The 52,291-nt window shown below is 61.6% G+C and carries 51 protein-coding genes, 3 tRNA genes and 2 rRNA genes; 37 read left to right on the forward strand and 19 right to left on the reverse strand.

Annotated elements, in window-relative coordinates:
- The 3 genes from DDF70_RS21040 to DDF70_RS21050 all read left to right on the forward strand — a co-directional run.
- Nucleotides 1-973 (forward strand): 23S ribosomal RNA (locus tag DDF70_RS21040); the annotation flags it as partial.
- Nucleotides 974-1,192: 219 nt separating this feature from the next.
- Nucleotides 1,193-1,308, forward strand: a 5S ribosomal RNA gene (rrf, locus tag DDF70_RS21045).
- 181 nt (nt 1,309-1,489) lie between these two features.
- A tRNA-Met gene (locus DDF70_RS21050) sits at nt 1,490-1,566 on the forward strand.
- A gap of 169 nt (nt 1,567-1,735) precedes the next feature.
- On the opposite strand, the gene DDF70_RS21055 is transcribed toward DDF70_RS21050, so the two are convergent.
- The gene (locus DDF70_RS21055) at nt 1,736-2,263 is read right to left on the reverse strand and encodes a hypothetical protein (RefSeq protein WP_114946791.1); all 528 of its coding nucleotides are present in this window, start codon (nt 2,261-2,263) and stop codon (nt 1,736-1,738) included.
- A gap of 162 nt (nt 2,264-2,425) precedes the next feature.
- On the reverse strand, nt 2,426-2,746 hold the full coding sequence (locus tag DDF70_RS37550) for an LPXTG cell wall anchor domain-containing protein (protein WP_205772460.1): 321 nt from the start codon (nt 2,744-2,746) through the stop codon (nt 2,426-2,428).
- Nucleotides 2,747-2,967: 221 nt separating this feature from the next.
- Between DDF70_RS37550 and gatB the strand changes: the two genes are divergently transcribed.
- The 4 genes from gatB (at nt 2,968) to DDF70_RS21080 (ending at nt 6,041) form a co-directional block, all read left to right on the forward strand.
- Nucleotides 2,968-4,443, forward strand: coding sequence for an Asp-tRNA(Asn)/Glu-tRNA(Gln) amidotransferase subunit GatB (gene gatB, locus DDF70_RS21065; RefSeq protein ID WP_114946792.1), 1,476 nt, complete (start codon nt 2,968-2,970; stop codon nt 4,441-4,443).
- A gap of 60 nt (nt 4,444-4,503) precedes the next feature.
- Nucleotides 4,504-5,127 (forward strand): GDSL-type esterase/lipase family protein, encoded by a 624-nt coding sequence (locus tag DDF70_RS21070; RefSeq protein ID WP_114946793.1) that lies wholly within the window; start codon nt 4,504-4,506, stop codon nt 5,125-5,127.
- Nucleotides 5,128-5,221: 94 nt separating this feature from the next.
- Nucleotides 5,222-5,728: a GNAT family N-acetyltransferase gene (locus DDF70_RS21075; protein WP_162820554.1), complete on the forward strand. Its 507-nt coding sequence runs from the start codon at nt 5,222-5,224 to the stop codon at nt 5,726-5,728.
- Between the two features lie 127 nt (nt 5,729-5,855).
- Complete coding sequence (locus DDF70_RS21080; RefSeq protein WP_114946795.1) at nt 5,856-6,041, forward strand: hypothetical protein; 186 nt, start codon at nt 5,856-5,858, stop codon at nt 6,039-6,041.
- A gap of 82 nt (nt 6,042-6,123) precedes the next feature.
- Here DDF70_RS21080 and DDF70_RS21085 read toward each other — a convergent pair whose 3' ends face one another.
- The 5 genes from DDF70_RS21085 to DDF70_RS21105 form a co-directional block, all read right to left on the reverse strand.
- A complete protein-coding gene (locus DDF70_RS21085; protein WP_114946796.1) occupies nt 6,124-7,530 on the reverse strand; it encodes an adenylate/guanylate cyclase domain-containing protein in 1,407 nt (468 codons plus the stop codon).
- 276 nt (nt 7,531-7,806) lie between these two features.
- Nucleotides 7,807-8,661: a 3-mercaptopyruvate sulfurtransferase gene (sseA, locus tag DDF70_RS21090; protein ID WP_170316101.1), complete on the reverse strand. Its 855-nt coding sequence runs from the start codon at nt 8,659-8,661 to the stop codon at nt 7,807-7,809.
- Between the two features lie 17 nt (nt 8,662-8,678).
- Complete coding sequence (locus DDF70_RS21095; protein ID WP_114946797.1) at nt 8,679-9,401, reverse strand: alanyl-tRNA editing protein; 723 nt, start codon at nt 9,399-9,401, stop codon at nt 8,679-8,681.
- Nucleotides 9,402-9,505: 104 nt separating this feature from the next.
- The gene (locus DDF70_RS21100) at nt 9,506-10,984 is read right to left on the reverse strand and encodes a cryptochrome/photolyase family protein (protein WP_114946798.1); all 1,479 of its coding nucleotides are present in this window, start codon (nt 10,982-10,984) and stop codon (nt 9,506-9,508) included.
- A gap of 88 nt (nt 10,985-11,072) precedes the next feature.
- A tRNA-Asn gene (locus DDF70_RS21105) sits at nt 11,073-11,147 on the reverse strand.
- Nucleotides 11,148-11,361: 214 nt separating this feature from the next.
- On the opposite strand from DDF70_RS21105, the gene DDF70_RS21110 reads away from it, so the two are divergent.
- From DDF70_RS21110 to DDF70_RS21130, 5 genes are all read left to right on the forward strand, one after another.
- Nucleotides 11,362-11,435: transfer RNA gene (locus DDF70_RS21110), tRNA-Cys, on the forward strand.
- Between the two features lie 22 nt (nt 11,436-11,457).
- Entirely contained in the window at nt 11,458-12,120 is a 663-nt protein-coding gene (locus DDF70_RS21115) for a protein-L-isoaspartate O-methyltransferase family protein (RefSeq protein WP_114946799.1), read from the forward strand.
- A 203-nt stretch (nt 12,121-12,323) separates the two neighbouring features.
- Nucleotides 12,324-13,733, forward strand: coding sequence for a TolC family outer membrane protein (locus DDF70_RS21120; RefSeq protein WP_425374097.1), 1,410 nt, complete (start codon nt 12,324-12,326; stop codon nt 13,731-13,733).
- A gap of 156 nt (nt 13,734-13,889) precedes the next feature.
- Complete coding sequence (locus DDF70_RS39460; RefSeq protein WP_245435592.1) at nt 13,890-14,432, forward strand: PopZ family protein; 543 nt, start codon at nt 13,890-13,892, stop codon at nt 14,430-14,432.
- A gap of 251 nt (nt 14,433-14,683) precedes the next feature.
- The gene (locus tag DDF70_RS21130) at nt 14,684-17,392 is read left to right on the forward strand and encodes a valine--tRNA ligase (protein ID WP_114946802.1); all 2,709 of its coding nucleotides are present in this window, start codon (nt 14,684-14,686) and stop codon (nt 17,390-17,392) included.
- Nucleotides 17,393-17,558: 166 nt separating this feature from the next.
- Here DDF70_RS21130 and DDF70_RS21135 read toward each other — a convergent pair whose 3' ends face one another.
- A complete protein-coding gene (locus DDF70_RS21135; RefSeq protein WP_114946803.1) occupies nt 17,559-18,905 on the reverse strand; it encodes an Nramp family divalent metal transporter in 1,347 nt (448 codons plus the stop codon).
- A gap of 217 nt (nt 18,906-19,122) precedes the next feature.
- Here DDF70_RS21135 and DDF70_RS21140 point away from each other — a divergent pair, with 217 nt between their 5' ends.
- The 6 genes from DDF70_RS21140 to DDF70_RS21165 all read left to right on the forward strand — a co-directional run bounded on the left by DDF70_RS21140 (nt 19,123) and on the right by DDF70_RS21165 (nt 23,948).
- Entirely contained in the window at nt 19,123-21,114 is a 1,992-nt protein-coding gene (locus DDF70_RS21140; RefSeq protein ID WP_114946804.1) for an acetyl/propionyl/methylcrotonyl-CoA carboxylase subunit alpha, read from the forward strand.
- Between the two features lie 53 nt (nt 21,115-21,167).
- Entirely contained in the window at nt 21,168-21,605 is a 438-nt protein-coding gene (locus DDF70_RS21145) for a DUF1489 family protein (protein WP_114946805.1), read from the forward strand.
- Between the two features lie 99 nt (nt 21,606-21,704).
- Nucleotides 21,705-21,893, forward strand: a complete 189-nt coding sequence (locus DDF70_RS21150; RefSeq protein WP_114946806.1) for a hypothetical protein — start codon at nt 21,705-21,707, stop codon at nt 21,891-21,893.
- Nucleotides 21,894-21,992: 99 nt separating this feature from the next.
- A complete protein-coding gene (locus DDF70_RS21155; RefSeq protein ID WP_114946807.1) occupies nt 21,993-22,349 on the forward strand; it encodes a hypothetical protein in 357 nt (118 codons plus the stop codon).
- 96 nt (nt 22,350-22,445) lie between these two features.
- Nucleotides 22,446-23,153: a glutathione S-transferase N-terminal domain-containing protein gene (locus tag DDF70_RS21160; protein ID WP_114946808.1), complete on the forward strand. Its 708-nt coding sequence runs from the start codon at nt 22,446-22,448 to the stop codon at nt 23,151-23,153.
- An 84-nt stretch (nt 23,154-23,237) separates the two neighbouring features.
- A complete protein-coding gene (locus DDF70_RS21165) occupies nt 23,238-23,948 on the forward strand; it encodes a DnaJ domain-containing protein (RefSeq protein WP_114946809.1) in 711 nt (236 codons plus the stop codon).
- A 77-nt stretch (nt 23,949-24,025) separates the two neighbouring features.
- On the opposite strand, the gene DDF70_RS21170 is transcribed toward DDF70_RS21165, so the two are convergent.
- Nucleotides 24,026-25,549, reverse strand: a complete 1,524-nt coding sequence (locus tag DDF70_RS21170) for a D-alanyl-D-alanine carboxypeptidase (protein ID WP_114946810.1) — start codon at nt 25,547-25,549, stop codon at nt 24,026-24,028.
- A 253-nt stretch (nt 25,550-25,802) separates the two neighbouring features.
- On the opposite strand from DDF70_RS21170, the gene DDF70_RS21175 reads away from it, so the two are divergent.
- The 4 genes from DDF70_RS21175 to DDF70_RS21190 all read left to right on the forward strand — a co-directional run bounded on the left by DDF70_RS21175 (nt 25,803) and on the right by DDF70_RS21190 (nt 29,555).
- Nucleotides 25,803-26,144: a phasin family protein gene (locus tag DDF70_RS21175; RefSeq protein WP_114946811.1), complete on the forward strand. Its 342-nt coding sequence runs from the start codon at nt 25,803-25,805 to the stop codon at nt 26,142-26,144.
- Nucleotides 26,145-26,421: 277 nt separating this feature from the next.
- On the forward strand, nt 26,422-26,814 hold the full coding sequence (gene clpS, locus DDF70_RS21180) for an ATP-dependent Clp protease adapter ClpS (protein ID WP_170316102.1): 393 nt from the start codon (nt 26,422-26,424) through the stop codon (nt 26,812-26,814).
- 30 nt (nt 26,815-26,844) lie between these two features.
- On the forward strand, nt 26,845-29,307 hold the full coding sequence (gene clpA, locus DDF70_RS21185; RefSeq protein ID WP_114946812.1) for an ATP-dependent Clp protease ATP-binding subunit ClpA: 2,463 nt from the start codon (nt 26,845-26,847) through the stop codon (nt 29,305-29,307).
- Nucleotides 29,304-29,555: a hypothetical protein gene (locus DDF70_RS21190; RefSeq protein ID WP_114946813.1), complete on the forward strand. Its 252-nt coding sequence runs from the start codon at nt 29,304-29,306 to the stop codon at nt 29,553-29,555. The genes clpA and DDF70_RS21190 overlap by 4 nt, the downstream gene beginning before the upstream one ends.
- A gap of 72 nt (nt 29,556-29,627) precedes the next feature.
- On the opposite strand, the gene DDF70_RS21195 is transcribed toward DDF70_RS21190, so the two are convergent.
- The gene (locus DDF70_RS21195) at nt 29,628-29,903 is read right to left on the reverse strand and encodes a hypothetical protein (RefSeq protein WP_114946814.1); all 276 of its coding nucleotides are present in this window, start codon (nt 29,901-29,903) and stop codon (nt 29,628-29,630) included.
- A gap of 172 nt (nt 29,904-30,075) precedes the next feature.
- A complete protein-coding gene (locus DDF70_RS21200) occupies nt 30,076-30,480 on the reverse strand; it encodes a BA14K family protein (protein ID WP_114946815.1) in 405 nt (134 codons plus the stop codon).
- Nucleotides 30,481-30,894: 414 nt separating this feature from the next.
- Here DDF70_RS21200 and DDF70_RS21205 point away from each other — a divergent pair, with 414 nt between their 5' ends.
- The 5 genes from DDF70_RS21205 to DDF70_RS21225 all read left to right on the forward strand — a co-directional run bounded on the left by DDF70_RS21205 (nt 30,895) and on the right by DDF70_RS21225 (nt 35,450).
- Nucleotides 30,895-31,407, forward strand: a complete 513-nt coding sequence (locus tag DDF70_RS21205) for a putative pterin-binding protein (protein WP_114946816.1) — start codon at nt 30,895-30,897, stop codon at nt 31,405-31,407.
- On the forward strand, nt 31,404-33,548 hold the full coding sequence (locus tag DDF70_RS21210) for a sensor histidine kinase (protein WP_114946817.1): 2,145 nt from the start codon (nt 31,404-31,406) through the stop codon (nt 33,546-33,548). The genes DDF70_RS21205 and DDF70_RS21210 overlap by 4 nt, the downstream gene beginning before the upstream one ends.
- Nucleotides 33,549-33,561: 13 nt before the next feature.
- The gene (locus tag DDF70_RS21215) at nt 33,562-34,605 is read left to right on the forward strand and encodes a response regulator (protein WP_114946818.1); all 1,044 of its coding nucleotides are present in this window, start codon (nt 33,562-33,564) and stop codon (nt 34,603-34,605) included.
- 185 nt (nt 34,606-34,790) lie between these two features.
- Nucleotides 34,791-35,153, forward strand: coding sequence for a hypothetical protein (locus DDF70_RS21220; protein ID WP_162820555.1), 363 nt, complete (start codon nt 34,791-34,793; stop codon nt 35,151-35,153).
- A 102-nt stretch (nt 35,154-35,255) separates the two neighbouring features.
- Nucleotides 35,256-35,450: a hypothetical protein gene (locus tag DDF70_RS21225; protein ID WP_114946836.1), complete on the forward strand. Its 195-nt coding sequence runs from the start codon at nt 35,256-35,258 to the stop codon at nt 35,448-35,450.
- Here DDF70_RS21225 and DDF70_RS21230 read toward each other — a convergent pair.
- Complete coding sequence (locus tag DDF70_RS21230) at nt 35,447-35,656, reverse strand: DUF2842 domain-containing protein (protein ID WP_114946820.1); 210 nt, start codon at nt 35,654-35,656, stop codon at nt 35,447-35,449. The genes DDF70_RS21225 and DDF70_RS21230 overlap by 4 nt on opposite strands.
- A gap of 131 nt (nt 35,657-35,787) precedes the next feature.
- On the opposite strand from DDF70_RS21230, the gene DDF70_RS21235 reads away from it, so the two are divergent.
- Nucleotides 35,788-36,858 (forward strand): COX15/CtaA family protein, encoded by a 1,071-nt coding sequence (locus DDF70_RS21235; protein ID WP_114946821.1) that lies wholly within the window; start codon nt 35,788-35,790, stop codon nt 36,856-36,858.
- A gap of 54 nt (nt 36,859-36,912) precedes the next feature.
- Here DDF70_RS21235 and DDF70_RS21240 read toward each other — a convergent pair whose 3' ends face one another.
- Nucleotides 36,913-37,323: a DUF1236 domain-containing protein gene (locus tag DDF70_RS21240; RefSeq protein WP_114946822.1), complete on the reverse strand. Its 411-nt coding sequence runs from the start codon at nt 37,321-37,323 to the stop codon at nt 36,913-36,915.
- A 409-nt stretch (nt 37,324-37,732) separates the two neighbouring features.
- On the opposite strand from DDF70_RS21240, the gene DDF70_RS21245 reads away from it, so the two are divergent.
- Nucleotides 37,733-38,407 (forward strand): ParA family protein, encoded by a 675-nt coding sequence (locus DDF70_RS21245; RefSeq protein ID WP_114946823.1) that lies wholly within the window; start codon nt 37,733-37,735, stop codon nt 38,405-38,407.
- A 200-nt stretch (nt 38,408-38,607) separates the two neighbouring features.
- Here DDF70_RS21245 and DDF70_RS21250 read toward each other — a convergent pair whose 3' ends face one another.
- Entirely contained in the window at nt 38,608-39,891 is a 1,284-nt protein-coding gene (locus DDF70_RS21250; RefSeq protein ID WP_114946824.1) for an O-acetylhomoserine aminocarboxypropyltransferase, read from the reverse strand.
- A gap of 1,025 nt (nt 39,892-40,916) precedes the next feature.
- Here DDF70_RS21250 and DDF70_RS21255 point away from each other — a divergent pair.
- The gene (locus DDF70_RS21255; protein ID WP_114946825.1) at nt 40,917-41,111 is read left to right on the forward strand and encodes a hypothetical protein; all 195 of its coding nucleotides are present in this window, start codon (nt 40,917-40,919) and stop codon (nt 41,109-41,111) included.
- Here the strand turns inward: DDF70_RS21255 and DDF70_RS21260 are convergent.
- Nucleotides 41,098-41,622 (reverse strand): CoA-binding protein, encoded by a 525-nt coding sequence (locus DDF70_RS21260; RefSeq protein ID WP_342633941.1) that lies wholly within the window; start codon nt 41,620-41,622, stop codon nt 41,098-41,100. The two genes, DDF70_RS21255 and DDF70_RS21260, sit on opposite strands and share 14 nt — an antisense overlap.
- A gap of 49 nt (nt 41,623-41,671) precedes the next feature.
- Between DDF70_RS21260 and DDF70_RS21265 the strand changes: the two genes are divergently transcribed.
- Nucleotides 41,672-42,109 carry a PaaI family thioesterase gene (locus DDF70_RS21265; RefSeq protein ID WP_170316103.1) on the forward strand — a complete coding sequence of 146 codons (438 nt, stop codon included), beginning with the start codon at nt 41,672-41,674 and terminating at the stop codon, nt 42,107-42,109.
- Between the two features lie 12 nt (nt 42,110-42,121).
- Here the strand turns inward: DDF70_RS21265 and DDF70_RS21270 are convergent, their stop codons facing one another.
- Nucleotides 42,122-42,742 (reverse strand): glutathione S-transferase family protein, encoded by a 621-nt coding sequence (locus tag DDF70_RS21270; protein ID WP_114946826.1) that lies wholly within the window; start codon nt 42,740-42,742, stop codon nt 42,122-42,124.
- 289 nt (nt 42,743-43,031) lie between these two features.
- Here DDF70_RS21270 and rplM point away from each other — a divergent pair, with 289 nt between their 5' ends.
- Together rplM and rpsI are read left to right on the forward strand one after the other, a co-directional pair.
- Nucleotides 43,032-43,496 carry a 50S ribosomal protein L13 gene (gene rplM, locus DDF70_RS21275; protein ID WP_009492703.1) on the forward strand — a complete coding sequence of 155 codons (465 nt, stop codon included), beginning with the start codon at nt 43,032-43,034 and terminating at the stop codon, nt 43,494-43,496.
- A gap of 3 nt (nt 43,497-43,499) precedes the next feature.
- Nucleotides 43,500-43,976, forward strand: a complete 477-nt coding sequence (rpsI, locus tag DDF70_RS21280) for a 30S ribosomal protein S9 (protein WP_114946827.1) — start codon at nt 43,500-43,502, stop codon at nt 43,974-43,976.
- A 295-nt stretch (nt 43,977-44,271) separates the two neighbouring features.
- Here rpsI and DDF70_RS21285 read toward each other — a convergent pair whose 3' ends face one another.
- Nucleotides 44,272-45,165: a HEPN domain-containing protein gene (locus tag DDF70_RS21285; RefSeq protein ID WP_114946828.1), complete on the reverse strand. Its 894-nt coding sequence runs from the start codon at nt 45,163-45,165 to the stop codon at nt 44,272-44,274.
- A 305-nt stretch (nt 45,166-45,470) separates the two neighbouring features.
- Between DDF70_RS21285 and argC the strand changes: the two genes are divergently transcribed.
- Complete coding sequence (gene argC, locus DDF70_RS21290; RefSeq protein ID WP_114946839.1) at nt 45,471-46,430, forward strand: N-acetyl-gamma-glutamyl-phosphate reductase; 960 nt, start codon at nt 45,471-45,473, stop codon at nt 46,428-46,430.
- A gap of 272 nt (nt 46,431-46,702) precedes the next feature.
- On the opposite strand, the gene DDF70_RS21295 is transcribed toward argC, so the two are convergent.
- Entirely contained in the window at nt 46,703-47,587 is an 885-nt protein-coding gene (locus DDF70_RS21295) for a fumarylacetoacetate hydrolase family protein (protein ID WP_114946829.1), read from the reverse strand.
- A 382-nt stretch (nt 47,588-47,969) separates the two neighbouring features.
- On the opposite strand from DDF70_RS21295, the gene DDF70_RS21300 reads away from it, so the two are divergent.
- On the forward strand, nt 47,970-49,310 hold the full coding sequence (locus tag DDF70_RS21300) for an OmpP1/FadL family transporter (RefSeq protein WP_114946830.1): 1,341 nt from the start codon (nt 47,970-47,972) through the stop codon (nt 49,308-49,310).
- A gap of 254 nt (nt 49,311-49,564) precedes the next feature.
- Here the strand turns inward: DDF70_RS21300 and phaC are convergent, their stop codons facing one another.
- Nucleotides 49,565-51,370 carry a class I poly(R)-hydroxyalkanoic acid synthase gene (gene phaC, locus DDF70_RS21305; RefSeq protein ID WP_114946831.1) on the reverse strand — a complete coding sequence of 602 codons (1,806 nt, stop codon included), beginning with the start codon at nt 51,368-51,370 and terminating at the stop codon, nt 49,565-49,567.
- Between the two features lie 111 nt (nt 51,371-51,481).
- Between phaC and DDF70_RS21310 the strand changes: the two genes are divergently transcribed.
- Entirely contained in the window at nt 51,482-51,883 is a 402-nt protein-coding gene (locus tag DDF70_RS21310; RefSeq protein WP_114946832.1) for a hypothetical protein, read from the forward strand.
- Between the two features lie 43 nt (nt 51,884-51,926).
- The coding region (locus tag DDF70_RS21315) for an aminotransferase class I/II-fold pyridoxal phosphate-dependent enzyme (RefSeq protein ID WP_114946833.1) at nt 51,927-52,291 on the forward strand (365 nt) is incomplete at its 3' end.

Below are 52,291 nucleotides of genomic sequence, written 5' to 3' on the forward strand. Positions count from 1 at the left end.
ATAACGGTCCTAAGGTAGCGAAATTCCTTGTCGGGTAAGTTCCGACCTGCACGAATGGCGTAACGACTTCCCCGCTGTCTCCAACATAGACTCAGTGAAATTGAATTCCCCGTGAAGATGCGGGGTTCCTGCGGTCAGACGGAAAGACCCCGTGCACCTTTACTGTAGCTTTGCGCTGGCATTCGTGTCGGCATGTGTAGGATAGGTGGTAGGCTTTGAAGCCGGGGCGCCAGCTCTGGTGGAGCCATCCTTGAAATACCACCCTTGTAGACATGGATGTCTAACCGCGATCTGTAAGCCAGGTCCGGGACAGCGCATGGTAGGCAGTTTGACTGGGGCGGTCGCCTCCCAAAGAGTAACGGAGGCGCGCGAAGGTGGGCTCAGAGCGGTCGGAAATCGCTCGCTGAGTGCAATGGCATAAGCCCGCTTGACTGCGAGACTGACACGTCGAGCAGAGTCGAAAGACGGCCATAGTGATCCGGTGGTCCCGCGTGGGTGGGCCATCGCTCAACGGATAAAAGGTACGCCGGGGATAACAGGCTGATCTCCCCCAAGAGTCCATATCGACGGGGAGGTTTGGCACCTCGATGTCGGCTCATCACATCCTGGGGCTGGAGAAGGTCCCAAGGGTTCGGCTGTTCGCCGATTAAAGTGGTACGTGAGCTGGGTTCAGAACGTCGTGAGACAGTTCGGTCCCTATCTGCCGTGGGTGTAGGAGTATTGAGAGGATCTGTCCCTAGTACGAGAGGACCGGGATGGACGTACCTCTGGTGGAGCTGTTGTGGCGCCAGCCGCAGTGCAGCATAGCTATGTACGGACGGGATAACCGCTGAAGGCATCTAAGCGGGAAACCCACCTCGAAACGAGTGCTCCCTATCAGAGCCGTGGAAGACGACCACGTTGATAGGCCAGATGTGTAAGCGCGGTGACGCGTTGAGCTGACTGGTACTAATCGCTCGATTGGCTTGATTGCTCTCATGATCCCTGTCCGTTGGACATGGGTAAAGTTGGCCTCATGGCCGGCGGGAACGTTAAGTTCCCTGGGCTGTTCCGTGCACGAGCACGGGCGGCCGGTCGGCCTTGCGGGATCTTGCGATCCCGAGCTGAGGCTGCGTGAGACAGACCTTTGACCCTGAAGCGATTTGGGGTGGCGCGGCTCGCGCCCTTGCCTGTTGCCGTTGTCCTTCGCCGGTCCGGTGATTTGAGCGAGGCGAACAGAACCCGATCCCATCTCGAACTCGGCCGTTAAACGCCTCAGCGCCGATGGTACTGTGTCTCAAGACCCGGGAGAGTAGGTCATTGCCGGACCTGCCAAGGACAACGCCACACACGCCTCTGATACGATGAACCATGTTCTCGCGGCGCTTCTTCGAGCGCCGCGTTTGCATTTGTAAGCCGCAAGCGCTTGCCAATGCCCTCTTCGCCTTGATCGCCTGCGATCAAGGCCCACAGCTTGGGGTTTGGCCGCGGCCAGACTCGCACGCCTTGGCGCGGGGTGGAGCAGCCCGGTAGCTCGTCAGGCTCATAACCTGAAGGTCACAGGTTCAAATCCTGTCCCCGCAACCAATCTCACACCAGCACAAAGCCCCCGCGCCCGAAACGACACCGGGGGCTTTCGATCGTGCGCCCCATGGCGACTGATCGATCGCCATCCACCGCAGAGCAGACGGGCAGACAATCGCGAAATCCAGTGCCTTCGATTACGGTCGTGATGTCGCTCGCTCCTGGCGTTTGATCACGTTTCGGCCAGACCCGCGCTGGTCCCTGCCGGGTTGCCGAGGGCAGTTGCGATTTCCGAGAGCGTGGCCTTCTCGGCATCGCTCACGGCGACGCCACCGAAGCCCAGAAATCCGCCTTCCTTGCCGGCTTCCGCAGACTTCCGGGCAACGCTCCACAGCCACGCTTTGAAGGCGGCCGCTTCGTCAGCGGCCTTCGCGTCGAGAAGAGCCGAAACGGCGTGCAGTTCCTCGATGGCCTTGCGCCTGATATCGGGAAACTGGCTGCCTTTGAACTGCGCCTGGAACGCTTCTTGGACGGAGTTCCTGGTTTCCGCATTGGCAATATCGTTGGCGACGGCCTTCACGAGAGGCGTAGCCTGGGCATCTTGCTTGGCTTCCAGGAGCGCCCAGCCGCTTGCCATGGATTCCTGCAGCAGGCTCCAGAGCCCGCCGGGATCAGCCGCAGTGATTGCCATGCTGGCGACGACCGGACTTGCGACGACACGGGACCATTCCTCAGGGGTGAAATTCGATTTGCTCGCCATCTCGATCCTCCTCATGGTGCGCTGCCAGATGAGCCGATTTTTATCGAGCCTAACCGTTCGCACTTGCGCTCGGTTCCATGGGGTGACGCCGGCCGATCACACGAAAATGGGTCTGACCCGAGGGTCAGACCCATCATGCGCGGCGTCACGCGGGACGCGAATTTACTGCGGGTTAGCCGGAGCCGACGGAGCGGCCGGGGAAGAAGGGGAAGCCGGTGCGGCGGGAGCCGACGGGGTCGTCGGGGTGGTCGGTGCGGTCGAGCCGGTGCTCGGCGATGAGCGTTCCGTCTGGGTGCCGGTGCTGCCGGTGGTGCTCGGTTCGTTGCTGCCGCCATCATAGAAGAGGAAGGCCAGGAGGCCCAGCGCGACAACAAGGCCACCGATCACGTAAGCAAGAGTGTTGGAACCACGCCCGGTGTTATCGTAGACATTGGTCTCGCGATTGTAGACGTTCGGTTCGCGATCCATGGGATCCATAGCCATTTTGAAACTCCTTGACCGTTTTACCTCCCGAACAACGCGTCATATCCGAAGGGGTTTCATGGCAGCGTGGCAATTATTTTTGAAAACTGTGCACAATTCACATCTAATCTTAACGGTCGAGTCATCACTCTGAACGTCCGTTCATCTTGAAGGGGGTTGACCCGTTTGAGGGTCGCTCTTACTCCGAGCAAGCAAAGGCGAGAGATAAAGGCGCAAGGTTCATGAACGCTCCGGTCAACCCTAAGAAGCTTATCAAAGGTGCGACAGGCGATTGGGAGATCGTCATCGGCATGGAGATCCATGCCCAGGTGACGAGCCAAGCCAAGCTGTTCTCCGGCGCCTCGACGGCTTTTGGCGGCGATCCGAACAGCCACGTTTCCCTCGTGGACGCGGCCATGCCCGGCATGCTGCCGGTGATCAACGAGGAATGCGTGCGTCAGGCCATCCGCACGGGCCTTGGCCTCAAGGCCGAGATCAACCTGCGCAGCACCTTCGACCGCAAGAACTACTTCTATCCAGACCTGCCACAGGGCTACCAGATCAGCCAGTACAAGAGCCCCATCGTGGGTGAGGGCGAGGTGATCGTAGACGTGCCGGAGACGGGCGAGACCATCACCGTGCGCATCGAGCGCCTGCACCTGGAGCAGGATGCCGGCAAGTCGATTCACGACCTGCACCCCACCATGAGCTTTGTGGATCTCAACCGTTCGGGCGTTGCCCTGATGGAAATCGTCTCGAAGCCGGATTTGCGCTCGGCGGACGAGGCTCGCGCCTATGTCACCAAGCTGCGCACGATCATGCGCTATCTCGGCACCTGCGACGGCGACATGGACAAGGGCAACCTACGCGCCGACGTGAACGTGTCGGTGCGCCGTCCGGGCGACGAATTCGGCACCCGCTGCGAGATCAAGAACGTCAATTCAATCCGCTTCATCGGTCAGGCTATCGAGGTCGAGGCGCGTCGCCAGATTGCCATTCTGGAAGACGGCGGCAAGATCGACCAGGAGACCCGCCTGTACGATCCGGGCAAGGGCGAGACGCGCTCCATGCGCTCAAAGGAAGAGGCGCACGACTACCGCTACTTCCCTGATCCGGACCTGCTGCCGCTCGAGTTCGATCAGGCCTATGTGGACGATCTCGCCCAGCATCTGCCGGAACTGCCTGACGAGAAGAAGGCCCGGTTCATGGCCGATTACGGCCTGCCGTCCTACGATGCCGGCGTTCTCGTTGCCGAACGCGCTTCCGCCGACTTCTATGAGGAAGTGGCCAGGGGCCGCGACGGCAAGGCCGCAGCGAACTGGGTGATCAACGAGCTGTTCGGACGCCTCAACAAGGAAGGCAAGGACATTACGGAATCGCCGGTCTCGGCCGCGCAGCTCGGCGCCATCATCGAGCTGATCGGCGAGAACGTGATCTCTGGCAAAATCGCCAAGGACCTGTTCGAGATCGTCTTCACCGAAGGCGGCGATCCACGCGAGATCGTGGAAAAGCGCGGCATGAAGCAGGTGACCGATATGGGCGCCATCGAGAAGGCTGTCGATGAAATCATCGCCGCCAACCCGGACAAGGTCGAGCAGGCCAAGGCGAAGCCGACCCTCCTTGGCTGGTTCGTCGGCCAGACCATGAAGGCCACAGGCGGCAAGGCCAATCCGCAGGCCCTCAATGAGATCCTCAAAGCCAAGCTCGGGATCGAGTAAGGCCTTTCGGCCACCCCGGCGGATACCCTCCGCCGGAGCTCTTGCAGGGCGACGCATTCCGTGACCTCGCAGCCCAATCCCTTCGCGCCGCACTGGCTGATCCGCGATATCGTGATCAGCTCCCACAAGGCTGCGGTCGGGCCGGGTGGGCTTCTCTTCGTCGGAGATTCCATCGTCGAGGGTTTCTACTGGAACCGAATCGGGAGTCGTCCGCTGCTCAATGCCGGCTATTCGGGCATCTGGACGGAGGCTCTCGAACCTCGCGTGCCGCTCCTGCTACAATCGGCGCGGCCCCGCACCGCCGTGCTTCTCGTCGGCACGAATGACGCCAAGAAGGATTGCACGGAGAGTACTCTCGACGGTGCCGCGGAACATTTCGAGCGGATCGTGGGCCATTTTGCCGATGCGCGGGTTCCCGTCGTCGTGCTGACACCGCCCCCCATCGAGCAGGCAAAGCGGTTGACGGGGTTCTATTCACCCGAGGCCATGGCCTCCTTCAGCCGCCGTATGCTGCAGATCTCCGACGGTCGCACCGCCAGCGTCATTGACCTGCAGGGTGAATTCGCCGACGGGAATGGTGCTGCAAGGGAAGGGATGACCACCGACGGCATTCATCTGTCGGCGCACGCCTACCGGCTGCTCCATGACATGCTTGAGACGACGATCGCCGCCCTGGCGGCATAGCGCATCGCGGTCCCACGGGGCCGTTCGGGACGATGCGCTCTTCAGAAGGTGAGGGGCAATGATCGAAGCAGCAAGAATCGTTGAAGATAGGCCGATGATCCGACTGGTCTTGGATAGCGACGCCCAGGATCTCTTCGGTCTCCTCTCACTCTGCTATGCGGAGTACCCTGGCTGCTTCGTCGATCCTCACGACGATCTCCCGGACCTGGTCGCGCCGAGCGCATCGTATGCAGCGACCAATGGAGCCTTCTGGGCTGTCGAAGACGCGCGCGGACGCGTCTGCGCCTGCGTCGCCGTCGACTTTCCTGAAACAGGAACGGCCGAACTGCATCGGCTCTACGTGCGGCCGGACCAGCGTGGGAGGGGATTGGGCGCGATGCTCGTGCGGCAGGCTGAGAGCCATGCAGTGACGCAGGGCGCCAGCCGTGTCGTTCTCTGGTCCGACACGCGGTTCACGACTGCTCACAGGCTCTATAGGCGCTGGGGCTACACGCAGTGGGACGGGCAGCGTCAGCTCACGGATATCTCAAGATCGGCGGAGTATCGCTTCGAGAAGAAACTTCAGAATGCCGGTCTAGCCAATTCACTGAAAATCGCTTAGTTTCGTCAGGCAGCTGGTCCTCAGCCGCTTTTCATCAACCTCAGCCGAAGGAGGCGTCACATGGCTTTTCACTATGCCCCATGCACCCACGCCGCAATCCTTCCATTCATCAACGCTGCAGGTTTCGATGAAGCAGATTACCCTTTCCCTTGTTTGGCTGACCGTTCGCATTGACCTGATCCCGGCCGTGCGTGAGCGCGGCCGGACATCGTCAAAAATCCCGACCCGCTCCGAGTTGCAGTCCTGCCTACGGGCGAGGCTCAGTCCCCACTTGCTCAAGGACATCGGCGAGGACAGGAGCGGGCGCGACTGACGATGATCGAAGACCTTTCGGCAAGGATACGGAGCGCCCGTATCCTTGCCCTGCCGGTCATGCCCGATGGCGATTCGGGCAGCTATGGAATCTCATAGACCAGAAATTCGTCGTTGATCCCGCGAAGCGCCGTCTTCTGCAGGGTCGGCTGCAGGCCCTGCAACTGGATGATCTGCGAAGCTTGCGGGTTTTCGACGACGGCGTCCGTCGCGAAGATCGCTCGCGAGACTGCGAGCCCTTGGACACGGGAAGCGATGTTCACCGTCTGGCCGAAATAATCCTGCCGGTCGTTGAGCGTGACGGCGAGGCATGGCCCTTCGTGAATCCCGATCTTGAGCAGCAGGTCTTCGCTTCCGCGCTCCTCGTTGAGGCTGCGCATGGCGTCCCGCATCCGCAAAGCCGCCGAGATCGCGTGGTCCGGTGTCGGGAAGGTGGCCATCACCGCATCACCGATAGTCTTGACCACCGCACCCGCCTCTGCCGCGACGATCTCATGGAGAACCCGGAAGTGTTCACGGACGAGATCGTAGGCTACCAGATCGCCGACGCGCTCGTAGAGTTCCGTCGACCCCTTCAAGTCCGTGAACAGGAAGGTCAGGCTGGTGATCTTCAGGCGTTGGTCGATATCGAGCGTGTCGGTCCGATAAAGGTCGCGGAAGGTCTGGTTCGTGAGCAGGCGTTTTGCCGTCAGGAAGGGGCGGCGGCGTTCGAGCATGTGATGGAGTTCGTCTCCGGCCACCCAGACTGCAGGCAGGACGCGCCGATTTGTGCGGTTCTCGAGAGTGATCCGCAATGGACCCGGCTGCATGACCAGAGCATCGTTCTGCGGGTGACTTTCGTTAAGGACGAGCGTGAGGTTTTGCCGCTCACGTGTGGGCTCGCCTTTCACGTCGATGAATTGGGCTGCATGGGTGACCGGATCGAAAACGATCACGAACTGGGCTGGAAGCTGCAGGGACAGGATCGCTCTTTCCCCGGCAGGAAGCTCGACCGCGTCGAGCACGATTTCGTCGAGCCTGCGCTCGTAGTCATCCGGCAGGTCGATGCCCGAACTCCAGAAGATCTGGCGGACATATTCATGCATTGGAAGGGTGTCTGGGTCATGGGCCGCGATCTTGCGGACCCGCGGGCTCACCGTGAACGTGACCTCCACCATCTCGTCCAGGGTGGGCTCGTATCCGGCGGCGCAAAGAGCGCAGCTGTATTCGCTTTGATTCACGGATTTGAGGCTCAGCCCTGACTCGAGAACGCCGCCACATCCGGGGCAGAGCACATTCCAGGACATCTCGAACAGCCCGAGGCGGGCGGCATGGAGAAAGGCTCCGATGACCCGGTCTTCATCGAGCCCTGTCCGGGCCGCGAAGGCGAGGGCGTTGATGCGGTTCAGCTCACGATCCGGCGCGGCCCGGATCAGTGTCTCCATGGCATCGACCGTGTCGGGATCGGCAGACTGACGCAAGACTGCGAGGAACTTCTGATCGTCGGTCATGGTGCGACCTTCTTCAAGGTGCGGACTGGACCGTTGAAGGATCGACAACGCTGCGGACCGCACGGATCACAATGGTACGCTTCGGCTACAAATCCTCATGATGCAAAGAGATGGACCTTTAATCCGGCAATGCAAGGGCAGGCAGCCATGGAGCTTGGCTGCCCGTTCCCTGTCCATTGATGTTCCGAGTAATGTAAGGTGAGGAGACATCGCGTGCCATCGGCCTTGCTTGTTACCCTACGCTCCAAGGCAAGTGGAAGGTCAGCAGGAGTCTGGTCAGCCTCTCTTCGCCTCTCCCGTCTCCACGGGCAGATCCTCGCGCGCGCCCCACTCGGACCATGAGCCGTCGTAGATGGCATCGGCGGGGTGTCCCAAAGTCTCGAAGGCGACCGATAGGATGGCGGCCGAGACACCGGATCCACAGCTCGCAATGATGGGACGTCCGAGGTCGAGACCGGCTTGATGCATCGCTTTCTCGATACTTGCTTTGTCCTTCAAGCGCCCGTTCTCGACGATTTCGCTCCAGGGCAGGTTGGCGCTCCCGGGAATGTGGCCAGCCTTAAGCCCCGGCCGAGGCTCGGGGGCGTCTCCTCTGAAGCGGTCGGCCGCGCGGGCATCGACCACTTGTGCCGAGCCGGACCCGATCGCATTCCGGACCTTCTCCACATCGGCCACGGCCGACGCCTTAAAGGCTGGGGTGAAGTTCCTAGCCACGCGAGACTTTTCCGGACCTGTCTCGACCGGGCGTTCTTCGGCCTTCCAGGCTGGGAAGCCTCCTTCCAGGATTGAAACGTTTTCAGCCCCGAATACCTGAAACATCCAGCGGACACGCGGCGCCGAGAAGAGGCCGATGCCGTCATAAACCACGACGGTCATGTCCTCACTGATCCCCATGGCGCCTACGGCTTTTGCGAAATCCTTCGGCGAGGGAAGCATGTGCGGCAGGGAGGACGATGTGTCCTTCACAGTGTCGATGTCGAAGCGCACCGCGCCGGGAATATGGCCCGCGACATATTCCGCCTGCGGATCGCGGTTCTGGGCGGGAAGATACCAGGATCCATCCACGACCACGAGGTTGGGATTTCCAAGGTGATCCTGCAGCCAGGCAGTCGAAACAAAAGGCTGGGACATCAGGCAGCTCCTGCAGGTTAGTCGACCAGGGACATGCGAACGCGGCGGTTCTGCTTGCCCTTCTTCTCGATGTCTGTGACGACGACTGTGCCGATCTCTCCCGTGCGCCGCACATGCGTGCCGCCGCAAGGCTGAAGGTCGATTTCCTGGATCTCGACCAGGCGAACGCGGCCCGAGCCACGCGGCGGCTTCACCGACATGGTCTTCACAAGCCCGGGGTTGGCGTCGAGTTCCTCATCGGTGATCCACCGCTCGGTGACTGGCGCGTCGCGCTGGATTAGCGCGTTGAGCCTGTCCGTGATCTCCGCCTTGTCGAGGCCGGCATCGGGAATGTCGAAATCGAGACGCCCGTCTCCCTCGCCGATGGAGCCACCGGTGACCGGGTAGGGCAGGACGACGCTGAGAAGGTGGAGTGCCGTGTGGACCCGCATGCGCTTCAGACGTCGGGGCCAGTCGAGCTGCACCTCGACCGTCTCGCCTTCCTCGAACCGCGATGCAACGTCCGCCCCGACAAGATGAACGACCTGCGATCGATCAGCCCCGTAAACCGTGTTCGTGATGTCAAATTTCTCGCCATTCGCCTTCACGATTGTACCGACGTCTCCAGGCTGTCCGCCGCCCTGAGCATAGAAGACCGTGCGATCGAGGATGATCCCGCCTTCCGGGGTCGTTGCGAGGACCCGCGCTTCGCAGGAGCTGGCATAGGCATCGTCGCGGAAGAGGAGAGTGGTTGAGGTCATGATCGTCTCGAGCTGTGACGAGGCGGCTCGGCCTCGTATAAAAGGTGAGGCGCGATGCTGACGGCAAGGAGCTTTGCGGGTCAAGACGCTCCTTCGCAGGAGCGTCAAGAATGTTCTTCCTGTCCTGGGCCGCGAAGGCTGCGGAAAGCTTGCAGGGCTCTTTCGCGTGCCGGGCCGTGCGGGACGATGGGAGCGGGATAGGTCTCGCCCAGAGTAATCCCCGCCGCACCAAGTACGCCGGGAGGAGCCTCCCAGGGTTTGTGGATGAAGGCATGGGGGAGATCTGCAAGCTCCGGCACGAATGCTCGGACATAATCGCCCTCAGGGTCGAACTTCTCACCTTGTGTGACGGGGTTGAAGATTCGGTGAAACGGTGCCGAATCCGGTCCGGACCCGGCGACCCATTGCCAGCTGAAGGCATTATTGGCCGGATCCGCATCCACCAGGGTGTCCCAGAACCAGGCCTCGCCCTCTCGCCAATCGGTCAGGAGATGCTTGACCAGGAACGAGGCGGTGATCATGCGGACCCTGTTGTGCATCCAGCCCGTCTGCCAGAGCTGGCGCATACCCGCATCGACGATGGGGTAGCCGGTGCGGCCCCGCTGCCACGCCTGGAGAGTTCCAGGGGCATCGATCCAGGGAAAGCCGTCAAATCGACTGCTGTGCGACCTGACCGGAAGGTGAGGGTGAAAGTGCAGAAGCTGATAGCTGAAATCGCGCCACACGATTTCGTTCAGGTACTTCTCGGCATCGTGGGCCGAGCCCGGATGTTCCGCAACCCGAGACGTCACCGCGAGCCAGATCTGCCTGGGGCTGATTTCTCCGAACCGAAGATGCGGTGAAAGGCGCGATGTGCCGGAAAGCGCGGGACGGTCCCGATTCTCCGCATAGCCCTCCAAGCCCGCGTTCAGGAAGTCCCGTAAACTTGCCCGCGCGGCCTGCTCACCCAGTTGCCATGCACTTCGAAGGCCGCCGGCCCAGTCGGGAGACGAAGGTTCGAGGCCCAGCCCTTCAAGAGGAACCATGATGTCGCGGAGCGTGGAGGGCCATGCTCCGCCAAGAAGCGGTTTCGGAGCCGGGCGCGGGGCCGTCATGCCCCGAGTCCTCACAGCTTTGAGATAGGGCGTGAACACCTGGAAAGGTTTGCCGGCCTGATTGACGATGTCCCATGGCTCATGGAGGAGGCGGCCGTTGAAGCTGTGAGCCTTGAGGCCACCCTCCGTCAGGCGCTTCTTCACGGTGCTGTCCAGGGCGATCTCTGCCGCGCCATAGCGCCGGTTCCAATAAATTGCCGAGGCGCCGGTCTCCTGCGCGATCCGCTCGACCACAGAAAGAGTCGGGCCCTTGAATAGGGCGAGCCGCGAGCCGGCCCGTTCCAGGGTCTCCCCGAGGGCTTTCAGAGAGCCGTGAAGCCACCATCGGGCCGCACCGCCGAGTGGACGTACATCCTCCGAGTCGTCGCAAACAGCAAAGCATAGAACCTGCGATCCCGTCGCCGCTGCGGCCGCGAGGGCGGGGTTGTCGCCGAGACGATGGTCGTCGCGGAACCAGACCAGAACGGGAGATGGGGAATCGATGCTCATGGCGCCGGATCATAGCCAAGCTGCCATCCCGCGAAAACGCTGGGTCCAAGCACACACCGATAAGGAGGGAAACAACTACTGGGAAGGTTGGCTCCGGCGGTAGGATTCGAACCTACGACCAACGGATTAACAGTCCGCTGCGCTACCGCTGCGCCACGCCGGAATAAGCCTCAACCTTCAAAAGAAGCTCGATCTCGAAGCTTCTTGAGCGCCGCGGCATTCCCTGTGGAGGTGTCCGTCGGCGAGGTGGGAGGCATATAGCACGGGTTTTGACGGTTGCAAGTGCATTGTTGTCGTAACGGACCGAAAAGGGGCTGTTGCTCTTTGGGGGGATGGTTGCTATGGAGCAGCCGTCGCGTTCGTGACACGCCCCGGATGGCCTCGTGGCGGAGTGGTTACGCAGAGGACTGCAAATCCTTGCACCCCGGTTCGATTCCGGGCGAGGCCTCCAACAAATTCTGAAGGCACTATCCATGGTCGATTTCACCCAAGCGCGCCGCATGATGGTTGATGGCCAGCTGCGCACTTTTGATGTGAACGACATGTCTCTCCTGGATGCCATGGACAGCGTTCCCAGGGAGCTTTTCGTGCTCCCAGGCCGCGAGGACCTTGCTTATATCGATCAGGACATTCTCGTCAGCGACGGCGGCGAGAGTCGTTACATGCTTTCCCCGATGATCCTGGGGCGCCTGATCCAGGCGCTCGCCATCGATGCGGGCGACAAGGTTCTCGACGTTGCCGGTGGCCGGGGATATTCCTCGGCGGTCCTTCGGGGGCTCGGTGCTCAGGTGACGGCCCTTGAATCGGACGAAGCGCTCGCGGCGGCCGCCAGACAGTGCCTGAGTGCATCCGGTGCCGGAGCGGTCGCCGTCGTAACCGGCCCGCTCGATCAGGGGTATGCCGCCGGTGCACCCTATGATGCCATTCTCGTGAACGGGTCCGTCGAGGTTCGTCCCGAAGCGCTCCTCCAGCAGCTGGCTGAGGGCGGACGTCTCGTCTGCGTCAAGGGGCGGGGGCGTGCTGCCCGGGCGACCATTTATGTTCGCTCCAACGATGCCATCGGCGAGCGCAGCCTGTTCGAGGCTGCCGCGCCTCTCCTGGCTCCCTTCGTCCAGGCGCCCGGCTTCACGTTCTAATTTCCTCCAAAGTCTAACAAATCCAAAATTTTCCCCAGTCAGAAGTGTCGCTTTTTTGCGCCACTCCCAAGCTAAAATCGCGTCGGCCCTAACGCGTTGTTGCCGACTCTGTTCCCTTGGGTATTGTTGCGCTTTGAGTCGCAGTGGTTTCTGAAAGTGGCGTCTCTCACGGTTGTCCCGTGTTGGTCGCTAGGCAGGTGCGCGTGAAGAAAAAGCATTCCAAGCAGACGTATTCCTTGCTCTTTGGGGCGATGACCTCGGTGTTCGTGCTGATGGCCCCCGGCGGGGTGTCGGCCGAGACTTTGGAAAGCGCTTTGTCGCGCGCTTACGGCAACAATCCGGACCTGAACGCCCAGCGCGCCAACGTCCGCGCAACGGACGAGACCGTGGCTCAGGCCAAGTCCGGCTACCGGCCGGTCGTCAACGGAGTGGCCGATGTGGGGCGAAGCTGGGTTTCGGCCGAGACGCCTTCGTCGCGCTTCTCCGCGAATACGACGAACCAGAACGCCCTGAACCCACGCGGGTTCGGCGTCGAGGTCAATCAGACGATCTTCGACGGGTTTCGGACCCAGAACCGGGTCCGGGCGGCGGAATCCTCGGTTCTCGGTTCGCGTGAAAGCCTAAACTCCACCGAGCAGGGCGTCCTGCTTGATGCTGCGACCGCCTATATGGACGTTCTGCGGGATACGGCGATTCTCGACCTGCAGCGCAACAACGTCGAAGTGATCGACGAGCAGCTGCGCCAGACCCGGGATCGGTTCAACGTCGGTGAAGTGACCCGGACGGACGTCGCGCAGGCGGAAGCCCGCCTTGCTGCCGCTCGGTCCCAGGCCAGTCTCGCCGAAGCGACTCTGCGAAACAGTATTGCAACGTACCGCCAGGTTGTCGGCGTCGAGCCGGCCCAGCTGGCTCCCGGCCGCCCCCTGGATCGCCTGACTCCGCGTAACGTGGATGCGGCTCTGAAGGTCGCTCTCAACGAGCACCCGGCTATCAAGGCGCGTCAGCATGCTGTCGACGTGGCCGAGCTGCAGGTGAAGATCGAGGAGGGGGCTCTCGCCCCGCAACTAGGTGTCGCCGGTGCCGTCGATCAGCGCTATGACCGGCAACAATCGGGCGATGCTTCGCTTTCCGCCTCGGTGGTCGCGCGGCTGACGGTACCGATTTATGAGGGTGGGCAGGCTTATGCCGCGACTCGCCAGGCCAAGGAAGTGGCCGGACAGCGCCGCCTGGAGGCCGATTCCGTGCGCGATCAGGTTCGCGCTGCCGTAAGCTCCTCCTGGGGGCGGCTTGAGGCGGCTCGGGCCCAGATCGTGGCCGCTCAGGCCCAGATCGATGCGGCCGAGACGGCGCTGAGCGGTGTGCGTGAAGAGGCTCGGGTCGGACAGCGCACCACCCTCGACGTGTTGAACGCTCAGCAGGAACTTCTGAACGCTCGCGTGAATCTCATCACGGCCCAGCGCGACCGGGTGGTGGCTTCCTACAGCCTCGTGAACGCCATGGGTCGTCTCAATTCACGGGCCCTTGGTCTGAGGGTCAACCACTACAGCCCGAAGATCCACTACGATCAGGTCAAAGATCTTTGGGTCGGCACAAGCACGCCGGACGGTCGTTGATATGTTGCGGGGCCAGAACTTTTTAGTTCTGGCCCTGCTTGTTTTCTTTAGGTTTACGTAAAAGAATTCATCTACATTCTTTTGAATGTGATTCTTACTTGTTTCGATTTGGATACGGCTATGGGTTCTGCGAGCCTGAAGGTTAATGAGCCATCGATGGAAGAGATTCTGGCTTCCATCCGGCGTATCATCGCTGACGATGAAACTCAGGATGCTTCGGAGCCCGAAGAACCGCGATCCTCACCGTTGAACAACGTGCTCGACATTGCGGAGCTTCATGTCGCCCCACTGATCGCGTCAGGTCCTAACGAGCCGGTGCTCGGCCCATGGAACCGGGGAGAGCCCGTTGTTGCCGAGGTGCCGTCATTCGAAGGTTCCAGGGAAGGGCGCCATATCTTTCCTGAACGGGAAGAGCAGGTCGCGGCTCCCGTCTTTGCCAGTGAATCTCACCCGAAAATGGCAGCCAGCCAGGCAGCCTCGGCCGATGCGCTGGTCTCGAACGAGACCAGCGCCGCCGTTTCAGGCGCCTTCGACCGTCTTGGCGCGGTCCTCAAGCCGAGCCAGCCTCAGACCGTCGAGGATCTCATGAAGGAGATGCTGCGCCCCATGCTGAGGGCCTGGCTCGACGACAATCTTCCGCCGCTCGTAGAACGGCTGGTCCGGGACGAGATCGAGCGCGTGACACGCCGCCGGTCATGACCGGCGCCACGTCGTGGTGGGGCGCATGCCGGCCATCCGGATGCTCTGAGGAGCTTCGCTGTTTCAGTTGAGCTCACCAGCACAAGCCCGGCGATGACGTAATCGGAGCAACTCCGGGTAGATCCCGAAGGGACATCACATCTGGCGTCCGAGGCGCCCAGATTGTCGGCCCTCTGTTGACTTCGACCGATCCGTCCGGTTTGTAGCCGTCTTGCTTGCGCGTTTCTCGCGCCCAAAGGCCGGTACACATCATGATGGACAAGACGTTCGATCCCTCCGCTGTCGAAGCTCGCATTTCCACCCGTTGGGAAGAGGCCGAGGCCTTCAAGGCCGGTCGGGCGGATCGCAAGGACGCGGTGCCCTACACGATCGTCATTCCGCCGCCGAACGTGACCGGCTCGCTCCATATGGGCCATGCCCTCAACAACACGATCCAGGACATCCTCTGCCGCTTCGAGCGCATGAGGGGCAAGGATGTGCTCTGGCAGCCGGGCATGGACCATGCGGGCATCGCCACCCAGATGGTCGTCGAGCGCCGGCTGGCCGAGCGGCAGATCCAGCGCCGCGACCTCGGCCGTGAGGAGTTCGTGAAGCGGGTCTGGGAGTGGAAGGAGGAGTCCGGCGGCACCATCGTGCGCCAACTCAAGCGCCTCGGCGCCTCCTGCGACTGGTCGCGCGAGCGCTTCACCATGGACGAGGGCCTGTCCCAGGCTGTCCTGAAGGTCTTCGTCGACCTCTACAGGCAAGGCCTGATGTACAAGGACAAGCGCCTTGTGAACTGGGACCCCAAGTTCCAGACCGCGATTTCCGACCTTGAAGTGATTCAGGTCGAGGTGAAGGGCAATCTCTGGCATATCCGCTATGCCATCGAGGGCATGCCGGACCGGTCCATCACCGTTGCCACGACGCGGCCCGAGACGATGCTCGGCGATGTCGCCGTGGCCGTCCATCCCGAGGACGAGCGCTATAAGGATCTGGTCGGCAAGTTCGCTATTCTGCCCCTCACGGGCCGCCGCATCCCCATCGTGGCCGACGAGTATTCGGACCCGGAGAAGGGCACCGGCGCGGTGAAGATCACGCCGGCGCACGACTTCAACGACTTCGAGGTAGGCCGGCGTCACAAGCTGCCGCTGATCAACATCTTCGGCGCCGAGGCCGAGCTGAGGCTCGCCGGCAACGAAGCTTTCCTCGACGGTCTTGCCCAGTCCGACGATCTCAAGGAGGTGCTGGCCCTTGAAGGCATGGACCGCTTCGAGGCGCGTAAGCGCATCATTGCGATGCTGGAAGCGCGCGAAATCCTCGTCCAGATCGAGCCGCACGCCCACACCGTGCCGCATGGCGACCGCTCCAACGTGGTGATCGAGCCCTATCTCACGGATCAGTGGTATTTGAACGTGAAGCCGCTCGCGGACCGGGCGCTCGACGTGGTGCGCAAGGGCCAGACCAAGTTCGTGCCCGAGAACTGGGAGAAGACCTACTTCCAATGGCTCGAGAACATCGAGCCCTGGTGCGTCTCGCGCCAGCTCTGGTGGGGGCATCAGATTCCCGCTTGGTACGACGACCAAGGCAATGTCTATGTCGCCCTGAGCGAGGATCAGGCCAAGGCCGAGGCGCGCGAGAAGAATGGGCGGGACGTGCCGCTCAAGCGTGACGAGGACGTGCTCGACACCTGGTTCTCCTCGGCCCTGTGGCCGTTCTCGACCCTTGGCTGGCCGGACGATACGCCGGAACTCAAGCGCTACTATCCGACCAATACGCTGGTCACGGGTTTCGACATCATCTTCTTCTGGGTCGCCCGCATGATGATGATGGGCCTGCACTTCATGGACGAAGTGCCGTTCGACACGGTCTACATCCATGCCCTCGTCCGCGACGAGAAGGGCGCCAAGATGTCGAAGTCGAAAGGCAACGTCATCGACCCGCTCGACGTGGTGGAGCAGTACGGCGCGGACGCGCTGCGCATGACGCTCACCTCGATGGCCGCGCAGGGGCGCGACATCAAACTGTCGGTGCAGCGTGTCGAAAACTACCGCAACTTCGCGACCAAGATCTGGAACGCGGCGCGCTTTGCCGAGATGAACGAATGCAAGCGCGTCGCAGGTTTCGATCCTGCGTCGGTGAAGGAGACGCTCAACAAATGGGCACTCAGCGAATGCGCCAAAGCGATCAATGAGGTTGCTGCCGGCATCCAGGGCTACAAGTTCAACGAGGCGGCAGGTGCAGCCTATCGTTTCGTGTGGAACGTGTTCTGCGACTGGACGCTCGAACTCTCCAAGCCCGTTCTCCAGGGAGCGGATGCTCCCGCCAAGGATGAGACCCGCGCGACCATCGCGTTCATCCTGGATGAGATCTGCAAGCTCCTGCACCCGATCATGCCGTTCCTGACGGAGGAGTTGTGGGAGGTGAAAGGGCAGGAGGGCCCGAAGCGCGAGACCATCCTGGCGCTGGCTCCCTGGTCGAACCTCGATCATCTGATCGACCCGCAGGCCGAGGCCGAGATCGGCTGGGTGGTGGACCTCGTCAACGAGATTCGCTCCGCCCGTTCGGAGACGAACGTGCCGGCCGGTGCGCAGATTCCGCTCGTGCTCGTCGCCTCCTCCGAGGACGTGAAGGCTCGCGCCGGACGCTGGGGCGATATCGTGAAGCGCCTTGCGCGCCTGTCCGATATCTCCTTCGCCGAAGCGGCGCCCAAGAGCTCGATTCAGCTTCTCATCCGTGGCGAAGTGGCGGCCCTGCCGCTGGAAGGCGTGATCGATCTCGACGCCGAGCGCACCCGCCTCGTAAAGGAAATCCAGAAGGTCGATGCCGACGTGGCCAAGATCGACGCGAAGCTCGGGAATGCGGATTTCATCAAGCGCGCTCCCGAGGAAGTCGTCGAGGAGCAGCGCGAGCGCCGCGACGAGGCGCTGGCCCGCAAGACAAAGATGGAAGAGGCGTTGGGGCGTCTCAGGGACGCGTAACGTAGTCGTTTAATCACACGTCATCACCGGCCTCGTGCCGGTGATCTCGGTTCCGGAAGTCGCGACACTATTCCTATCGAGATGGCCGGCACAGGGCCGGCCACGACATGAGAGAGTGTTTCTGGCGGTCCGCAGGACCGAGGATGCCAACGCACGTTATCGCTCTCTATCCCAGGACGAAATCCACAAGCAGCTTCACGTTCAACGCCACGATGACGGTTGCGATGAGACCTGCGACGATCGTGAGCCAGCGCGGCGTGACGAGCTCGCCCATCTTGGCTTTCGAGGCCGTCATCGTCACGAGCGGGATGACCGCGAAGGGGAGCTGAAGGCTCAGGATCACTTGGCTCAGGATCAGGAGTTTCGCGGTGCCGCCCTCACCATAGGCAATGGTGACGCCGGCAGCGGGGATGATGGCGATACCCCGGGTGATCAGGCGGCGCAGCCAGGGCTCAATCTTGAAGTTGATGAAGCCCTCCATCACGATCTGGCCCGCCATGGTCGCCGTCACGGTGGAGTTCAGGCCACAGCAGAGGAGCGACAAACCGAAGAGCATCGGCGCGATGGCGCTGCCGAGGATCGGCTGAAGCAGGGTATGTGCCTCGCCGAGTTCGGCGATTTGGGTCCTGCCCGTGTGATGGAAGGCTGCGGCCGCCAAAATAAGCAGGGATGCGTTGATCGTCAGCGCGAACATGAGCGCGATGGTCGAGTCGAGGGTCGCAAAGCGCAGCGCCTCGCGCCGTTCCCGCACCGTATCGCCGTAGGCTCGGGTCTGTACGATGCCTGAATGCAGGTAGAGGTTATGCGGCATGACGGTCGCGCCCAGGATGCCGAGGGCGAGGTAGAGCATGTCGGGATTGGCGACGATCTCCGTCGTCGGGGCAAAGCCCGTGATCACGCCGGCCCAGTCCGGATCGGCCATGGCGATTTGAATGCCGAAGCACACCGCGATGACGCCGAGCAGCGTGATGATGAAGGCCTCGACCCAGCGGAAACCGAGATTCTGCAGATAAAGGATCAGGAACACGTCGAGCGCCGTGATGACGACACCGATTTCGAGGGGGACGCCGAAGAGCAGGTTGAGCCCGATGGCCGTGCCGATCACTTCCGCCAGGTCCGTGGCACAGATGGCGAGCTCAGCCAGGAGCCAGAGGATCCAGGAGACCGGCTTCGGATAGGCGTCCCGGCAGGCCTGGGCAAGGTCCCGGCCGGTTGCGACCGCCAGACGGGCGCAGAGGGATTGCAGGATGATCGCCATGATATTGGAGATCAGCGCCACCGAGAGCAGTGCGTAACCGTATTTCGACCCGCCAGCGATGGAAGTCGCCCAGTTGCCCGGGTCCATGTAACCCACGGCCACCAGATAGCCCGGCCCCAGGAATGCCGCAGCCCGCCGCCAGACAGATCCCGGTCGTACGGCGATCGAGCGATTGACCTCCGGCAGGGACGGCAGCTCTGAAGAATGCCGCCAGGCGGCCTTTCGCACGAGAGAGACAGGAGCGGGCTGATCCATGGAAACTTTCTGCAGTTGCAAATTATTTGCAATAAGAGGCTAGCTTGGATCAGGGGGCACGGCAAGAGGGAGGTTGCACAAAGTTGCATCTAGCGTGCCGCCTCACTCTTAAGGGCAAGCGGCCGGAGGACTCTGGATTGTTCGGGAGTGACAAGAGCCTTCAGGTTTGCTCTAGGTTTCCCAAAAACGGGACGGTAAAATCTAGTAAGGGATGGAAATGCTCGAAAGTGTCCTGATCGCCAACCGAGGCGAGATCGCATGCCGCATCATCCGCACCGCCAAGCGGCTCGGGATGCGCACCATCGCGGTCTATTCGGAGGCCGATGCCGATTCGCTCTTCGTGCAGATGGCGGACGAGGCCCATCTCATTGGCCCGCCGCCCGCGCGCGAGAGCTATCTCCGGATCGACAAGATCATTGACGTCGCAAAGCGCACGAAGGCCGCCTCCATCCATCCCGGCTACGGCTTCCTGTCCGAACGGGCCGAGTTCGCCGAGGCCTGTGCTGAAAACGGTATCGTCTTCGTGGGGCCGCCGGCCTCCGCCATCAAGGCCATGGGCCTGAAGGACGCGGCCAAGGCTCTCGTGCAGCAGGCGGGCGTGCCGGTCGTGCCTGGATACCATGGCTCCAAGCAGGATCCGGACTTCCTGCGTCAGAAGGCCTATGAAATCGGATATCCGGTTCTCATCAAGGCCGTCGCCGGTGGTGGCGGCAAGGGCATGAGACGAGTCGACAAGGCGGCCGATTTCGATGCGGCTCTCGAAAGCGCCCAACGCGAGGCGCAAAACGCCTTCGGCGATCCGCGCGTGCTGGTGGAGAAGTACATCCTCTCGCCACGTCATATTGAGATCCAGGTTTTCGCCGACGGCCACGGCAATGTGGTGCATCTCTTCGAGCGCGACTGCTCGCTCCAGCGCCGCCACCAGAAGGTGATCGAGGAGGCTCCGGCGCCGGGTATGACGCCCGAGATGCGCCAGGTGATGGGGCAGGCCGCCGTCGAGGCCGCTCGCGCGGTGGGCTACGTGAGCGCCGGCACCGTCGAGTTTATCGCCGACGGTCGCGAAGGGCTGCGTCCCGACCGCTTCTATTTCATGGAAATGAACACCCGCCTGCAGGTGGAGCATCCGGTTACGGAAGCGATCACGGGGCTCGATCTCGTGGAACTGCAGTTCCGGGTCGCTGCCGGCGAGGCGCTGCCGTTCTCTCAGGAGGATCTCGCCATTGACGGTCACGCGGTGGAGGCGCGCCTCTATGCGGAGGACCCGGAAAAGGAATTCCTGCCTTCGACGGGCAAGCTCTGGGCTCTCGAATTCCCGGAAGGCGAGGGCATTCGCATCGACACAGGCGTCGAGACCGGGGCCGAGGTGACGCCCTATTACGATCCCATGATCGCGAAGGTCATCGCCCATGGCGAAACCCGCGAGGAGGCTTTGGACAAGCTGGCGGAGGCGCTTGGTCAGACGATCGTTGCGGGCCCGAAGACCAATGCGGCCTTCCTGAAGAAGCTGTGCGAGGCTGAAGGATTCAGGGCAGGGCAGTTCGATACCGGATTCATCGACCGGAATATCGATAGTCTTGGCGTCGGGCCGCAGCCGCTGGATCATATCGCGGTTTGTATCGGCGCAGAAAATCTTTTAGATCGCGCGAGATTCCTGCTGCAGAACGCCGTGTTCGGTCGCTCTGACGAGCCACGGTCACCTTGGTCATTGCTGGACGGCTTTCAATTGCTCGGGACGAGAATGGCAGGGCTTCCGCTTCTTGTTGATGGTGAGCGCGTCGAGGCACGGGAGGTATTCAGTCGTATGAGCCCCACTATCAGTGCTGTAACGGTCAGCGACGGCGAACCATGGAGAGACACATCTGATCCCGATCGTTATGCTGAAAGGGAAATTGAGGTGCCCCACGGCGTCTACATCATCCGCAACGGACGCCAAACGCTTGTTCAGCTTTACGACCCCTTCGATGTCGACCTCGAACACATGGACGAAGGCGGCACCGTCAAGGCGCCGATGCACGGCAAGCTCATCGCCGTCTTCGTGCAACCCGGCGACCGCGTCGAGAAGGGCCAGCGGCTTGCCATCGTCGAGGCGATGAAGATGGAGCATGTGCTGGTCGCACCTTCCGATGCGGAAGTGGCGGAGATCGCCGCCGAGCCGGGCGCCCAGGTGGCGGAAGGGGCGCGCTTGATCGTATTCAAGACGGAGGAATGACCTGCGGCGCATCGCCCGGCGACGGGCCGGGTGGGCGCGTGGTTGAAATGGATATGGCACTTCATCTCATCAAACTCTGCGTCGGCTGCGACTCGATCACGGATCTCGAAGAGTGGATCGAAGAGAATCGCGCGCTGCATCGGCGGCTCGGGCGGGATTACGAGCAGACGCACACCACGCGCATGGTGCCCAAGCGCATCGACGAACTGCTGGATGGCGGCTCGCTGTTTTGGGTGATCAAGGGGCAGGTTGCGGCCCGCCAGAGGCTTCTCGCCGTCCGACCGTTCACCGATGCGGACGGGATCGGCCGCTGTCATCTGGTCCTTGAGCCGAAGGTGGTTGCCGTCGAGCCGCGCCCCTACAGGCCGTTCCAAGGCTGGCGCTACCTCGTTGCCAAGGAGGCTCCGCGTGACATCGACCTGAAAGCGGGCGATCTTGCCGTGATGCCGGAAGACATGCGTCGCGAGCTGGCCGAGCTAGGCCTCCTGTAACCTATGTGAATCATTGGGGACCGTTTCATGAGACTTCTCACTGTTACCGCTGCTCTTCTGGCTTGTGCCGGCACCCCAGTGCTTGCGAAAGAGTGCCGCATGCCCGACGTACCGCCCGGCGTGCAGGTCCAAGTCCCGCCGGAATGCCGGGACCGTCCCCAGGACCGCCGCGCGCAGGCGGAAAGGCAGAATTCCCTGAAGGCCAACCAGGGCTTCATCGACTTGGGGAATGGCACGCAGGTGCGGGTTGGAGGCGGTGTTCGAGCCGAGGCGCTCGGTCGCCGCTAGACATTTTAGCTGGCGACCCTCCCTTTGGACGGAGATCTTCTTGGAACCGCGCTGGCTCGTACAGCATTGGCTCAGCAGTTCAGTTGAGTGGAGGTTCCGATGCTGATGTGCGCATCCGAAGGCCGGCACTGGCGTTACGAAGTCTGCGAGCATGACGACGGCTATCTGGTCCAAATGCGGGACCTGACCACTGGGGAACTCGACGAGGAATTCTCCACGATCTTCCGGACCCTTCCCGTTGCCTTCGCCTATGCGGAGATGTCGGCGGCCTACGAGCGCTACGCGGCCTCGGAACTCGATCACGCCGAAGATGAGCAGATTGAAGTCGACGTGGAGGCAACGGAGCGGCACTTCATCGATCTGAGCGACAGGCTCCACGATTCCGGCATCAACGGGGTCGTCGTGCAGGCCTGGGAGCGGGAGAGCCAGCGCAGCCGAAACGCGCTCCTGCATTAACGCCAGAATTTTGACAAGCTGAGGCCTCGCACTTGCAAGCGAGGCCGCGCCCTCTAGCATCGCTCCATCGCGACTCACGCCGATGATGGAGTTTCCATGGCCGATCTCTCAGCCTTCCCGATTGCCTCCCGCTGGCCGGCCCAGCACCCCGACAGGATTCAGCTCTATTCCACGCCAACGCCGAATGGTGTCAAAGTCTCCATCATGCTGGAGGAGACCGGGCTGCCGTACGAGCCGCATTTCATCAATATCGGCCAGAACGAGACTTGGACGCCGGAATTCCTGTCTCTCAACCCGAACGGCAAGATTCCATCCATCATCGACCCCGACGGACCCGGCGGAAAGCCTCTGCCTCTGTTCGAATCCGGCGCGATTCTGCTGTACCTTGCCGAAAAGACCGGTAAGTTCCTGCCTTCTGATCCTGCTCGGCGCTACGAGACCATCCAATGGGTGTTCTTCCAGATGGCGGCAGTAGGGCCGATGTTCGGACAGCTCGGATTCTTCCACAAATTTGCTGGTCGCGAGATCGAAGACAAGCGTCCGTTGGAGCGATACCGCAACGAATCCAAACGCCTGCTGGGTGTGCTTGAGATAAGGCTCGAAGGTCGCGACTGGATCATGGGCGACGACTACACCATCGCCGACATCTCGCTTCTCGGCTGGGTGCGCAATCTCATCGGGTTCTATGGCGCGGGAGAGCTGGTGGAGTTCGACGCCCTGAAGCGTGTCCCGGCCTGGCTGGAGCGGGGCCTCGCCCGGCCCGCGGTCCAGCGCGGTCTCGAAATCCCCAAGCGGCCTGAATAGCAATCCGCCCCGACCGGCATTCTTCGAGCCGGCGATTTACAACCGCCCCATCCCGGCCCACATGTTGGGATGGGGACGAAAACAATGATGCTGCTTCTTGGAATACTGGCGGTCGCTCTTCTGTGGTGGTTGGGCAAGAATTATACGAGGGCTGATCCGAAAGTCGTCGCCAAGGGCCTCAAAACCGTGGCCGGTGTCGCGGCGCTTGGTGCGGCTGTGCTCCTTGGCATCAAAGGACGCATCGACATGGCGCTGCTGCTGGGCGGCTTCGGCGCCTGGGCGTTGGGATGGAACGCCCTGAATCTTCCTGGGCCGTGGCGGAAGTTTCAGCAGACAGGGGGGCGGTTTTCGCGCATCCGGTCGGCGATGATCGAGATGGAGATCGACCATGCGACGGGTGCCGTCGAAGGAACCATCCTGGTGGGAGCTTTCGCCGGGCGTCGGCTCTCAAGCCTTGATCCGCAGAGTCTGCGCCGTCTCTATGACGAATGCACCGCCCTTGATCCGCAGGGTGTCCCTCTCCTAGAGGCTTATCTTGACCGCCGGTTTGCCGGCTGGCGTGAAAACGCTTACGGAGATCGTGACACGCGGACGCGCACCCATGCGCATTCGGGCGTAATGACGAAAGAGGAAGCCTATCAGATCCTGGGCCTTCAGCCGGGTGCGAGCCTCGACGAGATCCGAAAATCGCATCGGACACTCATGAAGAAACTCCATCCCGACCAGGGAGGGACGGCGTACCTCGCGGCTCGCGTGAACGAGGCGAGAGAAGTCTTGCTGGGCCGACATCGCTGATACTCCACGCGCGATCCGGTTTGCTTCGAGCCGTGACGGCACAGACACACGTGCCGTCACGACAATCTCTCATCAGGTCAGCTGCGTGCGGCGAAGCAGTTCATGCCGCTCTTCTTGAGCTGCTTGCAGGCATTCGCTGCATCATCGGATTCGGCGAACCCGGAGAAACGGGCCCGATAGAGGGTGGAGCCGTCAACCGTCACCTTCTCGGTGAAAGGGGAAGCCTTGCCCAGGACCTTGCCGAACCGGCCACGGGCGGTGTCGAGCATGGCTTTCGCCTTGGCCTCGTCGTCCGTGGCACCGAGCTGGATCACCCAGCCGGTTACGGCCTTCTTCGGCTCAGCCGCTTCAGCTTTGGGCGCTTCGACCTTCGCCTCGACCTTGGCCTGCAGGGCGGCTTTCTGGGAGGCGGGCATCGGTGCCGGAGCGGGCAATGCGGCGTAGGCTTGCGCGTTCAGCGGCAGCGGCTCCGGACCCTTCTGCCACTTCACCGAAGAGGGAGTCGTGGTCGAGCTGGCGCCGGTGGCCGACGCGACAACGGGCCGCAAAGTGTTCAGATCGAGCGGCTTGCGCTCAGGAGCCGTCGGCGGCGTCGAGGCCTGGGCGACAGGAGCCTGCGGGGTGGCGGAGGCCACTCTCACGGGTGCGGCCACCGGAGCAAGCTCGACCGGACGCGGAGCTGGGGCCTCGGCCACCATTGCAGGCTGGTTCTCGACAACGGCAGGGGTCGTGCGGGCACCCGCATAGGCGCGGGGCAGATGGCTCTGGATGAGGCTGGCCATCTTCTGGTCGCGGGAAGCGCCCGAGCGGCCGCCGAGCACCACGGCGACGAGGCTGCGGTTGTCCGTGTTGACCGAGGTCAGCAGGTTGAAGCCGGACAAACGGGTATAGCCGGTCTTGATGCCATCCACGCCTTCGACCTTGCCGAGCAACCGGTTATGGCCCCGAATGGTGCGGCTGCCGTACTGGAAAGACTGGGTCTGGAAATAGGCGAAGTACTTGGGAAAGCGATCCTGGATCGCGCGGCCGAGGATGGACAGGTCGCGGGCCGTGGTGGTGTTCGGCGGCTCGTGCGGCAGGCCGTGCGGGTTATAGAATGCCGTCGAGCTCATGCCGAGCTCCTTCGCCTTGCGGGTCATCATCCGGGCGAAAGCGTCCTCGGACCCGGCGATGTTCTCAGCGACGACGACGGAGACGTCATTGGCCGACAGGGTCACCATCGCCTTGATCGCGTCGTCGACTTCGATGGTCGACCCGGGGCGGAGGCCGAGCTTGGTCGGCGGCTGGCTTGCCGCATAGGCCGAGACGCTAAGAGGCGTGTCCCCGCGCATGCGGCCGCGCTCGAGCTGCTCGAAAAGAAGATAAAGGCTCATCACCTTCGTGAGCGAGGCCGGGATGCGTGGCTCGTCGACATTCTCGCCCTGAAGGACCTTGCCGGTCTTGGCGTCGACCACGATGGAAGCGGAGAGGGGGCTGTATCCGCCTCCGGAAGGCTTGGCCCTACGTGCCGCCTCGGCCGGGGATGCGACAGCCACGGCAACCGACGCTACAATGCCAATGAGAGCCCATGTCTTTCGGTGTCCCATCCAAACCGAATTCATGCTGCAAAAATCCCTGTTTCGCTTCGTTCTAGGCCCCTGCGCCCGGTTCTCTTGAGGGAACCGTTGCCGGCACAACACATCCTCTGACGGTAAGAGGTTGCGGTTACGGGGCGGTTAACGGGGGAAATTCAATCGACGAATTTATTGTGCAATGCACAATAGAACTTGACAAAATTTGTGCACTGCACATAATGACATCGTCAGCTATCCAGCGGGCTCACCGTCATTTAACGCCTTATTGCCGAGGTTCACAATGCTTCAGCCGTTTAACCAGATCCAGAAGTTCGGCCAGGACAACCTGGATGCCACCATGAAGGCGCTCGGCGCATTCTCGAGCAACAGCCAGGTCATCGCATCCGAGACGGCGGATTTCGCCCGCAAGTCCTTCGAACAGACCTCGTCGACGCTTGAGAAGCTTCTCGGCGTCCAGACCTTCGACAAGGCCGTCGAGATCCAGACCGCCTACGTGAAGGGCGCTTACGACAACCTCGTCAGCCAGGCGACCAAGATGGGCGCGCTGTACTCCAATCTCGCCACCGAGACGATGAAGCCCTACGAAGGGCTCCTCTCCAAGGCGACGGCTGCGCGAGCCTGAGGCGCGCCAGCACCTCTCGCATGAAACGCCCGGGCCCGTCCCGGGCGTTTTGCGTTGGGGCTGTCATGCATCCAGGGCCGGGCGGGCGCGCCTGCTGGGCACGCCTGTCCGGCTCGCGCAGGAGTGACCAAGATGTCGCTCTTTTCATCAGGACTGCGACCACCCATCTGGTTGATCTGGCAAACCGAATGGAGCGACTATACATTTGGCTTGATGCTGAAGGTGCGACTGAGCTCGGGCCGGAGGCCAGAATAGAAGAAGGGGCGGTCGTCCGATTATGCTGCGGGTAGCTCAAGGTACTTTGACCCTGTCGGAGCCACGTCCGATTTCCGCTGCCGGCGGGTCACAGCCTCCTGGAGGCGACGATGGCGGTCGCTCGAATACGGCCATCATCACGAAAACTAAGCCGCGCACGAAACGGCCGAACCTTTACCGCGTTCTTCTCTTGAACGATGATTACACCCCGATGGAGTTCGTGGTGCACGTGCTGGAGCGGTTCTTCAACAAGAACCGCGAGGATGCGACCCGGATCATGTTGCATGTCCACCAGAACGGCGTTGGGGAATGTGGAGTTTTTACGTACGAAATTGCCGAGACGAAGGTGACCCAGGTGATGGATTTCGCCAGGAAACATCAGCATCCTCTGCAATGTGTCATGGAAAAGAATTAGCCGAGCCCCGTCTCATAAAAGGACAAGCCGTTGCCGAGCTTTTCTCGCAGTCTTGAACAAGCCCTACACCGAGCTCTCGCTCTTGCAGGCGAGCGCCGCCATGAATACGCAACCCTCGAACATCTTCTCCTGGCCCTGATCGACGACCAGGATGCGGCCGCCGTCATGCGCGCCTGCAATGTCGATCTCGAAATTCTCCGCCGCAACTTGGTCGATTATGTCGACAGCGAGCTTGCCAATCTCGTGGCCGACGGACGACAGGATTCCAAGCCTACGGCCGGTTTCCAGCGCGTCATTCAGCGTGCGGTGATTCATGTCCAGTCTTCCGGTCGCGACGAGGTGACCGGGGCGAACGTGCTCGTGGCGATCTTCGCCGAGCGCGAGAGCCATGCCGCCTATTTCCTGCAGGAGCAGGACATGACCCGTTACGACGCGGTCAACTACATCAGTCATGGCATTGCCAAGCGCCCCGGCCTCACCGAGAGCCGGTCTCCGCGGGGTTCCGAGGAGGAGTCCTCGGGCGAGCGTCCGACTCAGGAGGAGGGCGATGCGCGCCAGAAGAAAAAGGGCGATGCCCTCGAAGCTTACTGCGTCAACCTCAACAAGAAGGCGAAGGAAGGTCGGATCGATCCGCTGATCGGTCGCGAGTCCGAAGTCCAGCGCACTATCCAGGTCCTGTGCCGTCGTCAGAAGAACAACCCTCTTCTCGTAGGCGAACCCGGCGTCGGCAAGACTGCCATCGCGGAAGGTCTGGCCCGCAAAATCGTTCAGGGCGAGGTGCCGGAGGTCCTGAAGGGGGCCACCGTGTTCTCCCTGGACATGGGCACGCTCCTGGCCGGCACCCGCTATCGCGGCGACTTCGAAGAGCGCCTGAAGCAGGTCATGAAGGAGATCGAGGCGCATCCGAACGCCATCATGTTCATCGATGAGATTCATACGGTGATCGGCGCCGGCGCCACCTCCGGCGGCGCAATGGATGCTTCGAATCTCCTGAAGCCGGCCTTGGCTCAGGGCAGCCTGCGCTGCATCGGCTCGACCACCTACAAGGAATACCGCCAATATTTCGAGAAGGACCGGGCCCTTGTCCGGCGCTTCCAGAAGATCGACGTCAACGAGCCGTCGGTGCCGGATGCCATCGAAATCGTGAAGGGCCTGAAGCCTTATTTCGAGGACTTCCATAAGCTGAAATATACCAACGACGCCGTGAAGGCGGCGGTGGAGCTGTCCGCCCGCTACATCAACGACCGCAAGCTGCCGGACAAGGCGATCGACGTGATCGACGAGACCGGCGCGTCGCAGATGCTCCTTCCCGAAGGTCGTCGCAAGAAGACCATCGGCATCAAGGAGATCGAGGCGACCATCGCCACGATGGCCCGAATCCCGCCCAAAACCGTGTCCAAGGACGACGCGGAGGTGCTGGCGCATCTGCAGGATACCCTGAAGCGAGTGGTCTATGGCCAGGACAAGGCCATCGAGGCGCTGTCCTCGGCCATCAAGCTGGCCCGCGCCGGCCTGCGCGATGCGGAGAAGCCTATCGGCTCCTACCTGTTCGCCGGCCCGACGGGCGTCGGCAAGACTGAGGTGGCCAAGCAGCTTGCCGCGTCGCTGGGCGTCGAGCTCCTGCGTTTCGACATGTCGGAATACATGGAGCGGCACACGGTCAGCCGCCTGATCGGCGCGCCTCCCGGCTATGTGGGCTTCGACCAGGGCGGTCTCCTGACCGATGGCGTCGACCAGCACCCGCACTGCGTGCTCCTCCTCGACGAGATCGAGAAGGCCCATCCGGATCTGTTCAACATCCTGCTCCAGGTCATGGACCACGGGAAGCTGACGGATCACAACGGCAAGCAGGTCGATTTCCGAAACGTGATCATCATCATGACCACGAATGCTGGTGCCGCCGACATGGCCCGGCCGGCCTACGGCTTCACCCGCACTAAACGCGAGGGTGATGATACGGAAGCGATCAACAAGCTGTTCACGCCCGAGTTCCGCAACCGTCTGGACGCCGTGATCTCCTTCGCCCATCTGCCGAAGGAAGTGGTCCAGAAGGTCGTGGAAAAGTTCGTCATGCAGCTCGACGCGCAGCTTGCCGACCGCAATGTCTCGATCGAGCTCACCGACGAGGCGCGCGATTGGCTTGTCGAGCATGGCTATGACGAAGCCATGGGCGCCCGCCCCATGGGCCGACTGATCCAGTCGACCATCAAGACTCCGCTGGCGGACGAAGTCCTCTTCGGGCGTCTGAAGAATGGCGGAGCGGTCAAGGTCGTGGTCAAAACGGATGAGATCGGCCTGGAAAGCCTTGGCTTCGAATATGTCGAAGGACCGGTGAAGCCCAAGCCTGAGAAGGACGTGGCGAACGCCAAGAAGAAGCGCAAAACCAAGGCTTCTTCGTCGAAGGCGAAAAAGTCGGTGAAACCGAAGGGATCCGATGGTAATGGGGGCGGCGGTGTCCGCACCGTTCCAAAAGTTCCATTGGTTAGAGCATGACGAGTGAGATACACGAGGGACCCCTAGAGGCGTCCCGGACCCTGGAAGCCCCGGCGAAACTGTCGTGGCGCGAGAAGCGCTACCTCCGTCGTCGCCGGCGCGTGTGGTTCGAGGAAATCCTCGGGTGGATCCTCGTGCCGGTCATCGTCGTCGGCTGCTATTGGCTGCTGACCATCCTCCTGAACGCGGTCGGCACGTCGCCGGCCGCGATCATGGAAGGAATAGACGCGATCATCTCCAGCCTTTGAGGCTCGAGAGTGCCGCGTGATCGTTCGTCCGGTATTTCCCTTGCGGCTTTCGTGGACGTCAGCCCAGGTGGCTCAGTCGTCGTTGGCGGAATTCAGCTGATCGGGTTTCAGGCCCTCATCCACCTCGGTGTCGTGGGCTCTGACGAGCCATTCCAGTTGCTCCTGAACGAAATTGGGATCGCTGTGAAAGCGCATGGCGCAAGCTACCAGGAAGATTGCAATTTCAGGCAGATCTTCGTCGCCCAGGTCCGGAAGGATCAGCTCCAGCTCCGTCATGTTGCCGGAGGTGAGGATGGCTGCTTCGGTGGACGGAATGACGGTACCGTTGCTGTCAGAATCTTGAGCCATTGAGCTGATCGAAGCCTTTCGGGAGGAGCGTTAGAAGGAATTGGCCTCCTCAGTTCTAAGGCGTCGTCCGACGAGGTAAAGCCTCGATCCGTTCCAGAGCGGTAGGCTAAAGCAAAAGCCCTGCCGCAGCGTCTGAGGCAGGGCCGAACGAAGTGATACGCGAGGGCCGCACTTACGGATAGGTGCAGACGTACCGCATGCCGTTCGTGGCCAGGAAAGTTCCCGTCGCCGGATCGTAGGAGCGGTACTTGCGTGCGCAGTATGCCGCCATCTGAGGATCGACGGTGCCGGGAGGCGGGGGAACGGCCGGCTGTGCCTGGGCCTGGTTGGCGATTGCGCCAGCGATCAGAGCGCCCGCTGCGAGGCCAGCAACCCCGGCTGCAACGGCGGCGCCATTGCCGCCGCGGCGGTAGTAATAGCCGTCACGGTAATAGGGACGATAGTATTGGGCGTAGCTCTCGTTCGGGTATGCTTGGTCGATCCGGGGCAGGGGGCGGGCCTGCATGGGGCTGGCACTGGCGGGCAGTGCCGACACGAGCACGGCGGCGCCGACCAGGGCCGTTACGAATTTACGCATATCAAACTCCTCATTTGCGAAAGCTTCGGCAGAGGGCCTGCTGATTGTCGGTGCGGAATATAGCCTCAGCGGCCAAGCTCGCACAATCCCGATCTTCGTTGCGGTCGCGGTGCTTACCATTCCGTGGGTATTCGTAGATGCTATTCAGGTATGATCTGAAAGCAACCAGTTGAATACCATGGGTTATGCTTCCTTAGTGTTTCGAATGCCTGGATCATATAGTTCAGGTGGAAGGTTGCTCTAATCTGTCAGTCAACAAAGTGCTGGGGAATATTGATTTGGGTTTGTGGATTTCTTTCCGGGTGTGCCTCAAGGGGAGAGGGCTCTTCTTTCTCAAGGGTGGCACTGGATTTTTTGCAACAAATCGCCAATGATGTATCTGTTCTATTATAATCTCTCCCGGGTTGGGGACTTATGCTCCGTCTCACGTTCCTCGCGTTTTTGGTTGTCTTTCTCGGCGGCTTGACGTCGTCCCATGCGCTCGAACCGTTGCCGTCGGCCAAAGGTGAGATCCTGCTCACCGTTGTTGGAGAGATTGACGTTACGAATGCTCCGGGGCGGGCGGAATTCGACCGGGCTATGCTGGAGGCATTGGGACGGAAGAGCCTTGCCGCCACTTTCGTCATAAGCGGCAAGAAGCATCGTTTCGAAGGAGTCCCCCTGCGTGCCGTCCTTGATCGCGTGGGCGGCAGGGGAGGTACAATTCGAGCTTCGGCCTGGAACGATTATGAGGTCGATATCCCCTGGGATGATCTCAAATACGACCCTCTGCTGGCCATGTCGGCGGATGGCGAAGTGTTGTCGCTGCGTGACAAGGGGCCTTTGTGGATCGTCTATCCTCGGGACGATTACAGCGCATTGCGCGACGACATCCACGATTCCCGTTGGGTCTGGCAACTCAATCGGCTGCGGGTCCTACGACCATGAGGCTCAACCTTAACAACTATAAGGCTGCCCTGGTTACCCTCGCTGCGATCGCGGTGCTGGCACTTTCGCTCACGTTCACGGTCTGGCGCCTGCTCAATGTCGAGGAGGATCTTCGGACCGAAGAAACTCACGCCAATCTTTGGCAGATTTCCCAAACGCAGTTCGAAGCATCGATCCTGGCCGAAAGTCTAGCCCGCTCAGCCACGGGAGAGACCTTTTCCGATCGGGAACAAGCTCCCGAGTTCCGGTTGGCTATCCTGATCAGCCGAATGGCCGTTCTGTTGGAGGGAATGCAGGGCCAAGTCATCGAGCGGGTCGGAGCGCTTGGGGGGCTGAAGGAGGCCTACCTGCAATTGACCTATGCGGAGCCGATGCTCAAAGGTCATGTCGATCCGCAGGCAGCGCTGTTGTTGAGGGTGCAGGTTCGCGATCTCGCCTACCAGCTGCGAGACATCGCCAATAAGGTCATGCTGCTGAACCGCAGCGAGATGTCGAAAAAGCGCTCGATGTATCTGCGCTACGTCTTCGAGAGCTTCGCCTTCATTGCCGGCATCGCCATGAGTGCGGCGTTTCTTCTCCTCCGTCTATTCAGAGGCATGCAGGAAGCCAGCCAGGCCCGCCAGCTTCTCAGACAGGAGCAGGAGCTTTCCGATCTGGTCATCAACAACATCAGCAATCAAGGCATCGTGATGTTCGATGCCGAGCTGCGGTGCCTGCTCTGGAACCCGGGCATGGAGGACCTGCTGAACATCAAGCCCGAGCAGGCGGTGGGGCAGCACATGTCGGATATTGATCCGATTTTCGCCCGGGAGAATGTGATCGGCTCCCTCGTCCGCGCAACGGAGGGAATGAGTTCGATCTTCGAGAACGAGACATCCTCGTCCGACGGGCAGGAACAATGCCTGGAAATCAACTGCCTTCCCGTCTCCATGGCCGAACGGAAGCTCGGCATCGCCTTCATGCGCGACGTGACCGAGCAGTGGCTGGCCCGCAAGCAGGCGGAGCGCCAGAACTTCGATCTCGAAATCAAAGTGCTTCAGCGGACGGCCGCTCTGCGTCAGGCAGAACGCCGCCTGATCGCAGCGATCAAATCCGCATCGGAAGGGTTTGCTGCCTTCGACTGGACCGGAAAGCTCCTCTTCGCCAATGAGCAGATCTGGGCCGCCGCGCCCGTATCCTTGTGGTGCAACGATGAGATGAGTCTCACCAGCTTCCTGGGGTGTTTTGCCATGTGCGAAGGCGCCGACATGCGTCTCGTGAACGCACAGCCTCCGTTCGAGGAGATCGAGCTGGATCTCATGCTCAAAAAGGATACCTGGGCTCGTCTTTCCCTTACAAAGGCCGATGGCGCGACGATCTTCGTGCGCCTGACCGACATTTCCGGCTACAAGCAGGTTGCACGGGCTCTTGAATCGGCCCTTGATCGCGAGCGCGAGACCACCAATGCCTATCGCAACTTCGTGTCCATGGTGTCTCATCAGTTCAGGACGCCGCTCGCAATTCTGGATTCCAGTGCCCAACGTATTTTGCGGCGTGGAGCTGAACTAACGCAGGACGAGCTGGTCGCGCGCGTCCAGAAAATACGGAATGCCGGCACTCGATTGACCCGTCTCGTGGACAGCGTGCTGAACGCAGCCAAACTCGACGCCGGCACGATCGAAGTGAACCCGGATTCTTACAACCTAGTGGATCTCGTCGTGGACATCTGCGAGCGGCAGCGCGAGGTCAGTACACAGGCCGATATCCGCTTCGATGTCCCCGATGTTCCTGTTACGGTCTATTGCGACGGTATGCTCATCGAGCAGGTTGTCGTCAATCTGCTGTCAAACGCCATCAAGTATTCAGGGGATACGCCGGTCGTCGAGGTCAAGATCTGGATGGAGGGGGCCCGTGCCTTCTGCTCGGTCCGTGACTGGGGAATCGGAATTCCTGCGGATGAATTGCCGAAGATCTTCGATCGTTTCTATCGTGCCCGGACGGCATCGGGTATTGCCGGAACGGGAATTGGATTGAATTTCGCCCAAAGGATCATGCACTTGCATGGGGGAGAAATTCACGTTGAAAGCTATGAGGCGGCCGGATCGTTGTTTACCTTTGATCTGCCCATAGCCAATGCCGAACAAGCGCAACAGGCTGCATGAGTGACCGACTCCGATGAATGCTCAAAAAACAATTCTTTGTGTCGAAGACGAAGACGACCTGAGGGGTGACATCGCCGAGGAACTGGAGGCCGCCCATTACCGCGTTCTCCAGGCCGCCAACGGCAGCGAAGCGCTTATCCTTCTAGAGAAGCACCGGCCAGACCTCGTCCTCTGCGACATCACCATGCCCGGACTCGGCGGCTATGACGTGCTCAAGGCTCTACGCGAGCAAGGCACGATGTCCGATGTTCCGTTCATCTTCCTGACGGCACTCGCCGAGCGGAACGACGTCCTCACAGGCAAACAGGCGGGGGCGGACGATTACCTTGTGAAGCCGATCGATTACGAGATTCTCCTGGCGACCATTGCCGCCCGCCTCGATCAAGTCACTCGTGTTCAGACGAGTGCGGTCCATCGGGCCGAAGCATCCTGGCAGGAGATCCTGAAATCCTCCAAGGGGCGTACGGTCGACGCCCTGTACAAGGCGACCTTCGCGTTCGACCGCTTTCTCGTCGGAGTGGTGATCGTCGACGAGAACGGCGCCATTCGTGTGATGAACAAGGAGGCGCAGCGCATTCTGGCCGAGGACGACGGTTTGGTTGTCGCCCAGGGAATCCTGAAGGGGTCCGCGGCCAAACAGAACAGCAAGCTCTATTCGGCGATCGGGAAAGCTTTCGAGGAAGAATCTCTGGACGAGATCGTCTCTTTCCCGCGCGTTTCGGGCGGGCGGCCTTATCTCGTTCTGATCCAGGGACAGCGCTTCTCCGCCGAGGAGCGGCCCGAAGCCGTCGTGCTGCTCGTCATCGACACGGAGCAACGGGCCAAGGTCTCAGGCGATACGCTTGTGCGGCTCTACGGCCTGACGCCCTCGGAAACACGCGTCGCCCTGATGCTGATCGATGGCAAGCGTCTCGACCAGATCGCGGAGGAGCTCGAAGTCGCCCAGACCACGGTTGTCTTCCATCTGAAGAACCTTTTCCGGAAAACCGATACCAACCGTCAGGCAGACCTCGTTCGCGTGCTGCTTTCGGTACCGCTGCGCAGCGCCGGTGCCTGACTGAACCTGAAGAAAAGCGTTGAAGGACGGGCGCAGGTATTAAGTAATTGCTCACCATTTCGGACGAAATGACCAGAGCCCAAGCTTCGCCACAATCTGTTCAGCTTTCAGAGAGGATTGGGACAGTATATCTCACGACATGAAGAGGAGGGCACGTAGCCTTTCTTCCGTCGTAGGTGATGATCATGAAGATCTTCCGACTTGTTTCCGGTACCGCTGCGGCCCTGGCGCTGGTCACCGGCCTTGCTGCCGCTCAACCGGCTGCAGCGCGTGATCGCCTGTCTCCCGGCGCCGCCGTGGCTCTGGGAGCCCTGGGAGGTCTTGCCGTGGGCGCCGTCGTTGGTTCGGCTGTCGCCCAGCCTCAGCCTCCGGTTGTCTATCGTGCTCCGCCTCCGCTCCCGCCGCCGGTTTATGTTGAGGAAGCGGCGCCGGTCTATTACGAGCGCCCGGTGCGTGAGGTCTATGTGGAGCGCTGCACGACCGAGCGGTACCGCGAGTGGGTTCCCGGCTGGGGCTGGGAGCACCGGACCCGTCAGGTCTGCAACTGAGTTTCTGAAAAGGCCCGTCTCCGGCGGGCCTTTTCTCTGTCCGTCAGGCAACCGTGATTCCGCCTCAGCGTTGATCGCATGAAGACTTATGCGAGCTCAGCCATGGCAAACACACCGAAAGATCAGTCCCCATCCGACCACACGAACCTCAATCCCGGTGATCAGGCCGAGCCTGGAACTCCTGGAGCGGGTGAGAATATCTGTCCAGAATGCAAGGGCAGCGGCCGCATCGGCGTCACGCCTTGCCCGATCTGCGGCGGCACCGGGACGATCATTGAGGGAATCGGTGGCGCTTAGGACTTGTCCGGCTTAGCCATCCAGCGGACCAAAGGCATGAGCGGGATGATCCAGATCAGGCCGAGCACGATATAGGCCACGGTCTGGAGGAGCTTGGGCGCCTGCGTGATCCGCCCCTCCGCGACGGCCATCGCGAAGAGCGCATAGAAAATGATGAAGGCCAGCATCACCACTGTGCCGATCAGCTTGCGCAGGCGAATGCCCATGGCTGAAATCCTCAAATCATCGACGTCGCGTCGTAACGGTGCGTCACCGGCATGAATTGCCTCTCGAAGGCATAGCCTCTATGTGACGTCCGTACCCTGGGTTCAAGTCCTAATCGACAATGAGAGTGAGCATGGCTGTCGCAGCCTCCACCGAGGGCGTGCCGCTGGCGCGCGTGCCTCAAAGCCGGTCCTTGTCCGCCGTTCGCATCTGGATATATTGCCTCGCCGCGCTGGTCGTCCTGATGGTCGCGGTGGGCGGAGCCACGCGCCTGACCGGTTCTGGCCTTTCCATTACCGAATGGAAGCCCGTCACGGGTGCCATTCCGCCGCTGACCGAGCAGGCTTGGCTGGCTGAGTTCGAGAAATACCGGCAGATTTCCCAATATGAACTCGTCAACAAGGGTATGACTCTGTCGGAGTTCAAGTTCATCTATGCCTGGGAGTGGGGGCATCGACAGCTGGGCCGCCTGATCGGCTTGGTGTTCTTTCTGCCACTCGTCTGGTTCTGGGCGAGGGGAACGATCAAGGGCCGGTTGGCCCTGACTCTTCTCGGCATCGGAGCTCTGGGTGGGCTTCAAGGGGCCATCGGGTGGATCATGGTGGCCTCCGGCCTCGAGCCGGGTATGACCGCCGTCGCGCCGATCAAGCTCGCCCTTCATCTGACGGTTGCCAGCATCATCCTGGCGTGCCTCGTCTGGGTGGCGTCGGGGCTGAAGGATCGTTCCGGCTCCGTCGGGCAGGAAGCGCGGATGGGCTATGCCCCCCGCATCCTCGTCGGGCTGATCCTGTTCCAGATCGCGCTCGGCGGCCTCGTGGCCGGATCGAAGGCCGGGCTGACCTACAACACTTGGCCCTTGATGGATGGGGCCCTGATCCCGCCGGCTTCCGCCCTGTTCCTGGTGAAGCCCTGGATCGAGAATTTCGTCGATAACGTGCTGCTCGTCCAGTTCAACCACCGCCTCGTGGCCTATGCCATCGTGGCCTTCGCCGTGTGGCATGCCTGGACGATCCGCCGTCATGCTCCCGCTTCGAAAACCGCCGGTCGTGCGATGGGGATGGCCTTCCTGGTGCTGGCGCAGATGGTTCTCGGGATCGTGACGCTGTTGCTGGCAGTGCCGCTCTGGGCCGGCTTGGCGCATCAGATCTTTGCCATGGCCGTTCTTGCAATGGCCGTCGTCCATGCCCGCGTGAGCAAGTCCTGACATAAGAAAGGGCGGCCCGAACAGGCCGCCCCTAACCTCGAATGCCGCCGAGATTTAGCGGACGATCTGGACGATGCGGCGGGTGCCGGGCTCGACCAGAACCGGCGTATCGTTCACGACGGTGTAGCGATAGTTCGTGACGCCATACTCGGCCGGAACCTCATAGTACTGCACGCCGGAGGCCGGGAGAGTCGCTCCGACACGAACCTCTTCCTGGTAGCGGTAGGACGGAACGCCCTGGGTCACGACGTACTGACGGAACTGCGGCTGCTGCTGCTCGGCCAGGCCACCGACGATTGCGCCCGTCACGCCGCCGATGGCTGCGCCAACCGGGCCACCGACGATGGCACCGCCCACGGCGCCCGTGGTTGCACCTGCAGCAACGCCGCCGCCGGACTGGGCGAAAGCGCCAACCGGGGCAAGGGCCACGAGCACAGCGCCTGCAAACAAGATCTTCTTAGACATTTGTCAGCTCCTAGACTGGTGAAGTCTGGAGCTTAACGGCGAAGCGAGAGTGTGGTTCCGGCCCCGAAAAACAGTTTCAAGCGAGCAATGAGATGTGAAATCGGACAACCCGAAGGCGGATCGTCTATCTCGGCCCGTTCTTTTCACATGCACCCTGGATCAGTTTTCTGAACGAACACTTTTAGTTCCATCTGAACTTCAGAAAGTTATCTCCGATGCCCGTCGAGGCGGAATCCGTTTCAGGGCAACGGCCCGTAGTCGATCAGTCGATCCGATCGCCAGGAAAAAATCGCCGTGGGAATACGTCGCGAATTAGGAAATCAGTACTTGCTCTGACATAGGTGAACAATATTAAGATAGGTTAACCCCTAGTGCAGGGCTGTAGGAACAGGCTTATGAGGAGTCAGGCATGAATGTGCTGGTCTTTGCTTCGCGGAAAGGCGGCTCGGGTAAGAGCACGCTTGCTGCTCACCTCGCGAGTTATATCGCCAACCCTTCCCGTCCCACATTGCTGATCGACAACGATCCGCAGGGCTCCCTGTCCCTCTGGCACAAGATCCGCAACCAGGAGTTCCTGGGCCTGAAACACAATGTGCGCAACATTGAGGAGGCCATCAGGCAGGCCAAGCGTGAAGGCTACGAGTGGGTTCTCGTCGATACGCCGCCGAATAAGTCTTCCATCGTGGCCGAAGCGATCAAGCAGGCCACGCTCGTGATCGTCCCCACCCGTGCGAGCCTGTTCGACATCGCCGCCCTGCAGGATACGGTCGCCATCGCCCGCGAGCACCGCAAGCCCTATGCCGCCGTCATCAATGCCGCGCCGGCCAAGCATGGCGATACCGAGGCCCATGTGGTGGCGGACGCCCGGGGCGCCCTGAATGCTCTCCAGGTTCCGGTCTGGGCCGGCCAGATCACCCATCGTCCCGAGCTGACTCTCTCCCTCTCAACCGGCGAGGGCGCGCGGGAATACGATGCGGGTTCGCAAGGTGCCGAGGAAATCGGCCGCCTCTGGACGGCGCTGGAGCGTTCGCTCAATGCCATCCACAATACCTACAAGAAGGCCGGCTCGTCTCGCGCCGCTTAAGCATTGGCTTTCATTTCAGTAAAAAGGGCGGCACCTGAGCCGCCCTTTTTGTTCGTCGATCATTGTCTCACGATAGCTCTTTCCGTCATCACCGGCCTTGTGCCGGTGATCCCGATGGAAGAAGCGCGGCGCTTTTCAGCATCGGGATGGCCGGGACAAGCCCGGCCATGACGTGGAGAGCCGTTAAAGGAAGATCCATCTTACGCCGCGTCGAGAGCCTGATTGAGGTCGTCGATCAGGTCCTGCGTGTCTTCGAGGCCGATGGAGAGGCGCACCACCTCCGGTCCTGCTCCGGCCTGGGTCTTCTGCTCGTCGGTGAGCTGGCGATGGGTGGTCGACGCCGGGTGGATCACCAGGGAGCGGGTGTCGCCGATATTCGCCAGGTGCGAGAACAGTTTCAGGTTCGAGACGAGCTTCACGCCCGCTTCGTAGCCGCCCTTGAGGCCGAAGGTGAACACCGCGCCGGCGCCCTTGGGGCAGTACTGCTTGGCGAGGTTGTGGTAGCGGTCCGAGCGCAGGCCCGGATAGCTGACCCAGGATACCTTGCCATGGCCTTGCAGATGCTCGGCGACGGCCAGGGCATTGTCCGAGTGGCGCTGCATGCGCAGCGGCAGGGTCTCGATGCCGTTGAGGATCAGGAAGGCATTGAAGGGCGAGAGGGCAGGGCCGAGGTCGCGCAGGCCGAGCACGCGGCATGCGATGGCGAAGCCGAAATTGCCGAAGGTCTCACCCAGCACCATGCCGCCATATTCCGGTCGCGGCTTGGAGAGCATGGGATAGCGGTCGTCGCCCGCGAAGTTGAACGAGCCGCCGTCAACGATCACGCCGCCGACCGAGTTGCCGTGGCCGCCGAGGAACTTGGTGGCCGAGTGGACGATGATGTCCGCACCGTGCTCGAAGGGGCGGATCAGGTAGGGCGACGCCATCGTGTTGTCGACGATGAACGGAATGCGGTGCTTTTTGGCGATGGCCGCAATGGCCTGAAGGTCGACGATCACACCGCCCGGGTTGGCGATGGATTCGACGAAGATGGCCTTGGTCTTGGGAGTGATCGCCGCCTCGAAGGAGGACGGATCGTCCGAATCGGCCCAGACCACGTTCCAGCCGAAGTTCTTGTAGGCGTGGTTGAACTGGTTGATGGAGCCGCCGTAGAGCTTCTTGGCTGCAATGAACTCGTCGCCCGGCTGGAGCAGGGTGTGGAAGGTCAGGAACTCCGCCGCGTGGCCGGAAGCCACCGCGAGAGCCGCCGTGCCGCCTTCGAGTGCCGCGACGCGCTCTTCCAGTACCGAGCAGGTTGGGTTGCCGATGCGGGAATAGATGTTTCCGAAAGCCTGAAGGCCGAAGAGCGATGCGGCGTGGTCCACGTCGTCGAAGACGAAGGACGTGGTCTGATAGATCGGCGTCGCGCGGGCACCGGTCGCAGCATCGGGAGCCGCCCCGGCGTGGATGGCGAGCGTGTTGAAGCCTGGCAGACGGTCGGTCATGATTGGGACGTTCCTCTAGGAAATGAATTCGTTCTATTTAAAGAACGTATCGTTCTTCCGTCAAGGAGAGTTCTTGGGTAGCCATATCGTTTCGGCCTCTCCCGAAGAACAGCAGTAAGCCGGCGTTTCAGGAGGTTCAGGGCCCCGGAAAGCTCCTCGGCCACGCCCTTTGAAGCCGCCGCTCTGCTCCAGGGTATCATCCTGGGTGACGCAGACGATCCAGGATCATTTTCAAGAGATGTGCTGGGCCTCCACGCCTTGGCGAGGCAGCGGATCCGAAGACGTGGGTGGCCGGATCAAGTCCGGCCATGACGCGGCGGGTGGTGGTCCGGGATCGGGTGCCAGCTGTGGCACCGGCGCCTTGTCATTCCCGCGCAGGCGGGGATGCAGAACTGCGACGTCTCAAGACAGGGCGAGCGGCGTCGCACCTCATTCGGCATCATCAGCGGCTCTGGATCCCGGGCTCCGCTCCCGCGGCCCCGGGATGACGGGGGATGTGTCTCTGTCAAAGAGCCAGCGCCTTGGGGCCCGCAGCTTGCGCTGCGAGCCGTCAGGGTTCGAGGGTGGCGCGTCGGGCAGCCCGGCTCGCTTGTGGATGAGAGATGGAAGAGCCGGACGGCCGCTTCGCGCACGGTTCTTTTCAGGTGGACCAACTGGCAGGGCCAAGGTCGACCTCCCGCGACCACGGGCGTGCGAGGCCTGCGGCGGGACCGTGCCTGCTCCCACACTGCGACGCCTCGCGAGCGCGCCCCTCGTCAGGAGCAGATCTGTGCAATGATATAGCCAAGGTTGCACGGCCTGTCAAGAACAAAATGAGAACATAATCCCGCCTGTCCACCTGCTCGACGTCATCACCGGCCTCGTGCCGGTGATCCCGACCCGCAGAGCGCGGCGCTTCACCGTATCGGGATGGCCGGCACAAGCCCGGCCATGACGTGGAGCGGATGGAAAGGGAGCGCTCCTCTCCGACCCCTCTCCGACCTCATCCTGAGGAGCAGCGCAGCTGCGTCTCGAAGGATCGTCCAATGCGCCTTGAAACATCCTTCGAGACGGTCGCTGCGCGACCTCCTCATGATGAGGCCGGAGACGTGGAGTTGAAGACGTGGATCGCCGCGCCAGATGCGGTCATGACGCGGGCGGATCTCGTTCCGGCGAGCGTCGGCGGAGGCGGGGGACAGCCCTGTACGCTCAGCGCCGTCGGACTCGTCAAGGCCGGTTGAGGCTCAGCTTCTGGAAGCCCTTGCCGGACAGGACCGGCTTCTTGGAACTCAGCATGCGCGAGTTCACGCCCTGCCAGGAGATCTCGCCGGACAGCCGGCCGAACTCGATCTTCGGGCAGCGGTCCATCACGACCTTCAGGCCCTTGGCCTCCGCCTTGGCGGCCGCCTCGTCGTTGCGGACGGAGAGCTGCATCCACAGGACCTTCGGCAGGGGATCGAGGGACAAGGCTTCGTCGGTGATCGGGCCGGCGGCTTCCGAATTGCGGAAGACTTCGACCATGTCGATGGGGTGGGGCACGTCCTTGAGGGAGGCGTAAACCTTCTTGCCGAGAAGTTCGCCGCCGGCGAGGCCCGGATTGATCGGGATGACGTCGTAGCCCCGCTCCAGCAGGTACTTGGTGACGATCCAGCTCGGCCGCGCCGGGTTCTGCGACGCGCCGACCAGCGCGATGGTCTTCACGCTGTTGAGGATGCCGCGGATGTAATCGTTCGGATAATTGTCGTGGTTCATGAAGGGAACGTATGGGATAGGGCAGGGCAGTTCAATGAGCATTTGACGCATGGCTTCGCATCATCCGATCATGACGAAGGACGAACTGACGGCGTTCCTCGACCGGGAATTCCCGCAGATGCACGCGGGAGGGCGCAGCTATTTCGTCGATGAGATTGGGCCGCTGTCAGCCAGGATGCGCATGGAATACCACGAACGCCACTTGCGGCCCGGCGGCACCATTTCCGGCCCGGCCATGATGGCGCTGGCGGACCTCGCCCTCTATGCGGCGATCCTCGCCCATATCGGTCCCGTGGCGCTCGCCGTCACCACGAGCCTCAACTTCAATTTCCTGCGGAAGCCGGAACCCCGTGCTCTGATCGCCGATTGCCGCCTGCTGAAGCTCGGCAAGCGTCTGGCAGTCGGCGACGTGTCGATCTACTCCGCGGGGAGCCCCGATATGGTCTGCCATGCGACCGGCACCTATTCGATTCCGGAGCGCCGCTAGGCCTGTTGCCGGTCAGGTTTTCGGAGGCACAAGCGCATCATCGATCTCCCGCGCCCGCACAGCCGCCGGACGCGAGCTGATGCGCTGCCAATAAGCATCGAAGGCGGGGCGCTTTTCGAGCGTGCCGAACATCATGCCCCAGCCGATCTGCGAGCCGACATAGACGTCGGCGGCCGTGAAGCGGTCGCCTGCGATGTATTCGGATTGGGTGACGGCATATTCCAGCGCGTCGACCACACTCTCGAGACTACCATAGCCGATCGCGCGCTGCCGGTCGGCCGGGACCTCGAAGCCGAAAGCCTTGTTGCTCAAGGAGGCTTCCACCGGCCCCGCCGCAAAGAACATCCAGCGGTAATAGGCGGCCCGCTCCTGGGGTGGCGGGGCGAGCCCGGCTTCGGGAAAGGCATCGGCGAGATAGGCGCAGATCGCCGCCGCCTCGGTGACGATCTTTCCCTTGTGGAGAATCGCCGGCACCTTACCCATGGGATTGATCGCCAGATAGCCGGGCGACTTCATATCCGGGCCGAAGCCGAGGATTTCCGCCCGATAGGCGCATCCCGTCTCCTCCAGCATCCAGCGGGCGATGCGCCCACGGGACATGGGATTCGTGAAGAAGATCAGTTCGTCGGTCATCGGGAGCCTCTCCGAATCTGCGGAACGGGACGTGCCGCGCTGGCTAAGCATAACGGTATTTCGCGCGAAGCCAAAGGAGTGTGGTATTCAGATGCCGTCTATGTGGTCGTATGATACCACATAGGCGCTAACGCTTGTTTTATAAGGGTTTTGTGGAAACAACCCTGCTGAAAATGCTGTTGACTTCGGCGTCCGCTCTGACTAAACAGCCGTCACTCGCCGCCGCATCTCGCGGCGGTTTGTCGTTTTTCAGAACCTGAGCCATATGGCTCCAATGGGATACAGCGCAATGAAGACTACGACTTCGCTGAAGCCCGCCGAGGTCGAGAAGAAGTGGGTTGTGATCGACGCGAAGGGCCTCGTTGTGGGCCGTCTCGCTTCGGTTGTTGCCATGCGTTTGCGTGGCAAGCACAAGGCGAACTACACGCCCCACGTCGACTGCGGCGACAACGTCATCGTCATCAACGCCGACAAGGTGGTGTTCACCGGCCGCAAGCGCGAGCAGAAGGTGTACTATCACCACACCGGTTATCCGGGCGGCATCAAGGAGCGCACCGCGAAGTTCATTCTCGACGGCCGCTTCCCTGAGCGTGTGGTCGAGAAGGCTGTGGAGCGCATGCTCCCCCGCGGCCCGCTTTTCCGTCAGATCATGGGCAACCTGCGCGTCTATGGCGGCGCTGAGCATCCGCATACCGCTCAGCAGCCTGAGGTCCTGGACGTTGCTGCCCTCAATGCCAAGAACGTGAGGGCCTAATCCATGGCGACTCTTCAGTCTCTCGCCGATCTGGGCCAGAACGCCCAGGCCGCCGCTCCGGAAGCTCCGAAGCACGTCCAGAAGCTCGACTCGCTCGGCCGCGCTTATGCCACCGGCAAGCGTAAGGACGCCGTGGCCCGCGTGTGGATCAAGCCCGGTTCCGGCAAGATCGTCATCAACGGCCGCTCGGCCGAGGTGTACTTCGCCCGTCCCGTGCTCCGCATGATCCTCGCTCAGCCGCTCCAGATCGCCCAGCGCGAAGGCCAGTACGACATCACCGTCAACGTCGACGGTGGCGGTCTCTCCGGCCAGGCCGGTGCGGTCCGTCACGGCCTCGCCAAGGCGCTGACCTACTACGAGCCGGAGCTTCGCGGCCCGCTCAAGAAGGAAGGCTTCCTGACCCGCGATCCGCGCGTCGTCGAGCGTAAGAAGTACGGTAAGAAGAAGGCCCGCCGCAGCTTCCAGTTCTCGAAGCGCTAAGGCTTATTCAAGCGAACATTTCGGAAAGGGCGGCTCTCGGGCCGCCCTTTTTGTTTGGGTGGTTCATCCTGCCGGCTATGTCGTTACCTTTCCGGATCTGATCGGGGAGGTGCCGGCGTAAGAAAGGGCTAAGAAAGGGCACTGCCTCATTGTCATTCCGGGGCCGCACAGCGGAGCCCGGAACCCATAACCGCTGACGTTGCAGAAAGAGGCGCGACGCTGCTCACCCTTTCTTTAGGGTCGTGTTTATGGGTTCCGGGTTCGGCCTTTGGCCGCCCCGGAATGACGGGAAGGTTTATGGCGCTTTCAGACGCTCCTCGCAGACCGTCCGCACGAGATCTTGCAGCACCGCGACACGCTCGCCGAGCCATGTGAGTTCTTCCGCATCGATCTCGTAATGCTTCGAGTAGCGCGCATCGACATAGGCGCGCCTGAGCTTCTGGAAGAAGCGCCGCGCACGGCGCGTATCACGCGGCCAGGCCTCGATCAGGCGTGGGTCGAGTTTCTCGCAACGCCTGCGTAGTTCTTGAATATCGTGGAGCTTCGGCGTGTAGAGCGTCAGCACCAGCAGCGTGCAGTGATAGAGCCGCTCGGTCGCTTGGTGATATTGGAAGGCGGCTTCCTTCAAACGCCCCTGCTTAAGTGCATAGCCAGCGGTGTCGAAAAAACCGGTAGCGCTTGAGAACCATTCATCAAAATAGCTCTGTGCTTCCTCGTGCGCCGTTTCGGGCGAGAGCGGCTGCGGCTCGACGAAGGGATGGCCCTCGGCCTCGTAGAGCACGATGCCTTCGCGCACGATGTCCATGAAGAAATAGCGGCCCCGTGCCAGCTGATCGTTCATGTCCGCCAGGGAATGCACAATGAAATGGAACGGATGGCGCGAAGGATTGACCAAGCCCCGGCGAAGGAACCTGTCGTTCACGCCCTCCCAATATTCCGTGTCCGTGAACTCCTCGTTATTGACCACCACGAGCAGGTCGTAATCGGAGATGTAGCCGCCGGCCGGATCGCGCACGGCCTTGCCGCGAGCCTGCGAGCCGTAGAGGATCACCTTCAGGATGCGGCCCTGCTTGCGCTTCTCCGACAGCTTGCCTTTCAGCGCCTCCTCGAATTCGGCGAACAGCACGTCGAGAGCCCAGCGCAGGTCCGCTTGCTGACGTAACGGCAGATGATCGAGGTCGCTGCGCATGCCTTCCCGCTACATAATCCCCTTCATGCCTAAAGCATCCCCACCGAAGGATGAAGGCGTTTCTTCGCTCAAGCCTGGCCTGTTGACAGGAGAGGGGCTTGCCCACATAAGAACCTCTATGTCTACCCGCTTCGACACCCTCCGACGCCGAATGACCGCCGCCCCGGCGCGCGTGCGATGACGGCCGTCTGAGCCCGAACGCAAGCCGCGCCGATGCGCGGCTTTTTTGTTTCTGTTGAACCATATCAGCGTTACGGCTTTAGCCTCACCGGCGGCCACAGGGGACCGGATCGACCATGACAATCATGACCCATAACTCATCAGCCCTCGACCAGAAGACCAGGACCGTCTTCATCGACGGGGAGGCCGGCACGACGGGGCTCGGCATTCGCGAGCGCCTGAAGGACGTGAAGGGTGTCGCGATCCGCAGCATAGATCCCGCGCGGCGCAAGGATCCCGAGGCAAAGCGCGAGATCCTGGCCGATGTGGACCTCGTGGTGCTCTGCCTGCACGACGATGCGGCCCGCGAGACCGTGAGCCTTGTCGACGGTTTGAGCGGCAGGAAGCCCAAGATCCTCGATGCCAGCACGGCGCACCGCGTCGCGCCCGGCTGGGTCTACGGCTTTGCCGAACTCGACCCGGCTCAGCGGGAGGCGGTCGCCAAGGCGGACCGGGTGGCCAATCCGGGCTGCTATCCGACTGGCGCCATCGCGCTTTTGCGCCCGCTCGTGGATGCGGGCCTCGTTCCGGCCGATTACCCGATCAGCGTGAACGCGGTCAGCGGCTATAGCGGCGGCGGGCGCTCGATGATCGAGGCCTACGAGGCCGGCACGGCGCCGTCGTTCGAGCTCTACGGTCTCGGCTTCGAGCACAAGCATGTGCCCGAGCTTCAGAAATATACCGGCCTGACCCGGCGGCCGATCTTCATCCCGTCCGTGGGCAATTTCCGGCAGGGCATGCTGGTGAGCGTGCCGCTGCATCTCGACCTATTGCCCGGCAAGCCGAAGGCGGCGGATCTCGAGGACGCTCTTCTGAAGCACTATCGGGAAGGCGGTCTCGTCAGCGTCGTGCCGACGATCCGGGAGGCCAAGAAGATCGAGCGGATCGAGCCGGAGGCCCTGAACGACACGGACCGGCTGGAACTCTTCGTCTTCAAGCACGACAGCTACAACCACGCCGTCCTGGTGGCGAGGCTCGACAATCTCGGCAAGGGCGCGTCCGGCGCGGCGGTGCAGAACATCCAGCTGATGCTGGGGCTCGTGTAAGCTCTGTCGTCACCGGCCTCGTGCCGGTGGCCTCGATCGTACGAAGCGCCTCGCTGTTCTAGAGCCGTTTCCACTTGCGTGGAATCGTCTCTCTTCTTTGCTGGGTCGCATTTTTTGACGGTGAACCGGATCCACTTCGCCGAAAAATGCTCTAAGCTTTTGCCTTCCTGCATCTTTCCACGCAAAACCGGTTCCCACTTTTGCGTTCGATGCTCTAAACGAGATGGCCGGCACGAGGCCGGCCATGACGGGCAGGGACTGGTTTCGGGCCGTTAATGCCCCTTCCAGCTCTTGGTCGTATCCCCAGCGGGACCTTCAAAAGCCACGAAGCGCTGGCGCTGCTCGCCGAGGCCCTCGATGCCGAGAGACACCACGTCGCCGGCTTTCAGGAAGCGCTGCGGCTTCATGCCCATGCCGACACCGGGTGGGGTGCCGGTCGTGATGACGTCGCCGGGCTCCAGGATCATGAAGTGCGAGACGTATGACACGATCTGCGCCACGTTGAAGATCATCGTCTTGGTCGAGCCGTTCTGCACGCGCTCACCGTTCACGTCGAGCCACATGGAGAGGTTCTGCGGATCCGGGACCTCGTCCTTGGTGACGAGCCAGGGACCGAGAGGTCCGAAGGTCGGGCAGCCTTTGCCTTTGGTCCAGGTTCCGCCGCGCTCGATCTGGTATTCGCGCTCGGAGACGTCGTTGCAGACGCAGTAGCCGGCCACGAAATTGAGCGCCTCGTTGGCGCCGACATAGGAGGCCCGTTCACCGATCACGATGGCGAGTTCGACCTCCCAGTCTGTCTTCTGGGAACCGCGCGGGATGATCACGTCGTCATTCGGCCCGACGATGCAGGACGGAGCCTTGTTGAAGACGATGGGTTCCGCCGGAATGGGCGCCCCGGTCTCGGCCGCATGGTCGGCGTAGTTCAACCCGATGGCGATGAAATTGCGCACCTGTCCGACGCAGGCACCCAGACGCTGTCCCGACGGAGCGACGGGGAGGGTGGCGGGATCGGTCTTGCGGATGCGCTCCAGGGTCTCGGCTGACAGGGACGAGCCATTGATGTCGGGGACGATGCCTGACAGGTCCCGAATCTGGCCGCTGGAATCGATCAGCCCCGGTTTCTCGCGTCCAGCGTCCCCAAATCTCACTAGCTTCATCAAGCGCTCCTCTCGTTAAGGCACGTGCATAATTGGCGCGAATGCGCCGAGCTACAATGCATGTTCTGAACGCAAATATGTTGCTGTTTTGCCACGAAGGCTAATAAAGTGCCGGATTTCCACCTCCTCATGCATTGCCGTTCAATTCAAGATGAAAGCCGACTATACATCGGTTTACATATGAACCATCTGAGCGTACTTCCCGCTTATTCAGTTGCACCAACGTAAAGTGAAGTAGAACTTCTTGGAAACGAGTGGAGTTTAGAATTTATTAATTTCCTATTAGGCGTTCACGAAAGGATTGCGGCCGAAAATAAGCATTGGCACATTGCCCTTACGGCGGGATTCTCCCGTACAAAAATCATAAGGGCAGGAAAACTCCATGGGTCTTCTCTCTCGTTCTTTGTCGCTGGCCGCGGTTTCCGCAGCAGCACTCATCGCCGCCCAAGGCGGCGCGCAGGCTGGTGCCTTCGCGTTGCGCGAGCAGAGCGCCACGGCGCAAGGCTACTCCTTCGCAGGCGCCGCCTCGGGCTCCGGTTACCTGTCCTCCATGTTCTGGAACCCGGCCGTCATCACGATGATGCCGGGCTGGTGGAGTGAGGGACATGCCTCGCTGGTTCTCCCGCAGGTCGACATCAACCCGCTGCCCTCCGTCCCAACCTTCGTGTTCGGCAGCTCGGGCGATATCGGCGAGGACGCGCTCGTTCCCGCTGGTTACAGCTCCTTCCAGATCAACGACACGCTCTGGCTTGGTCTCTCCAGCACCTCGCCCTACGGCCTCGTGACCGATCCCCGCCAGAACTGGTCCGGTCAGCTCTACTCGCGGTCGTCCCGGATCTTCTCCGTGAACGTCAACCCGGTCCTAGGCGTGAAGGTGAACGACTGGTTCTCGTTCGCAGTCGGTCCATCGCTGCAGTATTTCGACATCCGCCTCAAGAGAGCAGTGCCGTTCCCGGGCGCTCCGGCCGCCTCCGCGACGCTGCCCGGCGCTCCGAGCGCCATCCTCGACGGCGACGACATCGGCTTCGGCTTCACGGCCGGTGTGACGATCACGCCGTTCGCCGGCACGACCATCGGTATCGGCTATCGTTCCCAGGTCGAGCATGAACTCGACGGCAGCCTGGAGGCGCCTCGCGGCTCCATCGCCGCCTTGGGTCCCTTCTCGAACGTTCCGATCACCGCCAAGCTGAAGACGCCTGATCAGCTCACCGTCGGCATTTCGCAGGTGATCACGCCGGCCATCACGGTCCATGCCGGTTTCGAATGGACGAACTGGAGCGTCCTCAAGACGCCTCTCGTGCTCGGCCCCGGCGGCGTTACCGTCACCGATATTCCGCTCAACTACAAGGACGGGTACTTCTACTCCCTCGGCGCGGACTACAAGCTGAACGATCAGTGGACCCTGCGTGCGGGTCTCGCCTACGAGCAATCTCCGATCGATACGGAAATCCGCTCCACGCGTCTTCCCGACAACGACCGCATCTGGGCATCGCTCGGTGCGAGCTACCAGTGGAACGACCGTCTGTCCTTCGACGTGGCCTACACGCACATCTTCACGATGGATACGAAAATCCGCATCCTTCCCGGACATCAGGATTTCGAGGGCCTTCCCTATCTGGCGGATGTGGATTCGTCCGTGGATATCATCTCGGCAGGCCTGCGCTATCGTTGGGACAACCCGAAGGTTGCGATCCCGGCGGTTCCGCTCGTCCGCAAGTACTGAGCTTCCAAGAGCTGACAGCAAGAAGGCCGGCAGATCTGCCGGCCTTTCGTTTTTGGGTCTACGTTCTCGCCCACGTCATGGCCGGGCTTGTCCCGGCCATCCCGATGCTGAAAAGCGCTGCGCTTCTTCCATCGGGATCACCGGCACAAGGCCGGTGATGACGCCGAGAACATCATCTTCGTTTGTTATGGCTGAACCCTTGGTCATCCCGATGCCAAGAGTATTTCTCTTTAGGCGCCGTCTGAATGCGCGCTTTAAGATTTCTCCAGAACGTAGGTGCCGGGCGCGTCGCAGAGCGGCTCCAGCTTTCCGCCTCCTGGCTCTCGCGCGGCGACCATCCTGGGCGCCTGGGTCTTGATCCACTCGAACCAGTAGGGCCACCAGGAACCCGATGTCTCGGTTGCCTGCTTCATCCAATCTTCCAATTCTCCCTCGACGGGACCGCCGGTCCAGAATTGGTATTTCGGCTTGGTGGGCGAATTGACGACGCCGGCGATATGTCCCGAGCCTGCAAGCACATAATCGACCGGCCCGCCGAACATCTTCGAGCCGACGAACACGGAGCGGGCTGGGGCGATGTGGTCTTCCTTCGTGGCCAGATTGAAGACCGGCACCTTCACCTTCTTCAGGTCCAGTTTCACTCCGGCAAGCTCCATCTCGCCCTTGGCGAGCTTGTTCTCGAGATAACAGTTGCGCAGGTAGAAGGCGTGGTTCGCCGCGGGCATGCGGGTGGAATCGGCGTTCCAGTAGAGCAGGTCGAAGGGGAAGGGCGATTGGCCCTTCATGTAAACGTTGACCACATAGGGCCAGATCAGATCGTTGGGCCGCAGCATATTGAAGGCGTTCGCCATGCGCGAGCCTTCGAGATACCCGCGCTTCTTCATGGTGGCCTCGAGGCTGCGGACCTCCTCTTCGCCGGCAAAGATCTTCAGGTCGCCCGCATGGGTGAAGTCCACCTGCGCGGTGAAGAATGTGGCGCTGTCGATCCGCTTGTCGCGCTTGGCCGCCATATAGGCGAGGGTCGTCGCCAGCAGGGTTCCGCCGACGCAATAGCCGATGGCCGTCACCTTCTTTTCGCCGGTCGCCTGCTCGATGGCGTCGAGCGCGGCGAAGATGCCGTCCACCATGTAATGCTCGAAGCCCTTCTCGGCATGCTGCTCCGCCGGATTGACCCAGGAGATGCAGAACACGGTCAGCCCCTGCGAGACCGCCCACCGGATGAAGCTCTTCTCCGGATTGAGGTCGAGAATATAGAACTTGTTGATCCAGGGCGGCACGATCAGCAGCGGCCGTTTCAGCACTTTCTCCGTTACGGGAGCATATTGGATCAGCTCGATCAGATCGTTGCGGAAAATCACTTTTCCCGGCGTGGTGGCGATGTTCACGCCCACCTTGAACCGGCTCGTGTCCGATTGCCGGATCTTCAGCTCGCCGCCGCCGGCCTCGATGTCCTCCGCCAGCATGGACATGCCGCGCACGAGATTCGCGCCATTCTCCTTGAGCGTCTCGCGGATCAGCTCCGGGTTGGTCAGGAGGAAGTTCGAAGGCGAGAGCGCGCTGGAGAGCTGCTTGAGATAGAACTGCGCCTTGTGCCGCGTGCGCTCATCGAGGCCTTCGGCATTCTCGACGAGGTCCTCCGCCCAGCGGGACGAAATGAGGTAGGCCTGTTTCAGGAAGTCGAAGATCGGGTTCTCGGACCATTCCGGGTCCTTGAAACGAGTGTCCTTGGGTTCGGGCTCGGCCACAGGGTCTGCGGGTTCGCCCTGCGCACGTTTCAGGGTCGAGGCCCAGAGGGACAGGAATTGCGTTCCGAGGCGGGACTGGGCTTCGAAGCTCTTCTGCGGATCACTCATCCAGACCTCGGCCACCCGACCGAGGGATTTGATGGCTTCCGCAGCGTCATTTGAAAGTTCGGCGGGAGCCTGGCCTTCCTGGACAGGCCTGAGGTACGCGGCTGCAGCCTTGCCGGCTCCCTCGACGAAGCGAGCCATGTTACGGGAGAGTTCCTCGAAGTCCGGGACGGGGCTTTGAGTCTTCTCCTCACCGTATGGCTTGTCCATAAGGCGATCTCCCTCTATCGCAGCAGCATTGCTCGCAAGCCGCATTTCCGACATCTTAGCGTTCGAGCTGTGGGATATGCCAGAGCCCAGTTGCAGATCTTAGGTATCACAATGCGTACGAAGGCCTTTCCGATCCCCTGCGCCGCGGCGATTGCCGTGACGATGCTTGCTGCAGGCTGCAACGGCAGCTTCAATCCCGTCCGGGATGTGGCGACCGCCGTGGGGGCAGGCCCGCAGACGGCGGCGAGTCAGGATTTCGTCGTTCAGTCGAGACCGACGAATCTGGAATATATGCCGATCGGTACACCTGTCCCGGATCGCCAGACCCCGGCAAGGACGGCTGACCAGATCAAGGCCGCCGAGGCGGAACTCGATGCCATTCGGGCCCAAAACGAGGCTGCCGGCGCTGCGGCCGCCGAGCTCGGCAAGACGCCGCCTCCCGAGCCGATCAAGCTCCCGGCCAACACGTCGCAGCAGACGCGCCAGAAGACGAATTCCAAGAGAACGCCTTAGAACCTATACCGGAATCCCGTGATTCCGCCCGAGGACGAGACCGATGCCTGATTTCTACCGGATTAAGCGCCTTCCGCCTTACGTCTTCGAGCAGGTCAACCGCATCAAGGCCGCGGCCCGCGCCAACGGAGCGGACATCATTGACCTCGGGATGGGCAATCCGGATCTGCAGGCCCCCCAGCACGTGATCGACAAGCTCGTCGAGACCGTGGGCAAGCCGCGCACGGACCGCTACTCCGCCTCCAAGGGCATCGGCGGGCTGCGCCGCGCCCAGGCCGGCTATTACGAGCGCCGCTTCGGCGTGAAGCTCAACCCCGACACCCAGGTGGTGGCGACCCTCGGCTCGAAAGAGGGCTTCGCCAACATGGCCCAGGCCATCACCGAGCCCGGCGACGTGATCCTGGTGCC

The organism is Microvirga calopogonii (assembly GCF_003347665.1).
Taxonomy (GTDB): Bacteria; Pseudomonadota; Alphaproteobacteria; order Rhizobiales; family Beijerinckiaceae; genus Microvirga; species Microvirga calopogonii.

Bases quoted from the DNA above. Each gene is read 5' to 3' on its own strand.
- DDF70_RS21195 (WP_114946814.1), bottom strand. From the start codon at position 29,903: ATGGCTCAAGATTCTGACAGCAACGGTACCGTCATTCCGTCCACCGAA.
- phaC (WP_114946831.1), bottom strand. From the start codon at position 51,370: ATGGACAAGCCATACGGTGAGGAGAAGACTCAAAGCCCCGTCCCGGAC.
- DDF70_RS21100 (WP_114946798.1), bottom strand. From the start codon at position 10,984: ATGAGCATCGATTCCCCATCTCCCGTTCTGGTCTGGTTCCGCGACGAC.
- DDF70_RS21160 (WP_114946808.1), top strand. From the start codon at position 22,446: ATGGCCGATCTCTCAGCCTTCCCGATTGCCTCCCGCTGGCCGGCCCAG.
- DDF70_RS21130 (WP_114946802.1), top strand. From the start codon at position 14,684: ATGATGGACAAGACGTTCGATCCCTCCGCTGTCGAAGCTCGCATTTCC.
- DDF70_RS21250 (WP_114946824.1), bottom strand. From the start codon at position 39,891: ATGACCGACCGTCTGCCAGGCTTCAACACGCTCGCCATCCACGCCGGG.
- DDF70_RS21285 (WP_114946828.1), bottom strand. From the start codon at position 45,165: ATGCGCAGCGACCTCGATCATCTGCCGTTACGTCAGCAAGCGGACCTG.
- DDF70_RS21085 (WP_114946796.1), bottom strand. From the start codon at position 7,530: ATGACCGACGATCAGAAGTTCCTCGCAGTCTTGCGTCAGTCTGCCGAT.
- sseA (WP_170316101.1), bottom strand. From the start codon at position 8,661: ATGTCCCAGCCTTTTGTTTCGACTGCCTGGCTGCAGGATCACCTTGGA.
- DDF70_RS21095 (WP_114946797.1), bottom strand. From the start codon at position 9,401: ATGACCTCAACCACTCTCCTCTTCCGCGACGATGCCTATGCCAGCTCC.
- DDF70_RS21150 (WP_114946806.1), top strand. From the start codon at position 21,705: ATGCCCGACGTACCGCCCGGCGTGCAGGTCCAAGTCCCGCCGGAATGC.
- DDF70_RS21240 (WP_114946822.1), bottom strand. From the start codon at position 37,323: ATGTCTAAGAAGATCTTGTTTGCAGGCGCTGTGCTCGTGGCCCTTGCC.
- DDF70_RS21295 (WP_114946829.1), bottom strand. From the start codon at position 47,587: ATGAAGCTAGTGAGATTTGGGGACGCTGGACGCGAGAAACCGGGGCTG.
- DDF70_RS21220 (WP_162820555.1), top strand. From the start codon at position 34,791: ATGAAGATCTTCCGACTTGTTTCCGGTACCGCTGCGGCCCTGGCGCTG.
- DDF70_RS21255 (WP_114946825.1), top strand. From the start codon at position 40,917: ATGCGCCTTGAAACATCCTTCGAGACGGTCGCTGCGCGACCTCCTCAT.
- DDF70_RS21145 (WP_114946805.1), top strand. From the start codon at position 21,168: ATGGCACTTCATCTCATCAAACTCTGCGTCGGCTGCGACTCGATCACG.
- DDF70_RS21235 (WP_114946821.1), top strand. From the start codon at position 35,788: ATGGCTGTCGCAGCCTCCACCGAGGGCGTGCCGCTGGCGCGCGTGCCT.
- DDF70_RS21310 (WP_114946832.1), top strand. From the start codon at position 51,482: ATGCGTACGAAGGCCTTTCCGATCCCCTGCGCCGCGGCGATTGCCGTG.
- DDF70_RS21155 (WP_114946807.1), top strand. From the start codon at position 21,993: ATGCTGATGTGCGCATCCGAAGGCCGGCACTGGCGTTACGAAGTCTGC.
- DDF70_RS21140 (WP_114946804.1), top strand. From the start codon at position 19,123: ATGCTCGAAAGTGTCCTGATCGCCAACCGAGGCGAGATCGCATGCCGC.
- DDF70_RS21080 (WP_114946795.1), top strand. From the start codon at position 5,856: ATGAAGCAGATTACCCTTTCCCTTGTTTGGCTGACCGTTCGCATTGAC.
- rpsI (WP_114946827.1), top strand. From the start codon at position 43,500: ATGGCGACTCTTCAGTCTCTCGCCGATCTGGGCCAGAACGCCCAGGCC.
- DDF70_RS21055 (WP_114946791.1), bottom strand. From the start codon at position 2,263: ATGGCGAGCAAATCGAATTTCACCCCTGAGGAATGGTCCCGTGTCGTC.
- DDF70_RS21300 (WP_114946830.1), top strand. From the start codon at position 47,970: ATGGGTCTTCTCTCTCGTTCTTTGTCGCTGGCCGCGGTTTCCGCAGCA.
- rplM (WP_009492703.1), top strand. From the start codon at position 43,032: ATGAAGACTACGACTTCGCTGAAGCCCGCCGAGGTCGAGAAGAAGTGG.
- argC (WP_114946839.1), top strand. From the start codon at position 45,471: ATGACCCATAACTCATCAGCCCTCGACCAGAAGACCAGGACCGTCTTC.
- DDF70_RS21115 (WP_114946799.1), top strand. From the start codon at position 11,458: ATGGTCGATTTCACCCAAGCGCGCCGCATGATGGTTGATGGCCAGCTG.
- DDF70_RS39460 (WP_245435592.1), top strand. From the start codon at position 13,890: ATGGAAGAGATTCTGGCTTCCATCCGGCGTATCATCGCTGACGATGAA.
- DDF70_RS21190 (WP_114946813.1), top strand. From the start codon at position 29,304: ATGACGAGTGAGATACACGAGGGACCCCTAGAGGCGTCCCGGACCCTG.
- DDF70_RS21265 (WP_170316103.1), top strand. From the start codon at position 41,672: ATGGCTTCGCATCATCCGATCATGACGAAGGACGAACTGACGGCGTTC.
- DDF70_RS21205 (WP_114946816.1), top strand. From the start codon at position 30,895: ATGCTCCGTCTCACGTTCCTCGCGTTTTTGGTTGTCTTTCTCGGCGGC.
- DDF70_RS21245 (WP_114946823.1), top strand. From the start codon at position 37,733: ATGAATGTGCTGGTCTTTGCTTCGCGGAAAGGCGGCTCGGGTAAGAGC.
- DDF70_RS21170 (WP_114946810.1), bottom strand. From the start codon at position 25,549: ATGAATTCGGTTTGGATGGGACACCGAAAGACATGGGCTCTCATTGGC.
- DDF70_RS21210 (WP_114946817.1), top strand. From the start codon at position 31,404: ATGAGGCTCAACCTTAACAACTATAAGGCTGCCCTGGTTACCCTCGCT.
- DDF70_RS21075 (WP_162820554.1), top strand. From the start codon at position 5,222: ATGATCCGACTGGTCTTGGATAGCGACGCCCAGGATCTCTTCGGTCTC.
- DDF70_RS21200 (WP_114946815.1), bottom strand. From the start codon at position 30,480: ATGCGTAAATTCGTAACGGCCCTGGTCGGCGCCGCCGTGCTCGTGTCG.
- DDF70_RS21270 (WP_114946826.1), bottom strand. From the start codon at position 42,742: ATGACCGACGAACTGATCTTCTTCACGAATCCCATGTCCCGTGGGCGC.
- DDF70_RS21175 (WP_114946811.1), top strand. From the start codon at position 25,803: ATGCTTCAGCCGTTTAACCAGATCCAGAAGTTCGGCCAGGACAACCTG.
- clpS (WP_170316102.1), top strand. From the start codon at position 26,422: ATGCTGCGGGTAGCTCAAGGTACTTTGACCCTGTCGGAGCCACGTCCG.
- DDF70_RS37550 (WP_205772460.1), bottom strand. From the start codon at position 2,746: ATGGCTATGGATCCCATGGATCGCGAACCGAACGTCTACAATCGCGAG.
- DDF70_RS21215 (WP_114946818.1), top strand. From the start codon at position 33,562: ATGAATGCTCAAAAAACAATTCTTTGTGTCGAAGACGAAGACGACCTG.
- DDF70_RS21260 (WP_342633941.1), bottom strand. From the start codon at position 41,622: ATGAACCACGACAATTATCCGAACGATTACATCCGCGGCATCCTCAAC.
- DDF70_RS21225 (WP_114946836.1), top strand. From the start codon at position 35,256: ATGGCAAACACACCGAAAGATCAGTCCCCATCCGACCACACGAACCTC.
- DDF70_RS21135 (WP_114946803.1), bottom strand. From the start codon at position 18,905: ATGGATCAGCCCGCTCCTGTCTCTCTCGTGCGAAAGGCCGCCTGGCGG.
- DDF70_RS21165 (WP_114946809.1), top strand. From the start codon at position 23,238: ATGATGCTGCTTCTTGGAATACTGGCGGTCGCTCTTCTGTGGTGGTTG.
- gatB (WP_114946792.1), top strand. From the start codon at position 2,968: ATGAACGCTCCGGTCAACCCTAAGAAGCTTATCAAAGGTGCGACAGGC.
- DDF70_RS21230 (WP_114946820.1), bottom strand. From the start codon at position 35,656: ATGGGCATTCGCCTGCGCAAGCTGATCGGCACAGTGGTGATGCTGGCC.